This window comes from Methylomonas subterranea (assembly GCF_024505185.1).
GTDB lineage: Bacteria > Pseudomonadota > Gammaproteobacteria > Methylococcales > Methylomonadaceae > Methylomonas > Methylomonas subterranea.
The window spans coordinates 1-57,671 of the sequence record NZ_JANIBJ010000013.1 but is presented as its reverse complement, the minus strand read 5'-3'; the positions used below and the strand labels follow the sequence as shown (position 1 = coordinate 57,671).

General features: G+C 53.6%; 55 protein-coding genes and 1 pseudogene (1 of these 56 running past the window's edge). 17 read left to right on the top strand and 39 right to left on the bottom strand.

Annotation, left to right across the window (positions count from 1 at the left end; all coding sequences use genetic code 11):
* Positions 1–276 carry the 5' end (the start) of an NAD(P)H-dependent oxidoreductase subunit E gene (locus tag NP590_RS08665; protein WP_256601945.1) on the bottom strand. It extends 1,503 nt beyond the left edge of the window, so only the first 276 of its 1,779 coding nucleotides appear in the window; it begins with the start codon at positions 274–276; its stop codon lies beyond the left edge, outside the window.
* Positions 277–313: 37 nt separating this feature from the next.
* Here NP590_RS08665 and NP590_RS08660 point away from each other — a divergent pair, with 37 nt between their 5' ends.
* Positions 314–775, top strand: a complete 462-nt coding sequence (locus tag NP590_RS08660; RefSeq protein ID WP_256601943.1) for a DciA family protein — start codon at positions 314–316, stop codon at positions 773–775.
* 38 nt (positions 776–813) lie between these two features.
* Here the strand turns inward: NP590_RS08660 and lpxC are convergent, their stop codons facing one another.
* The 21 genes from lpxC to NP590_RS08555 all read right to left on the bottom strand — a co-directional run bounded on the left by lpxC (position 814) and on the right by NP590_RS08555 (position 21,835).
* Entirely contained in the window at positions 814–1,740 is a 927-nt protein-coding gene (lpxC, locus tag NP590_RS08655; RefSeq protein WP_256601942.1) for a UDP-3-O-acyl-N-acetylglucosamine deacetylase, read from the bottom strand.
* An 82-nt stretch (positions 1,741–1,822) separates the two neighbouring features.
* On the bottom strand, positions 1,823–2,980 hold the full coding sequence (ftsZ, locus tag NP590_RS08650; RefSeq protein WP_256601941.1) for a cell division protein FtsZ: 1,158 nt from the start codon (positions 2,978–2,980) through the stop codon (positions 1,823–1,825).
* A gap of 24 nt (positions 2,981–3,004) precedes the next feature.
* The gene (gene ftsA / locus NP590_RS08645; RefSeq protein ID WP_256601940.1) at positions 3,005–4,231 is read right to left on the bottom strand and encodes a cell division protein FtsA; all 1,227 of its coding nucleotides are present in this window, start codon (positions 4,229–4,231) and stop codon (positions 3,005–3,007) included.
* Between the two features lie 71 nt (positions 4,232–4,302).
* Positions 4,303–5,043, bottom strand: a complete 741-nt coding sequence (locus tag NP590_RS08640) for a cell division protein FtsQ/DivIB (RefSeq protein ID WP_256601939.1) — start codon at positions 5,041–5,043, stop codon at positions 4,303–4,305.
* A gap of 20 nt (positions 5,044–5,063) precedes the next feature.
* Positions 5,064–5,999: a D-alanine--D-alanine ligase gene (locus NP590_RS08635; RefSeq protein WP_256601938.1), complete on the bottom strand. Its 936-nt coding sequence runs from the start codon at positions 5,997–5,999 to the stop codon at positions 5,064–5,066.
* Positions 5,996–6,886 carry a UDP-N-acetylmuramate dehydrogenase gene (gene murB / locus NP590_RS08630; protein ID WP_256601937.1) on the bottom strand — a complete coding sequence of 297 codons (891 nt, stop codon included), beginning with the start codon at positions 6,884–6,886 and terminating at the stop codon, positions 5,996–5,998. Before murB ends, NP590_RS08635 begins: the two co-directional genes overlap by 4 nt.
* Complete coding sequence (murC, locus tag NP590_RS08625) at positions 6,883–8,331, bottom strand: UDP-N-acetylmuramate--L-alanine ligase (RefSeq protein ID WP_256601936.1); 1,449 nt, start codon at positions 8,329–8,331, stop codon at positions 6,883–6,885. Before murC ends, murB begins: the two co-directional genes overlap by 4 nt.
* Entirely contained in the window at positions 8,328–9,401 is a 1,074-nt protein-coding gene (gene murG, locus NP590_RS08620; RefSeq protein WP_256601935.1) for an undecaprenyldiphospho-muramoylpentapeptide beta-N-acetylglucosaminyltransferase, read from the bottom strand. Before murG ends, murC begins: the two co-directional genes overlap by 4 nt.
* Positions 9,398–10,564, bottom strand: coding sequence for a putative lipid II flippase FtsW (ftsW, locus tag NP590_RS08615; RefSeq protein WP_256601934.1), 1,167 nt, complete (start codon positions 10,562–10,564; stop codon positions 9,398–9,400). Before ftsW ends, murG begins: the two co-directional genes overlap by 4 nt.
* A complete protein-coding gene (murD, locus tag NP590_RS08610) occupies positions 10,564–11,928 on the bottom strand; it encodes a UDP-N-acetylmuramoyl-L-alanine--D-glutamate ligase (protein WP_256601933.1) in 1,365 nt (454 codons plus the stop codon). Before murD ends, ftsW begins: the two co-directional genes overlap by 1 nt.
* 2 nt (positions 11,929–11,930) lie before the next feature.
* Positions 11,931–13,013, bottom strand: coding sequence for a phospho-N-acetylmuramoyl-pentapeptide-transferase (gene mraY / locus NP590_RS08605; RefSeq protein WP_256601932.1), 1,083 nt, complete (start codon positions 13,011–13,013; stop codon positions 11,931–11,933).
* Entirely contained in the window at positions 13,013–14,380 is a 1,368-nt protein-coding gene (locus tag NP590_RS08600; protein WP_256601930.1) for a UDP-N-acetylmuramoyl-tripeptide--D-alanyl-D-alanine ligase, read from the bottom strand. Before NP590_RS08600 ends, mraY begins: the two co-directional genes overlap by 1 nt.
* Entirely contained in the window at positions 14,377–15,834 is a 1,458-nt protein-coding gene (locus NP590_RS08595; RefSeq protein ID WP_256601929.1) for a UDP-N-acetylmuramoyl-L-alanyl-D-glutamate--2,6-diaminopimelate ligase, read from the bottom strand. Before NP590_RS08595 ends, NP590_RS08600 begins: the two co-directional genes overlap by 4 nt.
* Positions 15,831–17,555 carry a peptidoglycan D,D-transpeptidase FtsI family protein gene (locus NP590_RS08590; protein ID WP_256601928.1) on the bottom strand — a complete coding sequence of 575 codons (1,725 nt, stop codon included), beginning with the start codon at positions 17,553–17,555 and terminating at the stop codon, positions 15,831–15,833. The genes NP590_RS08595 and NP590_RS08590 overlap by 4 nt, the downstream gene beginning before the upstream one ends.
* Positions 17,555–17,827, bottom strand: coding sequence for a cell division protein FtsL (gene ftsL, locus NP590_RS08585; RefSeq protein ID WP_256601927.1), 273 nt, complete (start codon positions 17,825–17,827; stop codon positions 17,555–17,557). The genes NP590_RS08590 and ftsL overlap by 1 nt, the downstream gene beginning before the upstream one ends.
* On the bottom strand, positions 17,827–18,756 hold the full coding sequence (gene rsmH / locus NP590_RS08580) for a 16S rRNA (cytosine(1402)-N(4))-methyltransferase RsmH (RefSeq protein WP_256601926.1): 930 nt from the start codon (positions 18,754–18,756) through the stop codon (positions 17,827–17,829). Before rsmH ends, ftsL begins: the two co-directional genes overlap by 1 nt.
* 5 nt (positions 18,757–18,761) lie before the next feature.
* Complete coding sequence (mraZ, locus tag NP590_RS08575; protein ID WP_256601925.1) at positions 18,762–19,229, bottom strand: division/cell wall cluster transcriptional repressor MraZ; 468 nt, start codon at positions 19,227–19,229, stop codon at positions 18,762–18,764.
* A gap of 316 nt (positions 19,230–19,545) precedes the next feature.
* On the bottom strand, positions 19,546–20,544 hold the full coding sequence (locus NP590_RS08570) for an NAD(P)H-dependent glycerol-3-phosphate dehydrogenase (RefSeq protein WP_256601924.1): 999 nt from the start codon (positions 20,542–20,544) through the stop codon (positions 19,546–19,548).
* A gap of 5 nt (positions 20,545–20,549) precedes the next feature.
* Positions 20,550–21,026, bottom strand: coding sequence for a protein-export chaperone SecB (secB, locus tag NP590_RS08565; RefSeq protein ID WP_256601923.1), 477 nt, complete (start codon positions 21,024–21,026; stop codon positions 20,550–20,552).
* Positions 21,027–21,051: 25 nt separating this feature from the next.
* Positions 21,052–21,492, bottom strand: a complete 441-nt coding sequence (locus NP590_RS08560; protein WP_256601922.1) for a rhodanese-like domain-containing protein — start codon at positions 21,490–21,492, stop codon at positions 21,052–21,054.
* A 31-nt stretch (positions 21,493–21,523) separates the two neighbouring features.
* Complete coding sequence (locus tag NP590_RS08555) at positions 21,524–21,835, bottom strand: ArsR/SmtB family transcription factor (RefSeq protein ID WP_256601921.1); 312 nt, start codon at positions 21,833–21,835, stop codon at positions 21,524–21,526.
* Between the two features lie 147 nt (positions 21,836–21,982).
* Between NP590_RS08555 and NP590_RS08550 the strand changes: the two genes are divergently transcribed.
* The 3 genes from NP590_RS08550 to NP590_RS08540 all read left to right on the top strand — a co-directional run bounded on the left by NP590_RS08550 (position 21,983) and on the right by NP590_RS08540 (position 24,900).
* Positions 21,983–22,186, top strand: coding sequence for a hypothetical protein (locus tag NP590_RS08550; RefSeq protein ID WP_256601920.1), 204 nt, complete (start codon positions 21,983–21,985; stop codon positions 22,184–22,186).
* A gap of 71 nt (positions 22,187–22,257) precedes the next feature.
* Entirely contained in the window at positions 22,258–23,502 is a 1,245-nt protein-coding gene (locus tag NP590_RS08545) for a murein hydrolase activator EnvC family protein (RefSeq protein ID WP_256601919.1), read from the top strand.
* Positions 23,503–23,538: 36 nt separating this feature from the next.
* Entirely contained in the window at positions 23,539–24,900 is a 1,362-nt protein-coding gene (locus tag NP590_RS08540) for a S41 family peptidase (RefSeq protein ID WP_256601918.1), read from the top strand.
* An 82-nt stretch (positions 24,901–24,982) separates the two neighbouring features.
* On the opposite strand, the gene NP590_RS08535 is transcribed toward NP590_RS08540, so the two are convergent.
* Both NP590_RS08535 and NP590_RS08530 read right to left on the bottom strand, forming a co-directional pair.
* Positions 24,983–25,435 carry a DUF934 domain-containing protein gene (locus NP590_RS08535; RefSeq protein WP_256601917.1) on the bottom strand — a complete coding sequence of 151 codons (453 nt, stop codon included), beginning with the start codon at positions 25,433–25,435 and terminating at the stop codon, positions 24,983–24,985.
* Positions 25,422–27,074 carry a nitrite/sulfite reductase gene (locus NP590_RS08530; RefSeq protein ID WP_256601916.1) on the bottom strand — a complete coding sequence of 551 codons (1,653 nt, stop codon included), beginning with the start codon at positions 27,072–27,074 and terminating at the stop codon, positions 25,422–25,424. Before NP590_RS08530 ends, NP590_RS08535 begins: the two co-directional genes overlap by 14 nt.
* Before the next feature lie 157 nt (positions 27,075–27,231).
* Here NP590_RS08530 and nhaD point away from each other — a divergent pair, with 157 nt between their 5' ends.
* The 3 genes from nhaD (at position 27,232) to rpmE (ending at position 30,282) form a co-directional block, all read left to right on the top strand.
* Positions 27,232–28,593: a sodium:proton antiporter NhaD gene (gene nhaD, locus NP590_RS08525; protein WP_371927280.1), complete on the top strand. Its 1,362-nt coding sequence runs from the start codon at positions 27,232–27,234 to the stop codon at positions 28,591–28,593.
* A gap of 46 nt (positions 28,594–28,639) precedes the next feature.
* Positions 28,640–29,968 (top strand): AmpG family muropeptide MFS transporter, encoded by a 1,329-nt coding sequence (locus NP590_RS08520; protein WP_256601998.1) that lies wholly within the window; start codon positions 28,640–28,642, stop codon positions 29,966–29,968.
* A 113-nt stretch (positions 29,969–30,081) separates the two neighbouring features.
* Positions 30,082–30,282 (top strand): 50S ribosomal protein L31, encoded by a 201-nt coding sequence (gene rpmE, locus NP590_RS08515; protein WP_256601915.1) that lies wholly within the window; start codon positions 30,082–30,084, stop codon positions 30,280–30,282.
* A gap of 63 nt (positions 30,283–30,345) precedes the next feature.
* Here the strand turns inward: rpmE and NP590_RS08510 are convergent, their stop codons facing one another.
* Entirely contained in the window at positions 30,346–32,640 is a 2,295-nt protein-coding gene (locus tag NP590_RS08510) for a penicillin-binding protein 1A (RefSeq protein WP_256601913.1), read from the bottom strand.
* Positions 32,641–32,909: 269 nt separating this feature from the next.
* Between NP590_RS08510 and NP590_RS08505 the strand changes: the two genes are divergently transcribed.
* The 8 genes and pseudogenes from NP590_RS08505 to NP590_RS08470 all read left to right on the top strand — a co-directional run bounded on the left by NP590_RS08505 (position 32,910) and on the right by NP590_RS08470 (position 42,740).
* A complete protein-coding gene (locus tag NP590_RS08505) occupies positions 32,910–33,971 on the top strand; it encodes a pilus assembly protein PilM (protein WP_256601912.1) in 1,062 nt (353 codons plus the stop codon).
* Positions 33,971–34,543, top strand: coding sequence for a PilN domain-containing protein (locus tag NP590_RS08500; protein WP_256601910.1), 573 nt, complete (start codon positions 33,971–33,973; stop codon positions 34,541–34,543). The genes NP590_RS08505 and NP590_RS08500 overlap by 1 nt, the downstream gene beginning before the upstream one ends.
* Positions 34,540–35,172 carry a type IV pilus inner membrane component PilO gene (locus NP590_RS08495; RefSeq protein WP_256601909.1) on the top strand — a complete coding sequence of 211 codons (633 nt, stop codon included), beginning with the start codon at positions 34,540–34,542 and terminating at the stop codon, positions 35,170–35,172. The genes NP590_RS08500 and NP590_RS08495 overlap by 4 nt, the downstream gene beginning before the upstream one ends.
* Complete coding sequence (locus NP590_RS08490) at positions 35,172–35,723, top strand: pilus assembly protein PilP (protein WP_371927285.1); 552 nt, start codon at positions 35,172–35,174, stop codon at positions 35,721–35,723. Before NP590_RS08495 ends, NP590_RS08490 begins: the two co-directional genes overlap by 1 nt.
* Positions 35,724–35,737: 14 nt before the next feature.
* On the top strand, positions 35,738–37,990 hold the full coding sequence (locus NP590_RS08485; RefSeq protein ID WP_256601907.1) for a type IV pilus secretin PilQ: 2,253 nt from the start codon (positions 35,738–35,740) through the stop codon (positions 37,988–37,990).
* Between the two features lie 460 nt (positions 37,991–38,450).
* A complete protein-coding gene (locus NP590_RS08480; RefSeq protein ID WP_256601906.1) occupies positions 38,451–40,235 on the top strand; it encodes a sensor histidine kinase in 1,785 nt (594 codons plus the stop codon).
* A 16-nt stretch (positions 40,236–40,251) separates the two neighbouring features.
* Positions 40,252–41,846: pseudogene (locus NP590_RS08475) on the top strand (diguanylate cyclase domain-containing protein); the annotation flags it as partial.
* Between the two features lie 3 nt (positions 41,847–41,849).
* Positions 41,850–42,740 (top strand): putative bifunctional diguanylate cyclase/phosphodiesterase, encoded by an 891-nt coding sequence (locus NP590_RS08470; RefSeq protein ID WP_371927284.1) that lies wholly within the window; start codon positions 41,850–41,852, stop codon positions 42,738–42,740.
* Between the two features lie 174 nt (positions 42,741–42,914).
* On the opposite strand, the gene NP590_RS08465 is transcribed toward NP590_RS08470, so the two are convergent.
* From NP590_RS08465 to NP590_RS08440, 6 genes are all read right to left on the bottom strand, one after another.
* Positions 42,915–43,658, bottom strand: coding sequence for a DUF3240 domain-containing protein (locus NP590_RS08465; RefSeq protein ID WP_256601903.1), 744 nt, complete (start codon positions 43,656–43,658; stop codon positions 42,915–42,917).
* An 86-nt stretch (positions 43,659–43,744) separates the two neighbouring features.
* The gene (locus NP590_RS08460) at positions 43,745–44,050 is read right to left on the bottom strand and encodes a DUF3240 family protein (protein ID WP_256601902.1); all 306 of its coding nucleotides are present in this window, start codon (positions 44,048–44,050) and stop codon (positions 43,745–43,747) included.
* On the bottom strand, positions 44,047–47,109 hold the full coding sequence (locus tag NP590_RS08455) for an efflux RND transporter permease subunit (protein WP_256601901.1): 3,063 nt from the start codon (positions 47,107–47,109) through the stop codon (positions 44,047–44,049). The genes NP590_RS08460 and NP590_RS08455 overlap by 4 nt, the downstream gene beginning before the upstream one ends.
* A complete protein-coding gene (locus NP590_RS08450; protein ID WP_256601900.1) occupies positions 47,109–48,206 on the bottom strand; it encodes an efflux RND transporter periplasmic adaptor subunit in 1,098 nt (365 codons plus the stop codon). The genes NP590_RS08455 and NP590_RS08450 overlap by 1 nt, the downstream gene beginning before the upstream one ends.
* Complete coding sequence (locus NP590_RS08445) at positions 48,203–49,516, bottom strand: TolC family protein (protein ID WP_256601899.1); 1,314 nt, start codon at positions 49,514–49,516, stop codon at positions 48,203–48,205. Before NP590_RS08445 ends, NP590_RS08450 begins: the two co-directional genes overlap by 4 nt.
* An 85-nt stretch (positions 49,517–49,601) precedes the next feature.
* On the bottom strand, positions 49,602–50,132 hold the full coding sequence (locus NP590_RS08440; protein ID WP_256601898.1) for a hypothetical protein: 531 nt from the start codon (positions 50,130–50,132) through the stop codon (positions 49,602–49,604).
* A gap of 8 nt (positions 50,133–50,140) precedes the next feature.
* Between NP590_RS08440 and NP590_RS08435 the strand changes: the two genes are divergently transcribed.
* Together NP590_RS08435 and NP590_RS08430 are read left to right on the top strand one after the other, a co-directional pair.
* On the top strand, positions 50,141–51,094 hold the full coding sequence (locus tag NP590_RS08435; protein ID WP_256601897.1) for a Tim44 domain-containing protein: 954 nt from the start codon (positions 50,141–50,143) through the stop codon (positions 51,092–51,094).
* 2 nt (positions 51,095–51,096) lie between these two features.
* A complete protein-coding gene (locus tag NP590_RS08430) occupies positions 51,097–51,714 on the top strand; it encodes a class I SAM-dependent methyltransferase (protein ID WP_256601895.1) in 618 nt (205 codons plus the stop codon).
* A 108-nt stretch (positions 51,715–51,822) separates the two neighbouring features.
* Here the strand turns inward: NP590_RS08430 and NP590_RS08425 are convergent, their stop codons facing one another.
* The 8 genes from NP590_RS08425 to NP590_RS08390 all read right to left on the bottom strand — a co-directional run bounded on the left by NP590_RS08425 (position 51,823) and on the right by NP590_RS08390 (position 57,456).
* Positions 51,823–52,014 (bottom strand): hypothetical protein, encoded by a 192-nt coding sequence (locus NP590_RS08425; protein ID WP_256601894.1) that lies wholly within the window; start codon positions 52,012–52,014, stop codon positions 51,823–51,825.
* Positions 52,015–52,396: 382 nt separating this feature from the next.
* Positions 52,397–53,242 carry a polyamine aminopropyltransferase gene (gene speE / locus NP590_RS08420; RefSeq protein ID WP_256601893.1) on the bottom strand — a complete coding sequence of 282 codons (846 nt, stop codon included), beginning with the start codon at positions 53,240–53,242 and terminating at the stop codon, positions 52,397–52,399.
* 707 nt (positions 53,243–53,949) lie between these two features.
* Positions 53,950–54,153 carry a hypothetical protein gene (locus NP590_RS08415; RefSeq protein ID WP_256601892.1) on the bottom strand — a complete coding sequence of 68 codons (204 nt, stop codon included), beginning with the start codon at positions 54,151–54,153 and terminating at the stop codon, positions 53,950–53,952.
* 61 nt (positions 54,154–54,214) lie between these two features.
* Positions 54,215–54,418 (bottom strand): hypothetical protein, encoded by a 204-nt coding sequence (locus tag NP590_RS08410; RefSeq protein ID WP_256601890.1) that lies wholly within the window; start codon positions 54,416–54,418, stop codon positions 54,215–54,217.
* The gene (locus tag NP590_RS08405; protein ID WP_256601888.1) at positions 54,411–55,028 is read right to left on the bottom strand and encodes a hypothetical protein; all 618 of its coding nucleotides are present in this window, start codon (positions 55,026–55,028) and stop codon (positions 54,411–54,413) included. The genes NP590_RS08410 and NP590_RS08405 overlap by 8 nt, the downstream gene beginning before the upstream one ends.
* The gene (locus NP590_RS08400) at positions 55,028–57,019 is read right to left on the bottom strand and encodes a DUF927 domain-containing protein (protein WP_256601886.1); all 1,992 of its coding nucleotides are present in this window, start codon (positions 57,017–57,019) and stop codon (positions 55,028–55,030) included. Before NP590_RS08400 ends, NP590_RS08405 begins: the two co-directional genes overlap by 1 nt.
* Positions 57,012–57,167, bottom strand: coding sequence for a hypothetical protein (locus tag NP590_RS08395; RefSeq protein ID WP_256601884.1), 156 nt, complete (start codon positions 57,165–57,167; stop codon positions 57,012–57,014). Before NP590_RS08395 ends, NP590_RS08400 begins: the two co-directional genes overlap by 8 nt.
* 4 nt (positions 57,168–57,171) lie before the next feature.
* Entirely contained in the window at positions 57,172–57,456 is a 285-nt protein-coding gene (locus NP590_RS08390; RefSeq protein WP_256601883.1) for a helix-turn-helix transcriptional regulator, read from the bottom strand.
* Positions 57,457–57,671 lie beyond the last annotated feature (215 nt).

Genomic DNA, 57,671 nt, shown 5'->3' with positions numbered 1-57,671 from the left:
CAGATAGCCCAGAATATTTTCCTTGTCCAGCATATGATCGGTGATCGAGTCGCTGATCAGGATGTCGTAGCGGCCTTGTGGTGTTAAGTGCAGAAAACTGTAAAATTCCACCACCGCGATGATTTGCGCCCGGGGAATTTGCAATGCCTCGGCCAGAATGTCTATCGCCGCGGCCGGGATGTGCCGGTATTGGGCCTGAACTTTTCTAAGCAGGGCCAACAGCCTGACCGGTTGATAGTCGGCGTCTATCAAAATGGTCTTCAAAAAAGTTTTCATTGTAAAGTTACCGGTTGCTTAAGTTGCTAGGACGATTATGAATCACTCAGAAAAACCACTGTTTAAGTCTGTTATGGACTTAAATGGCAAACCGTTGGCAATGTGTCTGCGGAAAATAACCGAACAAGCGCAATTGCTAAACGAAGTACGGCACAGTTTGCCCGCGGACATTGCCACGCACGCCACGCATTGCGTACTGGCTACCACTCGCTTACTAGTGTATACCGATTCCGCCGTTTGGGCTTCGCAAATCCGTTTTTTTGCAGAGGAAATACTCAAGAATTTGCGGGCCACGGGAAGGCGGGTTGAAAGGGTTCAGGTCAAGCTATCCTTGCCGCCCGCGCCGGCTGCAAGTCATCGCGGCTGCCGTCTGCCTTCCGCCGCAACCGTGGATGGGCTTTTCGGCAAGCTGGAGGAAAATAGCGCCGACGCGCTGGACGGCGCCCTGGCCAAATTGGGCCGCACGCTGAGGAAGCGCCTGAGGTCTAAAACCGCTTGACCGGGCGCGGTTTTAAACGCAGGCGCGGGGAGGAGGGCTTATCCGGCTGTCGGAGCGGCCGACTGAGCGGAACGCATGTAGGAAATCGGCGCATCGCCGGCATTTTCGAAGCTGACCATTTCCCAGGCATCTTTGTTTTCCAGCAAGGTCAGCAGCAGTTTGTTGTTCAGGGCATGGCCGGATTTGAAGCCCTGATATTCGCCGATCAGGCTATGACCCAATAGATACAGGTCACCGATGGCGTCGAGTATTTTGTGTTTGACGAACTCGTCGGCATAACGCAGGCCGTCTTCGTTCAAAACCTTATCGTCGTCGACCACGATGGCGTTGTCCAGGCTGCCTCCCAGGGCCAGATTGTTTTCCCGCAAAAACTCAATGTCGCGCATAAAGCCGAAGGTGCGGGCGCGGCTGACTTCCTTGACGAAGGTGGTGGAGGAAAAATCCATCACCGCCGTTTTCAGATGCTCGGAAAAGGCCGGATGTTCGAAATCGATGGTAAATGTGACCTTGAAGCCGTCAAAAGGCTCGAATGCCGCCCATTTGTCCGCGTCTTCCACCCGAATCGGCCGCTTGATGCGAATGTAGCGCTTGGGAGCGTCCTGTTCCACCACGCCCGCCGATTGCAGCAAAAACACAAAAGGCCCGGCGCTGCCGTCCATGATGGGGACTTCCGGGGCGCTGACGTCGATGACCGCGTTGTCTATGCCTAGGCCGGCCATGGCGGACAGCAAATGTTCCACCGTGGAGACTTTGACACTGCCGCTGGTCAGGGTGGTGGAGAGCTTGGTTTCGCCCACATTTTCCGGACGGGCTTCTATGGTCACCGGGGTTTCCAGATCGACGCGCCGGAAGCGGATACCGCTGTTGGCTTCGGCCGGGTGCAGGGTCAAATAGACTTTGTCGCCCGTGTGCAAGCCAACGCCAGTGGCCCGAATGGTGTTTTTGAGAGTGCGTTGTTTGATCATGAAATGCCGGCAGATAAATAAAACAAAGCGGGGAAGTCTACCATATTTCGTATGGCAGCTCCCCATAAGCTTAGACGGGCATTTAGTCCGCCTGACGCCTCAAAAAGGCCGGAACGTCCAGATACTCCAGGTCGGCATCGGAACGCGGCTGGGCGCCGAAACGGGTTTCCCGGGTCGCATCCGGTCTTTGATTCCGGATCACGGTCGGCTTGTCCAGCTGATCGTAGCTGACTTCGCCGGCGGCGACCTTGGGTACCAATTTGATCGGCGCGGCGGCCTTGACTTTTTCGCCCATGCCGGTCGCCACCACCGTGACTTTGACTTCGGTACCCATGGCGGGATTGACCGCCATGCCGATTTTGATGTCGGCGTCATCGGAGGCGAAGGCATGCATGATGCTGCCGATTTCGTCGAACTCGTTCAGACCCAAGTCGCCGTTGGAGGTGACGTTGACCAGAATGCCGCGCGCGCCTTGCAGGTTGATGTCCTCCAATAGCGGGCAGGCGATGGCTTTTTCGGCCGCCAGGCGGGCGCGGTTTTCGCCGCTGGCGACGCCGGTACCCATAATTGCGCTACCCATGTTGGACATCACGGTACGGACGTCGGCGAAGTCGACGTTCATCAGGCCGGGGTGGGTGATCAGCTCGGTAATGCCCTGCACCGCGTCCAGCAATACGTCGTTTGCCACCCGAAACGAATCGACCAGGGAACGGTTGTTGCCCAGGGTCGGCAGCAGTTTTTGGTTGGGAATGATGATCAGGGAGTCGACCAGTTTTTCCAGTTCGCGCAAACCGTTCTCGGCCACGGCTTTTTTCTTGGTGCCTTCGAAATCGAAGGGTTTCGAAACCACGGCAACGGTCAGCACTCCCATTTCCTTGGCTTCCTCGGCAAACACGGTAATTGCGCCGGTACCGGTGCCGCCGCCCATGCCGGCCGTCAAAAACACCATGTCCGCGCCCTCTATCACTTCGCGGATGCGCTCGCGGTTCTCTTCCGCGGCGGCTCGGCCTACTTCCGGACGGGTGCCGGCACCCAGGCCCTTGGTCAATTCCACGCCCAGTTGCACGATGGTATCGACATGCATTTGTCGCAACGCCTGCGCATCGGTGTTGGCGCAAATAAATTGCACGCCGTCGATGCCGGTTTCTATCATATGGTTGACCGCGTTGCCGCCGCCGCCGCCGACACCGATGACTTTAATAACGGCATTGCCACTATTGTCCATTAATTCATATTTCATTTTCACACCCTCCAGACACACAAATTAAAAATTACCTTGAAACCAACTCTTTATCGTCGACCACAGATTATCTCCGCCGTCGTTCAAACCCGTTGCGCGGCCATGATGGTCCTTGCCGTAAATCAGCAAACCCACCGCGGTCGAATAAATCGGATTTTGCGCCACATCGGTCAATCCCGACACATGCAGCGGTGTTCCCATGCGAACCGGCATGTGGAAGATTTCCTCCGCCAATTCGGTCAACCCTCTTATCTGCGAACTGCCGCCGGTGATGACCATGCCGGCCGCAATCAGATCCTCATATCCACTCCGTCTTAATTCCGCCTGTACCAACAACATTAATTCCTCATAACGCGGCTCTACGATTTCCGCCAGATTCTGCGCGGAAATTTTGCGCGGCTCGCGGTCGCCGATACTCGGCACATCGATCATATGTTGCGGATCGGCCATATCCGTCAACGCACAGGCATGTTGACGCTTGATCTCTTCCGCGTTTTTGGTCGGCGTCCGCAAGGCTACCGCGATGTCGTTGGTGACCTGATCGCCGGCAATCGGGATCACCGCGGTATGCTTGATGGCGCCCTCGGAAAAAATGGCGATGTCCGTGGTACCTCCGCCGATGTCGATCAAACAGACGCCCAGATCTTTTTCGTCATCCGTCAACACCGCCGAACAGGAGGCCAGCTGTTCCAGCACGATGTCGTCCACATCCAGCCCGCAGCGGCGGATGCATTTGACGATGTTCTGCTCGGCGCTGACGCTGCTGGTTACCATGTGCACCTTGGCTTCCAGGCGGATGCCGGACATGCCGATGGGCTCCTTGATGCCTTCCTGCTGGTCGATCACAAACTCCTGAGGCAGGATATGCAGAATTTTCTGATCGGCCGGAATCGCCACCGCCCGCGCCGAGTCGATCACCCGGTCGATGTCGTGTTGAGTGACTTCCTTTTCCTTGATCGCCACGATACCGTGGGAATTTAGGCTTTTGATGTGGCTGCCGGCGATACCGGCAAACACGGATTTGATCTGGCAGCCGGCCATCAGCTCGGCTTCCTCGATCGCTCGCTGAATGGAATGCACGGTCGATTCCAGATTGACCACTATGCCTTTTTTCAAGCCCTTGGACGGTGCGGTGCCTATGCCGATGACTTCTATTTCATCGCCGCCGCGAAACTCGCCGACAATGGCCGCCACTTTGGACGTACCTATGTCCAGCCCCACTAATAAATTTCGATCTGTCTTTTTGGCCATTTTTTTGCTCGATAAGCGTTTACCCCTAGGGGCGTAAGTAAATAAGATTTAAATCGGTTTGTCGGCGTGGCTTAAAGCCCGCGCTCCCTGAATTGCTTCTTGTTGTTCTCGGCGATTGCCTTCCAATCGATTTCAGGCGTATCCGGCTTCCAGGTTACCGCGTAGCCGTTGGGATAACGGGTATCCACGCTGGCCATCTTGGCGATTTGCTCCTCGCCCAGCAAATCCATGGTCTTCAAAAACCGCTGCATGTTTTCCAGCGGTGCCTTGCCGCCCAACTGCATTTCCAGGCCGTCGGCCAGCTTGATCCGCCACGCCCGGCGGTCGTTGACATGAAACTCGGCCAATTGCATCGATTTGTCCTTCAACACGATGTAAACGCCCTTCATGATTTCCAACAGCTTCTTTTCCTGTCCATTCGGTCCGGTAATCAGCGGCAAATTTTTGAATTCGCCGATATCTTCCGGTATCAACACCTCGCCCTGCTTGTTCAGTAGCGCCTTGTCGCCCCAACGCACGATGGGTTTTTGCTCGATGATCTTGATATGCACCGCATCCGGCCACACCCGCTTCACATCCACCTGCGCCACCAAGGGTAAATCCCGAATCAAATGATGAATCGTATCCATGTCCGCGTGGTAAAAACCGCGCTTCATTTCCGGCGTCAGTACCTGTTTCAATTTGTCCTTGCTGGTGTATTGAAACGCACCTTCTATCTTCACATAACGAATCGGCTTGCTGGCGGCATCCTGGCTTTGCAGCTGTTTCCAGCCGAACCACGCCCCGGCCGAAACCAACAGCACAAAGACCATAAACCTCAATCCCGACACCCTCAGCCCGCCAAACTGGTTTCCAGAATCCGCCAGGCCAACTGCCGGAAGTCCACGCCGGCCGCCTTGGCGGCCATGGGCACCAGACTATGGTCGGTCATGCCGGGCACGGTGTTCACTTCTATCAATTGCGAGACATCGTTGTCGTCGATGAATACGTCTACCCTGGCCCAGCCCCGCACGTCCAGTCCGCGGCAGGCGGTCAGCGCCAACTCGCGCAATTGTTGCTCGCGCTCGGGGCTCAGCCCGCAGGGGCAGTGGTACTGCGTGGTGCTGGCGCGGTATTTGGCTTCGAAATCGTAAAAGGCGTTGGGCGTTTCCAGACGGATGGCGGGCAGCGCTTCATCGGCCAGCACGCCTACCGTATATTCCCTGCCTTGCACCCATTGCTCGGCGTAAACGGCGCATCGATATTGTTGCGCCAAGCGTAAGGCCTCGACCAATTCTTCGCGCGTGTTGGCCTTGCTCATGCCGATGCTGGAACCTTCCTGGGCCGGCTTGACGATTACCGGAAAGCCGAGTTCGGCCATGCAGGCATCGATGTCCTGTTGATTTTGCAGCACAAACCATTTCGGCGTGTTCAATCCCATGCCGCGCCAGCACAATTTGGTGCGCAGCTTGTCCATGCTGAGTGCCGAAGCCATCACGCCGGAGCCGGTATAAGGTATGCCCATCACTTGCAGAACGCCCTGCAATACCCCGTCTTCGCCGCCCCTGCCATGCATGATATTGAATACCCGGTCGACCTTTAATCCGGCCAAGGCGTCTATTGGACTGCCGGTCACATCCACGGCCACGGTATCGATGCCGCTTTCCCGCAAGGCCTGAAACACGGCGTTTCCGCTGTTCAGGGAAATTTCCCGTTCGGCGGCGCTACCGCCCATCAGTACGGCAACCTTGCCGAATTCGGCGGGGTCGGTAATCGTTAACGGTTTCATGCTTTGTCACCCATCCGGCAAACCTCGGTTTGTAAAGCTATCCCGAATTGATTGTGTACCCGGGTTTGAATATGTTCGATCAAGGCTTCAATATCCACGGCGGTGGCGTTGCCGCGATTCTCGATAAAATTGGCGTGTTTTTCCGACACCACCGCGCCGCCGACCGCGTATCCCTTCAGGCCGCAAGCCTCGATCAGGCGGGCGGCGAAGTCGCCGGGCGGATTCTTGAACACCGAGCCGCAGGTTGGCTTATTGGTCGGCTGGCTGGCGTTGCGTTTTTCCAGCAGGGCCTTGATATGTTGCTGACTGGTTTCGCTGTTGCCTTTTTGCAATTGCAACTCGGCCGACAGAAACCATTCGTTTTCCAGGCCTTTCACCGAGCGGTAAGCCACGTCGAATTCCTGTTTGCCGCGGGCGACCACCTCGCCCCGCGGGTTGATCATCTCCACCCGGTCGACTATGCCCCAGGTTTCGCCGCCGAAGGCGCCGGCGTTCATTTTCAGCGCGCCGCCCATGGTACCGGGAATGCCGGCCAGAAATTCCGCGCCTGTCAAGCCCAAATCGCTGCAAAACCGCGCCACATGGGCGCAAGGCACGCCGGCTTCGACGTAAACCCGCGCGGAATCGATCAAACGCATGTCTTTTAAGCGTCCGCGGGTATTGATAACCGTGCCGCGAATGCCGCCGTCCCGGACCAATAAATTGCTGCCCAGACCTATCCAGACCAAGGGTTCGTCCTCGGGCAGGCCGGCAATAAACGCTATCAGGTCGGCCTTGTCTTCCGGTAGATACATCCGTTGCGCCGGACCGCCGACCCGCCAGCTGGTGTATTTGGCCAAGGGCTCATTGTTGAGCAGGGTGCCTCTGTAGGCCGCTTCCGCCATCATGCCGATACCCTCAGCGAGGCCAGCGCGTCCCGCAGTTTTTGCGGCAGCTCGGCGGCTATCTGGCCGACATTGCCGGCGCCCATGGTCAAAATCACGTCGTCTTTTTGCACGATGCCGGCCAGAATGGTCGGCAAGTCGTCGCGGTTTTGTACGAATACCGGATCCACCTGACCGCGCACGCGGATCGAGCGGCTCAAAGCCTTGCCGTCGGCGCCGTTGATCGGCGCTTCGCCGGCCGGATAGACATCCAACAGAATCAACACGTCGACACCGGACAGTACCTCGACGAAATCCTCGAACAAATCGCGTGTGCGGGTGTAACGGTGCGGCTGAAACACCACCACCTTGCGCCGCGCCGGCCAAGCTTGGCGCAAGGCTTCCAGAGTGGCGGCCAATTCGCGCGGATGGTGACCGTAATCGTCGACCAGGGTCAGCTTGCCGCCCTCCAGTTCCAGGTCGCCGTTGATTTGAAAGCGACGACCGACGCCGGTAAATTCGGCCAGGCTTTTGATAATAGCGGAGTCGTCCACGCCCAGGCTGGTGGCGATGGTAATGGCGGCCAAGGCGTTGAGCATGTTGTGCCAGCCGGGTAAGTTCAAGGTGACTTTCAGCGGCGGTAGGCCATCCCAACGCAAAACGCCGAAATGGGTTTGCAATCCGTCCTGATGAATGTCGATGGCCCGCACATCGGCATTTTCGCCGACGCCGTAGGTTTTTACCGGTTTGGAAATCAGCGGCAAAATTTCCCTGATGCCGGGATCGTCGACGCACAACACCGCCAAACCGTAAAACGGCAGCTGGTGCAGAAATTTCAGAAAGGTGTCCTTCAGCTTGCTGTAACTGCCGCCGTAGGTTTCCATATGGTCCTGGTCGATATTGGTGACGACGGACATCATGGGCTGCAGAAACAGGAAGGAGGCGTCGCTTTCGTCGGCTTCGGCCACCAGATATTTGCCCAAACCCAGCTTGGCGTTGGCGCCGGCGCTGTTCAGGCGGCCGCCGATCACGAAGGTCGGATCCAGGCCGCCTTCCGCCAGCATCATGGTGGTCAGGCTGGTGGTGGTGGTTTTACCGTGAGTACCGGCCACCGCGATGCCGAAACGGAAACGCATCAGTTCGGCCAGCATTTCCGCGCGCGGAATCACCGGAATTCGGTTGGCATAAGCAGCGGTGATTTCCGGATTTTTGCGGTCCACGGCGGTGGAGGTTACCACCACGTCCACATCGGCCACGTTGGCGGCCGTGTGGCCGAAATAGACGGTTACGCCCATGGCCTCCAAGCGGTCGGTCACCGGGGAAGCCTTGATATCCGAGCCGGAAACGCTGTAACCCAGATTGGACAACACTTCGGCAATGCCGCTCATGCCGGTGCCGCCAATGCCGACGAAATGGATTTTATCGATGCTGCCGAGCGCGTGGGCCGGATGTATGTCGGGTCTGTTCATAATGCCGCCTCGGCCGCGCAGATGTCGGCTACGGTTTGGCATGCATGCAGCTTGGCCTGTTTTTGGGCGGCTTGGCTCATCATGGGTAATGAGGTCATGGCTTGGGTCATTAATTTGCGCAAATTGCTAACATTCAATTCGGGTTGCGGTAACAGCAAGGCTGCGCCGGCTTCGGTCAGAAAGCGGGCGTTGGCGGTCTGGTGATCGTCTATGGCATGCAACAGGGGGACGAAAATGGCCGGCAAGCCGCTGGCGGCCACCTCGCTGACCGTCATCGCTCCGGCGCGGCAAACGATTAAATCCGCCCAGCGATAGGCCGAGGCCATATCGTCGATAAACGCGCAAACCTCGGCGTTTACGCCTAAGTTTTGGTAGCGGTCGTTTACTTCGGCCCGCATGGCATCGCCGGTCTGGTGCTTGATTTCTAAGCCGCTAGGGCCTGCCAGCGCTTCCGGTACCGTATCGTTCAGGACTTTGGCGCCCTGGCTGCCGCCCAATACCAAGACTCGCAAGGCGCGCCCGCTTTTCGGCGTCCAGGCGGTTCTTTCCGGCGCGTCCATAAAAGCCCGGCGCAGGGGATTGCCCGTGCAAATTGCACCCACCTCGGCGGGAAAGCTGGCGGGAAAGGCTTCCAGAACCTTGCTGGCGGCCAATTTGACCAGCCAGCGGTTGGTGGTGCCGGGTATGCGGTTTTGCTCGTGTACCACCAGCGGCAGCCCCAGCCATTTAGCCATCAAGCCGCCGGGTCCGGCCACGAAGCCGCCCATGCCCAGCACCACATCGGGCCGGCGTTGCCGCAAAATACGCCGGGCCTGTAGGCAGGCTTGCAGCAGGCGAAGCACCGCTCCCAGTTTCGAGAACAGTCCTTTTCCGCGCAGGCCGGACACCGACAGCCAGTCGATGTCGAAACCGTTGGCGGGCACCACTCTGCTCTCCAGGCCTTTTTGCGTGCCCAGCCAGCTGACTCGCCAGCCGCGCGCGCGCATTTCCTCGGCGACCGCCAGGGCCGGAAACACGTGACCGCCGGTGCCGCCGGCCATGATGACGATTGCGGGTATGCGCGCGCTCATCTCGGCAAGCCCTTGACATTGCTTTTATGCAATTCCGTCACTTCGTAATGAATGCGAAACAACACGGCCATGGCGCCGCACATGATGATCATGCTGCCGCCGCCATAACTCATCAGCGGCAGGGTCAGACCCTTGGTGGGCAGTATGCCCATGTTCACGCCCATGTTCACAAAAGCCTGAAAACCGAACCAGATCACCAGTCCGTAAGCGACCAAGGCGGAAAAACGCTCTCCCGCCGCCTCGGCTTGTTCGCCGATACTGAAGCCGCGTACCACCAGGGTCGTGAACAAGGCGATCACCATGACAACGCCGATCAATCCCAACTCTTCGCCCAACACCGAGAATAAAAAGTCGGTATGCGCCTCCGGCAGATAGAACAGTTTTTGCAATCCATTTCCCAGACCGACACCGGACACTTCGCCGCGACCGAAGGAAATCAAGGCCTGTGTCAGCTGGTAGCCGCTGTCCCTGGCATGCTCCCAGGGGTTGATGAAGCCGGTGATGCGTTTCAAGCGGTAAGGCGAGGCATAGGCCAGTATCACCGCGGCGGCGGACACCAATCCCACCAGCGCCACGAACGGCGACAGGCGCGCGCCGCCCAAAAACATCATGCCCATGGCGATAATTAGTATCACCACGGCGGAACCGAAATCCGGTTCCAGCAGCAGCAGCACACTGGCTACCGACAACAGCATTAACGGCCGCAGCAGGCCGAAGATGGAGTGCCGCACATGTTCGCCATGGCGGGTAATGTAGCCGGCCATATAAATCACGGAAATGAATTTCATCACTTCCGAAACCTGTATCCGCAATCCCATCAACGACAGCCAACGGGTACTGCCGTTGACCTTGACGCCGACGCCGGGTATCAACACCACCAATAGCAATACCAAACCGACGATGAACAGGGGCTGGCCTATCTTTTGCCATTGCTTCATTGGCACAGCCAACACAAAGGCGGCAAACATCAGGCCCAGGATGATGTGCACCAGTTGCTTGAAAGGGTAATAAGACACGTCGTCGGCCATTTTTACCCCCAAGTGCATGGATGACGACGCCACCATCACGAAACCGACACCCAGCAAACACAAACACGTGGTCAGCAGGGTGGCGTCTATGTGATAGCGTTGATTTGGACGCGGTTTAGGGGCCGGGACGCTCATTAGGACAACTCCAACACCGCTTGAGCGAATTGATTGCCGCGATCGACATAACTTTTGTATTGATCCAGGCTGGCGCAGGCGGGCGACAGCAACACGCTGTCGCCCGGTTCAGCCAGACGGGCGGCAATGGCCACGGCTTCCCGCATATTGGCGGCAAAATGGGTGGGCACACAATGCGCCAATGCCCGATCAATCAAGCCCGCATCCTTGCCCATCAATACCACGGCCTTGGTTTTCTCCCGCACGATAGCTTGCAATTCGGCCATGTCGGCGCCCTTGCCGTCCCCGCCCGCCAACAGGATGACTTTGCGTTCGTAGCCCTGCAAGGCCGCTATACAGGCGCCGATGTTGGTGGCCTTGGAATCGTTGACCCAGCGCACGCCGCGAATTTCGGCGACTTTTTGCATGCGGTGCGGCAAGCCCTTGAATTTTCTCAGTGCCCGGCACATGGCGTTCATATCAAGACCGACTGCGTGTCCCAAGGCCAGCGAGGCCAAGGCATTGGCGATGTTATGGCTGCCTTCCAGATTCAGCTCGTCGGCGCTCATCATTACCTCATCCTTAAACATCAAGCAATCGCTATCGCCGCGCCGCAGATAGAAATCGGCCGGCCGGCGCACGGAAAAGCTGAAATGAGTGCGGTCCGCTTCCAGCATGGCCATAACCATGGGGTCGTCGGCATTCAGGATCATGGCGCCGTCGCCACGGAATATACGCTGCTTTTCTTGGGCATAGCCCGACATGTTTGCATGCCTGTCCAGATGGTCTGCGCTCAGATTCAGGACGGTAGCGGCGGCGGCGTTCAGCGCGGACGTGCGCTCCAATTGAAAACTTGACAATTCCAGGACATATAAGTCCGCATCCTGCTGCAACAAATCCAGCGCGGGCGTACCCAGGTTGCCGCCAATGGCCGTTCTCAAGCCAGCCGCATTACCCATTTCGCCCAACATGGTGGTGACGGTACTTTTACCGTTGGAACCGGTGATGGCAATGATGGGTTTATCCGTGGCGCAGGCGAACAAGTCGATATCGCTGATCACCGTCACGCCCGCGCGCATGGCTTTAAGAATGGCTTTCTCATTCAAGGACACGCCGGGGCTGACCAACAGATGGGTGGCCACTTCAAACGCAGACTGGTCGAAGCCGCCGGAAAACACCGGTACATCCGGCATTTGCTCGCGTAAGCAGTCGATCTGGGGCGGATGGCTACGGCTGTCTATGACGGCGAATTTGATCGGGGTTTGCTGTAAAAATTGCGCGGCCGAATAGCCGGTCGCGCCCAGACCTACGATCAGCAGGCGGGCATTGGCCGGGTCCAGCTTGAAACGGGTGTTTACCGCGCCGAGGAAGGTGTCGCTAGTCATACTTATCTCAACTTCAGGGTGGCCAGGCCGATCAGCACCAAAATCACCGAGATGATCCAGAAACGCACGATGATGCGTGGCTCCGGCCAACCTTTCAGCTCGTAATGGTGATGAATGGGCGCCATTAAAAACACCCGTTTTTTACGGGTTTTGTAGGAGCCGACCTGAATGATCACGGAAATGGTTTCCACCACGAAAATACCGCCCATGATGACCAAAACCACTTCCTGCCGGACCAGCACAGCCACGATACCCAGCGCCGCTCCCAGGGCCAGCGCGCCGACGTCGCCCATGAATACCATGGCCGGGTAAGTGTTAAACCATAAAAATCCCAGTCCGGAACCCACCAGCGCGGCGCAGAACACCACCAACTCGCCGGCTTTGGGAATATGCGGAATGGCCAGATATTGCGAAAAATTAACGTGACCGGAAAGATAGGCGAAAATGGCCAGCGCGGCCGCGATCATCACCGTCGGCATGATGGCCAGTCCGTCCAGACCGTCGGTCAGATTGACCGCGTTACTGGAGCCGACGATGACGAAATAGGTCAGCACGATATAACCCCAACCCATGTCCAAGGAGACGTTTTTGAAAAACGGCACTATAAACTGAGTCTCCGCGGCCACCTGGGTAGTGTTATACAGATAAACGGCGGCTCCCAACGCAACAACGGATTGCCAAAAGTATTTGGCTTTGGCCGACAAACCGTCGCTGTTGCCTAGCAGCACTTTTTTGTAATCGTCGATAAAACCGATGACGCCGTGCGCCAGCGTAACCAGCAAGACCACCCAGATGTAACGGTTGCTCAAATCCGCGCATAACAAGGTACTGATTGCCACCGAAAACAAAATCATGGCGCCGCCCATGGTGGGCGTACCGGACTTGGAAAAGTGGCTTTGCGGGCCGTCATCGCGCACGCTTTGACCGATTTTTTTGCGGGTCAGCTTTTCGATCACGGCCGGGCCGATCACCAATGCTATGGTCAGCGCGCTCAGCACGCCCAAAATGGCTCTAAAGGTCAGATAGCGCAGAACCCTGAAGCCGCTATCCAAATTCGTCAAATAATCCGCCAGTAAAAGTAACATTATGCCGCTCTGAAATTGTCTACCAGCGCCGCTACTACCTGTTCCATTTTTTGCGCGCGCGAGCCTTTGATTATAATGATTTCCTTGCCGGTCGCTTCCTGGCTCAGGCAGTCAATCAATGCGGTCCGGCTGTCGAAAAACCGGCCGCCCTCGCCGAAAGCCTTCACGGTATGCTTGGCCAATTCACCGGTCGCGAACAATCGCTCAACCCGGCCGGTCCTGATCAGTTCGCCCAATTCCGCATGAATGGCCGAACTTTGCGGGCCGAGTTCGCCGAACGCGCCCAAGGCCAGCCAAAGCGGCTTATGCTCATGGCTGCTGGCGTCCAACGCCGCTTTCAAGGAATCCGGATTTGCGTTATAGGTATCGTCGATGACGATGTTGCCCTTGCGCCCCAACAAGGCCTGCATGCGCCCCGTTACGGGCCGCATTTGCTCCAGGCCACGCCGAATATCGGACAAGCCAATGCCGAATTGCATGGCCACGGCGGCGGCGGCCAAGGCGTTTTTAACATTGTGGGCGCCGGCCAGATTCAAACGCATGGTTTCGGTTTTGGCCTGAGTCACCAAATCGAATTGCGTGCTAAAGCCTTGGGCCGTCAAGCTGGATTGGATGTTTTCGGCCCGTAGGTCGGCGGCGGCGGAGAAGCCGAAACTCACGCTGCGGCGACCGCCGACCTTTTGGCTGAGCCAGAAATCGTAAAATGCGTCGTCCCGAGGCAAGACAGCCACGCCGCGCGATCCCAGGTTTTCGATGATTTCGGCCTTGGTGTTGGCAACGCCGAGGGTGTCGCCGAAACCTTCAATATGCGCCCGTCCCACATTGGTGATGACACTGACATCGGCCCGGGCGTAGCGACTGCTAAAGGCAATTTCGCCGGGATGATTGGCACCCATTTCAATCACGGCGTAGCGGTGGCTGTCGTTCAGGCGCAGCAAGGTCAAGGGTACGCCGATGTCGTTGTTCAAATTGCCCTGGGTATACAGGGTATTGCCTTGCGTGGCGAAGATGGCCGCCAGCATTTCCTTGACGCTGGTTTTGCCGTTGCTGCCGGTGACGCCGGCGATCTTTACCGGCATTTTGTTGCGCCAGTAACCCGCCAGTTTAGCCAGGGCCAGTCGTGTATCGGCTACCCTTATTTGCGGCAGCGGACTGGCAACGGCTTCGCTCACCAATAAAGCGCGGGCGCCGGCGTCATGGGCTTGGTCACAAAACGCGTGACCGTCGAATTGGCGGCCCTTGATGGCAACATACAGTTCGCCCGATTTAAGCGTGCGGGTGTCGATTCCGACGCCTTCGACGGACACATTTTCAGCCGTGGCTTGGCCTTGCACGGCTTGGGCAATTTCATCGAGGGTTAAATTCATGCCGTCGGACTCCACGCGGCCAGGGCTTGGGTCACCACGGCCTGATCGCTAAACGGAATTTTGACGCCCTTGATCTCCTGATAATTTTCATGGCCCTTGCCGGCGATAACCACGCAGTCGGTCGGGTTTGCTTGCTGTATCACTGTGTTTATCGCTGTATTTCTGTCGTAAATAATACTGATCTTGTTGCTCGAACAACCGGATACGATATCCCGGACAATCGCCGCCGAATCTTCCGAGCGCGGATTGTCGTCGGTGACGACCACATGATCGGCGTAGGTTTCCGCAATCCTGCCCATTAAGGGGCGTTTGCCTTTATCGCGATCGCCGCCGCAGCCGAATACCGCCCATAATTCACCGGGACCCCTGGCCGCCCGCAGTAGCTTTTCCAGCGCATCCGGCGTATGAGCGTAATCCACAATCACAGCCGGTTTACCGGCTCCACCGAACGCTTCCATTCGGCCGCTGACGGCCTTTAAGCACGCCAGTTGCGCAACAGCCTTGTCGAAGGGCCAATCCAACGCCAATAACACACATAACACCGTCAGCACGTTTTGCAGATTGAAAGCGCCAACCACTTCGGTTGTGGCCCGCGCGCACTGTCCGGCCCAGTGCGCGTCAAATTGGATGCCCGCGGCACTATGCCGTACGTTAAGGGATTCGATGCATTCCACCCGCGCCACTTGCCGCCCGGCTATGCTGAAACCCCAGCATTTGACGTGACGCGGCAAGGTTTCCAGCACGGCTTCGCTGCTATCGTCGTCCAGGTTGACCACCGCGAATTGCAGAGTCGGATATTTGAACAGCGCCAGTTTGGCTCGCAGATAAGCCTGCATGGTGCCGTGATAATCCAGATGATCGCGGCTCAGATTGGTAAATACGGCGCCCTTGAATTCAACCGCGTTGACCCGACCTTGTTCCAGACCGTGCGAGGATACTTCCATGACCACCGTTTTTTTACCCTGGCCCGCCAAGGTCCCCAGGATCCGCTGCACCGCCAGAGCGTCCGGCGTGGTGTTGACGGTGTCGTTCAATTGACCGGGCTCACCCCAGCCCAAGGTGCCGATCACGCCGCAGTTTGCAAGGGCTTGGGCCACCAATTGGCTGCACGTGGTTTTACCGTTGGTGCCGGTGATGCCGATCACATCCAGTTTTTGCGAGGGCCGGTCATAAAAGCGTGCCGCTATCTCGCCCAATTGCCGGCTTAAGTTGGCAATTGGGATGAATTCGGCTCTTGCCAACCCGGCATCGTCAATGCCCGCCGGGTCGTAAATGACCGCAGCCGCACCCCGCTCGAGCGCTTGCGGGGCGTGTTGCAAGCCATGCCGCAAGGCTCCGTTCACGGCGATAAACAGGTCGCCCGCGGAGACTTTTCGGCTATCCAGGCACAAACCCGCGATCTCGCAATCTTGGCGTATGTCGGCAATGGATGTCAGTAATTGGCTTAATTTCATTGTCTGGTCAACAATAAGGGCATGGTATCCACGCCATCCGGCTCCACGCCGTAAATACGCAAAATGCCGGCCATGACCCGGGAAAATGCCGGCGCGGACACCAAGCCACCGTAGTATTGGCCGGTGCTGGGCTCATCCACGACCACCGCAATCACGAAGCGCGGATTGCTGGCCGGCGCCATGCCCACGAATACCGACAGGTATTTGTCGCTGGTATAACCGCCGGTTGCCGCGGTTTTTTTCACGGTACCGGTTTTACCGGCCACTCGGTAGCCTTCCACGCGGGCTTGATAGGCGGTACCTTCCTTGCTAATCACGTGCTCCAGCATGTCTCTGACCTTCCGGGCCGTGGCTGGTTTGAAAATCTGTTTCGAGTCCGGGTCTTCATCGCGTTTTAGCAAGGACACCGAGTGCACGATACCGTCGTCGGCCAGCGCTGTATAAGCTCGCGCCAGTTGCAGGATAGAGGTCGATACCCCGTAACCGAACGACAAAATGGCTTGGTCGAATTCGTGCCAGCCCTGGTAATCCAGCAAGGATCCGCTGGCTTCGCCGGGGAAGCCGACGCCGGCCGAAGTGCCGAAACCCAGATTGCTGTATATGCTCCAGAAATATTCCGGCGGCATGCTCATGGCCAGTTTGGTTACCGCGATATTGCTGGATTTTTGCAAAACCAAAGTCAAGTCCATGGTGCCGTAGTTATGAATATCCTTTACCACGTTGCGTCCGACGTGATAAACCCCGTGCGTTTCTATCAACGCGTTCGGGTCGACATAGCCGCCATCCAGCGCCGCCGCAACCACGAAGGGTTTTACGGTGGATCCGGGCTCGAAACTGTCTACCATGGCCCGGTTTCGATAACGGTCGCTGCGTAACTCCTTTCTGTTGTTCGGATTGAACGCCGGCTGACTGACCGAGGCCAACACATCGCCGTTTTTCGCATCCAGAACCACCAGCGATGCCGAATGCGCCTTATGCTTAAGCACGGCGGCCTGTAATTCCCTATAGGCCAGATACTGTATGCGCTCGTCGATGGTTAACACTACGTCCTGCCCGGGCACGGCTTCCTGAATATTCTCGACATCCTTGATGATATGGCCCTTGCCATCCTTGATTACCCGCTTTTTGCCGGGTTTGCCGCGCAATATGTAGTCATAACCGTGTTCAATCCCTTCCTGACCGATGTCGTCGATATTGGTAAAACCCAGCAGGTGCCCGGCGGTGGCTCCGGCGGGGTAATAACGCTTGAAGGCGCGCTCGAAATAGACACCGTTGATTTCCAAGGCTTTCACCTTGTCCGCAAGATCCGGATTGATCTGCCTTCTAACGTATACGAAACGTTTACCGGCCTCTTTTTTCAGAAATGCCAGCATGTCCTTATCGGTCATGCCCAAAATTTGGGCCATTTGTGCCAATTTGTCCTTTTCGCTGTCCTTGAGTTGGCGCATGTTCATCCAGATCGACTGTACCGGGGTGCTGATGGCCAGCGGTTCGCCGTTTCTATCCTTGATCTGCCCGCGATAGGCCGGCACGTCGACGATGCCGATGTGCTGCAAATCGCCTTTGTCCTGCAGAAATTCCTTGTCGAACACTTGTAAATGCATGGCCCGCCCGGTCAATGTCAGCATTGCCGTCAACATGGTTCCGAGCAGCAATTTGCGTCTGATGGGAAAATCCGACGCATGCTGTTTAACGGTTCTGGTACCGGTGGAAATACGCATTACGGCCTTATGTACACGATTTTGTTTTGCGCCGGCAAAGTCAGCATCAAACGGTTTCTGGCTTCGATTTCAATTCTGTTTTCTTCGGTCAGAGTGGTCAGTTCCAATTGCAAGCGCCCCCATTCCACCTCGTAATCGTCCAGTTGTTTTTCCTTGGCCTGGATTTCAATGAATAATTGCCTGGATTGGTATTTGCTGTATATCACCGCGATAGCGGACAACATCAGCATTGCAATCAAAATGCCGAGCAACAGATTCTTTATCGCGGCCATTAAATTTTCTCGGCCACGCGCATGATGGCGCTACGAGCCCTGGGATTTGTTCGCAGCTCTTCAGTGCCCGCGCGTATCGATTTACCCACTTTTTTCAATTGCCCCCGGGCAATATCCTGTTGTTTGACCGGCAATTTGCCCGGATTATGTTTAAGCCCGGACTCGTCCCGAATAAAGCGCTTGACAATGCGGTCTTCCAGTGAATGAAAGGCAATCACCACCAGTCTTCCGCCGGGCGCCAACACTTGAACCGCCTGCCGCAGTACCGTTTTAACCTGTTCCAATTCCTGGTTGATTTCAATCCGGATGGCCTGAAAAGTTCGGGTGGCCGGATGTTTATGCTTATCTTTAAATGGCACGCTGTCTTCAATCAATTTGGCCAATTGCAGGGTAGTCCGTAACGGCTGTTGCTGGCGCCTTTCCACAATGGCTTTGGCAATGCGTCTGGCAAAGCGCTCTTCGCCATATTCAAACAGTACCCGCGCCAAAGCATGTTCTTCCACTTGTTCCAAATACTCTGCCGCCGTTGGGCCCCGGTTGATATCCATGCGCATATCCAGCGGGCCGTCGCGCAGAAAGCTGAAACCGCGCTCCGCGTTATCCAGTTGGGGCGAGGACACGCCCAGATCCAGTAAAATACCATCCACTTTTCCGGTATAGCCGCAACGGGCGGATACTTCAGCCAGATCCGCGAAGCAACCGTGATGCAGGGTAAAGCGTTTGTCCGTTGATAAGCAGATTGCCTCGCTACTGCCTATGGCCTCGATATCCCGGTCAAAGGCCAGCAATTTACCGTTGTCACCCAGTTGTTTCAGGATGCCGGTACTATGACCACCTCGCCCGAATGTACAGTCGATATAAATGCCGTCGGCTTTAATTCTTAAGCTATCGATAGCCTCTGCATATAAAACGGATTGATGCATGGGCATGCGCGTCAGAACGACAGAGTGCCCAGTTCGTCAAGCCCCTCGGTATCGCTGCCGTCCAGCCACTCCCGCTCTTTCGCCTGCCAGGCGGCGTCGCTCCAGATTTCAAACTTCTTCAATTGCCCCACCAAATACAGTTGCTTATCCATGCCTGCATATTCGCGCAATTTTTCCGGTATCAATAAACGCCCTTGGGTATCCATTTCACATTCCGTGGCGTAGCCGATTACAAAGCGGCGCAGTTTGCCGGCCATTTTGTTGAGCGTGGGCAATTTGCTGATGGTCTGTTCCAGTTGTTCCCATTCTGGCAAGGGGTATAGCCATAGGCAGCCGGACTCGCCGACACATTTGTCATCCACGGCAACAGTGATAACCATTTGGCGCTCGCAGCAATCCTGTAATTCCTCCCGATAGCGGGTAGGAATAGCGATGCGGCCTTTCGCATCCAGATTGATTGAACTGATACCTCGGAACAAGATGGGCCTCAAATTGTCAAAAAAATCCCTTTTTATCCACTTTACATCATTTTTGCACCACTATAAGTTTCAACAGGATGTTAGTCAAGAGTCATGCGGATTAAATTCTTTCTTTTTCTACAATGACTTACGCTGAATTTGATTATGCAAACACGGGCTTGTTCGTCGGGAAAATAAAGTTTATTTTTTTCAGGTGGTTAAAAAGGCATCTTGATGTCGTGTGTGACAAAAATGTCAGTTCGGTTTTGGAGGGGGAGCAGGGGCTTGGAGGATAGGGATTTCAGTGCGCCGCAAACTACAAACCGCGCGGCGTGTTCTAAATTTCAGGCTTTTGTTCGCGGGCCAACAGATTTTGTACCGCCCGAATGGGCGGCAAATCGTTGAATAACACGTTGTAGACTTGTTCGGTGATGGGCATTTCGACCCGGTGCTTTTGCGCCAGAAGATAAGCCTCCCGCGCGGCCGAGATGCCTTCGACGGCTTGATCGATTTCCCCGATGGCTTGCGCGCGACTTTTGCCCTGGCCTAGCGCGAGGCCGAAGCGGCGGTTTCTGGATTGGTTATCGGTGCAGGTCAGAATCAGGTCTCCCAAGCCTGCCAAGCCCATGAAGGTGTCCGATTGGCCGCCTAGTTCTATGCCTAGCCGCATGATCTCGGTGAGGCCGCGAGTCACCAGCGCCGCCCGCGTATTCGCGCCCAGACCTAGTCCGTCGGCTATGCCGGCCGCAATGGCCAGAACATTCTTGCAAGCCCCGCCAACCTGGACGCCGATGATATCGCTGCTGGTATAGACTCTAAAATGCTGGTTATGCAGGATTTCCGCCACCCGCGCCGCAAAATCCCTCGAGGCCGAGGCAATGGTAATGGCGGTTGGCAGGCCGTCCGCAACTTCCTTTGCGAAAGTGGGGCCGGACAATGCGGCGGTCAAGACATTGGCACCCAAGGTTTCCACCACGACTTCGCTTAACAAGGCGCCATTGTCGCTATCGAATCCCTTGGTGGCCCAGGCGATACGCGGCTGGTCTCCCAGATAAGGCTTTATCTGCCGGAGAGTGGATTTAAAAGCATGACTAGGCACCGATAATAGCAGCATTGAGCTAGACAAAACGCATTGCCGCAGGTCGTTCGTTACCGTCAAGTTGGGGGGGAACGGGCAACCCGGCAAATAGCGCTGATTTTCGCCGGCCAGCCGCAGCGCTGAAACGTGTTGCGCGCCATGCCCCCATAGCACAGTGTCGCAGCCGTTCCGAGCGGCTTGTATCGCAAGGGCGGTGCCCCATGAGCCAGCGCCCAGAACGCTAATTGATGGGGCCATGCTGTTTAATTGAGGGTTTTGGCTTCCGCGCCTTGTTGATTTTGCTGGTTTTGTTGCAAGTGCTGCATATAAAGGGCGTCAAAGTTGACCGGAGCCAAAATCAATTGCGGAAAACCGCCCTTGTTGACCAAATCCGATATCACTTCCCTGGCGTAGGGAAATAGCACATTGGGACAAAAGCTGCCCAGCATGGGCCCCATTTCCTGTTCGCTGAAGCCGGAGATAGTGAAAATACCGGCTTGTTTGATTTCGACCAGATAGGCGATGCTTTCCGCTAGTTTAACCGTCACGGTAATGCTGAGAGCCACTTCAAACATGGAGTTTTCCAGCGATTCGACGTGAGTGCCCAAATTCAAGTCCAGCGCGGGTTCCCATTTTAGGGTGAATATTTTCGGTGAATTTGGGGTTTCAAAAGAAATATCCTTGGTGTAGATTTTCTGGATGGCGAATTGCTTTTCGCCGGCTTGGTTGGATTCTGCCATGATTCAGTGCCAGGTTAGGTTGATATTAGTCGTGCGTTTTTTTGCTGATTTTGATCGGTAAATTATTTTCTTCCCAGGATTGCATGCCGCCCTGCATATTGAATACCAGCTCAAAACCGGCCTTGGTCAGGGTTTTGCATGCGGGTACGGATCGGGCTCCGGTCTGGCAAACCACAATAATGGGATGAGTCTTGTGTTTTTCCAGCGTGGGCAGCTTTTCGTCTATTTTACCCTGGGGAATATTGATGGCATTTTCGATATGACTTTTGACAAATTCGTTAGGTTCTCTGACATCGATGATCACGGTTTTGTCGTCATTCATTTTAGTGACGGCAATCAGCGGAGAAATGCTCTCGTAAGCGTTAAAGGAATTCGACAGCAAATCCTGAATCAGCAGAAAGACAACGCAGACTAGCGAAAACGAAAGCAAATAATGATTGGTTATAAATTCTATATATTGATCCATCGGGATTTTTATGAGGTGATTTAGAAGGAAATTAATTTTCGCAGAAAACCTTGCGCATCATTTCGATCAGGTGGATTACCCGCTTATCGTCTATAAAGTAATAGACCCGATTGGCATCCTTTTTGAAATCCAGAATCCCCTTATCCCTGAGTATCGCCAAATGTTGCGAGATATTACTCTGACTGGTGCCGACCTGTTCGACGATATCCTGTACGCTAATGGATTTATCGCCCAGTACGCATAAAATTTTCAGCCGCAACGGGTGAGACATGGCTTTTAAGCAACGCGCGGCTCGATTGATGTCGCTGTCGTCATGGAGTATGTGGTCGTCGTTATCTTCCATAGGGCCGTCTAATTAAATTCGCTGCGCGGGGGGGCGGGCTATTTTCACGCTACGCCAACATACGCCTACTGTATAATAATGTTAAACCAAGTGAAATATCGCTTGAGTCGCCGCAAAAAGTCAGCAAATCTAACAGAGTGGGCCGCAATGATCAATAGCTGTGACTGTGACGCGCTGGATCAAGCCGAGTTTTTTGATTGTCTGAATATTGGCGGCGCAAGTCCCAAACCCATGGAAACCGATTGGAGTGTAAAGACCGTGGCAAATCATCCGAGACCTATTGTTTTATACCCAGTTTACCGCTACAGCCCCGGCACCAAACCCAACAGAAAAACCATCGCTTCATCCTAGTCCATGCCGACAGTTTTCGGGGGACAACAACCCGCGCTTGAAGCCATGAAGCCATCCCTGGTCGCATAATTATGAGGATTTGGCTTTGGATTTGGCTGACCTGGACGAGTATCGGTCAAGCCGCTTGGGCGGAGAGCAATGCGCTAAAAGAACGCGAATTGGCCGACGTACAAGCCAAAATCCAAAAGGTCGACGGCGATGTCAAAAAGCTGGGCGAGGAAAAAGACGCCCAGATAGAACAATTGCGCAAGTTGGAAAAACAATATGGCGAACAAATCAATGCGCTGGAGTCCATCAAATTGGAAATCCGCCAACAAGAGCAGGCGTTAACAGATATAAGGAACAAGATAGACGGTGTACAAAGGGATTTGCGCACGCAACAGCACGAATTGGAGGGATTGGTAAAATCCGCCCATGCCATGGGAAACAAGGAAGGCTTCGATGTACTATTAAGCCAACGCGACCCGACCGTATCGGGACGCATGCTGATTTACTACGACTACATCAGCAAGGCGCGGCTGCAAAAGCTGCAATTGATAGAGAATGATTTTAAAACCTTGAGGCAGTTGGAAGCACGAAAAGATACCGAAAGCCAATTATTGCAAGTCGCTCTGCAAAAGAAACAACAGGAAGCCGATGCGCTGCAACTCCTGAAGCGACAACGCGAAAACCTGTTGGCTCAAATCAGCCGCGAGCAAGCCGACAAACGGCATCAACTCGCAAATTTGATTCATGACGAGAAAAAATTGGCGGCGCTGCTGGCATCATTGCAGAAAAGTCATGATAATGAACCACAGTCGTCGTCATCGGAAGCGACCGCCGAACGGAAGCCGGCGCCCACAGAGCAACCGCCACGGCAGGTTCAGACAAAAAAAACCGCGCCACTTCCTCCAGAGCCAATACCTTCCGGCAAAGCCTTTGCGGAATTGCAAGGCCAATTGCCCTGGCCGGTGCAGGGAGCCATTGTTGAGCGATTCGGCGGCCGGCGCTTCGAAACTACGTGGGATGGCACGGTCATCGGCGCCAGCGAGGGCGCCGCGATTCATGCGGTGGCGGCGGGGAGGGTGGTTTATGCCGATTGGCTGCGAGGCTATGGCTTGATGCTGATAGTCGACCATGGGAAAGGCTATATGAGCTTATATGCGTTTAACCAGAGTTTGCATAAAAGCGTTGGCGAGTATGTTAAAACGGGCGATATAGTGGCATCGGTCGGCCGTAGCGGGGGGCGCTCCAGCGCTGCGCTTTATTTTGGCATACGCCACAAAGGCAGGGCTGTCGATCCCGAAAAATGGTGTCGCAAGCCGGGTAAGGGTTAATTTTTTAGGAAACAGGCTGTTGGAGCTTTAAAACACATGCGGAAAAAAACAAACATTTTGATTTTATTGGTTGGATTCACCCTGGGAGCCACGGTCAGTATATGCGGCAGTGTCCTGGCGGAAAGGGAGGCCGCCGTTTCCTCAAAATCCGAAGACATGCAAACTTTGCCCTTCGACGAGTTGCGAACCTTTACCGAAATTTTCGGACGCATCAAGCAAGACTATGTCGAGCCGGTATCCGATAAGAAACTGCTAGAAGATGCCATCCGCGGCATGCTGTCCGGACTGGATCCTCATTCCGCCTATCTGATCAATGAAGAATACAAAGAGTTGCAGGAAGGGACTACCGGTCAATTCGGCGGCCTGGGAATTGAAGTGGGAATGGAAAACGGTTTTGTTAAAGTGGTGTCGCCGATAGATGACACGCCCGCGCAAAAGGCAGGCATTAAAGCCGGAGATCTGATTGTGCGGCTCGATGACAAACCGGTCAAAGGCATGACACTCGGAGACGCGGTAAAAATCATGCGGGGCGAACCGGGTAGCAAAATCGTCTTGACCGTGATTCGGGAAGGCGCGGAGGCTCCGTTAAAATTCGAACTTACCCGCGACATCATCAAAGTCAAAAGCGTTAAAAGCCGGATGCTGGAGAAAAACTTCGGCTATTTACGGATCAGCAGCTTTCAATCCGGCACCGGCGAAAGTTTGGTTGAAGCCATAGAGGAACTGAAAAAAGAAAACGAAGCGCCGCTCAAGGGCGTCATTCTGGATTTACGCAACAATCCGGGCGGCGTGTTGAATGCCGCCGTTGATGTCAGTGACGCCTTTATAGAGTCCGGCTTGATCGTCTATACCGAGGGCCGCATCAAAAATTCGGAAATGCGTTTTAACGCTACGCCTGATGATGTGATTGATGGCGCGCCGATTGTGGTATTGATCAATGGCGGCTCGGCCTCGGCTTCCGAGATTGTGGCCGGCGCGTTGCAGGATCACAAGCGCGCCATCATTATGGGCGAAAAATCGTTCGGTAAAGGTTCGGTACAAACCATTTTACCAACCAGCAACGGCGGCGCGGTCAAACTGACTACGGCACGTTATTTCACACCGTCGGGTAGATCCATTCAAGCGGAGGGCATAGAGCCCGACGTGACCTTGGCCCGCGTCAAACTGGAAGCGCTGGAAAAAGCCAAGTTTGATTCAGTCAAGGAAGCTGATTTATCGGGTCATTTGTCCAACGGCAACGGCGATAAAAAGAAAACCGAAGACAACGAAAAAGTGGACGGCAAGGATAAACAGGATAAAGACTCGGATGACATTGAATCAGATGCGGATATTCGCGATTACCCGCTGCACGAAGCCTTGAATTTATTAAAAGGGATCAGCATCCTCAAGGGCAGATAAGGATTTTTGCTCAACAAAAAACCGGTCAACCAATTAGGTTGACCGGTTTTTTTATGCCGGCCGATTATTGCGACCGGAGGGATTACAAAGTGGAGGCTTGGTAGCGCACCGTAAAATCCTTAAAAGCAGACAGCGCCAATTCCAGTTCCTTGGGGTGGTTGACTTCAAATGCATCGACACCAACCCTGTGCAAATAAAAAACCTGATCGGCCATGTAGTTGCCGACCGCGCGAATTTCGCCTTGATAGCCATATCGGCTTCTCAACAACCGGGCTTGTGAAAAAGCGCGGCCGTCATTAAAAGCCGGGAAATTCAGTTCAATTAATTTAATAAGCGACAAGTCTTCGCCGAGCGCGGCGATGTTATCGGTCGGCGCCAGTCTTACTCCCAACTTGCCGGCATGTTGCGATAGGGCGGCCTTGTCTTCCGTCCAGCGTTGAGCCGACACCGTGATGTCTCCGCCGGGCAGCGGGGCGTCGTCAGCCACAAATGTCCAGGTATTCTCTAAAATCCGTTGATCTTTAATGATTGGCATAAACTTTTTCTCTAAAAGGTTCCAGGCCCACGCGCTTGACGGTTTGCAAAAACGTTTCGTCTTCCAGGCGCTGCTGAACGTAGACATCCAGAATACGGGTAATGGATTCGGTAATCTGCTGCTTGGCTACCGCCGGTCCAAGGCGCTCGCCGATGGCCGCTTCATTTTCGGAGGAACCGCCCAAGGTAATTTGATACCACTCTTCGCCTTTTTTATCGACGCCTAAAATGCCTATGTGGCCGACGCTTTGGTGGGCGCAGCCGTTCATGCAGCCGGACATGTTGATTTTGATGTCGCCGATGTCGTGAATGTAGTCCATGTCATCCAGCGCCTCGTTGATTTCCCTGGCGATGCCGATCGAGCCGGCATTGGCAAGCGAACAAAAATCCAGTCCCGGGCAGCAAATCATATCGGTCACTGTGCCTATGTTCGGCGTGGCCAGCTTCAAGGCGTCAAGTTTTTGCCAGAGAGTGTAAAGGTCGGTTTGTTTTACATCGGCCAATACCAGATTTTGCCTATGAGTGCTGCGGACTTCGCCAAAGCTGTATTCATCGGCTAGATTCGCCAAGGCATCCAGTTGCTCGGCGGTAATGTCGCCCGGCGGAGAGTCCGGCTCTTTTAGAGAAACAAACACGGCCCGATAACCGGGGACCCGATGATCGGCGCTATTGTATTTAACCCATTTGGCGAAACCGGCATCGTCGGCCAAGCGCTGAGCCAGCTCGGTATCGCTGCCGGCGGCGGATTCGTAAGCGGGTGGGGCGAAATGCGCCCGCATGGCGGCAATGCGCTCATCTTCCAATAGCATGCTGTCTCGAATCTGTAGCCATTCCGCTTCCACCAGGGCGATAAATTTCTCCAGCCCGGTCTCCTTGACCAGAATCTTGATGCGGGCCTTGTATTTGTTGTCGCGCCGGCCGAGTAAATTGTAAACCCGCAGGATGGCTTCCAAGTAAGACAGCAGATATTTTTTCTCAAGGAACGGCTTTACGGTTTGACCGATGATGGGCGTTCTGCCCAGACCGCCACCGGCCAAAACTCTAAAGCCGATTTCACCTTGATCATTGCGAACCAGATAGACGCCTATATCGTGTAATTGCACGGCCGCGCGATCATGTTCCGAGCCGCTGACGGCAATTTTGAACTTGCGCGGCAGGTAGGCGAACTCGGGGTGCAAGGTCGTCCATTGGCGAATGATTTCGCAATAGGGGCGCGGATCTTCCAACTCATCCACGCAAACGCCGGCCAAATGGTCCGAGGTGGTGTTGCGCAGGCAATTGCCGCTGGTTTGAATGGCATGCATTTGTACCGTGGCCAATTCGGCCAGCAGGTCGGGTACGCGTTCCAGGGCGGGCCAGTTGTATTGAACGTTTTGGCGAGTGGTGAAGTGACAATAGCCCTTGTCGTAGTCGCGGGCCACTTTGGCCAGCATTCTGAGTTGCCTGGAAGCGAGCAGGCCGTAGGGTACGGCTACCCTGAGCATGGGGGCGTGGGTCTGGACATAAAGCCCGTTCATCAGGCGCAGGGCGCGGAACTCGTCGGGGCCGAGATCGCCATTCAGGAAACGTTGGGTCTGTCCTCGGAACTGAGTAACGCGCTCCTCAATAAGTGTTTGATCTTGCTCGTTATATTGATACATTTAGAAATGATTTTTACTGTAGGGAGAATTTCGATAAGGCTCGGAATAATATACCGGCAGGCATTAAATGACAAAGATTATTGTATGGTGATAACATGCCCAGTTGATTTTTTCACTGTTAATTATGACCATAATTTATTAGATATAGGGGGTTATCTTGTTGCGCTTACTATTGATTTTGGCCGGCTTGCTGTTTTTGCCGGAAATCGCCATGGCCGAAGAGCTTAAAAATCTCGGGCTTACCGGAACCGAACGGGGTGTCTACACCGTGCTGATTTTCATAGTGGCATACGGCTTCGTAATGACCGAAGAGTTCACGCATTTGCGTAAATCGAAACCGGTCATTTTCGCGGCCGCCGTGATCTGGGCTCACGTGGCCATTTTGGCGCAGGAAGCCGGCGTACCCGGCGAGCAGTTGCATCAGGCTTTCGAGCACGACTTAAAAGAATACGCGGAGTTGATGCTGTTCCTGCTGGTGGCCATGACTTATATCAATGCCATGGCGGAACGTAACGTATTCGAGGCGCTCCGCTCATGGATGATCAGAAAACAGTTCGGTTATAAGCAACTGTTTTGGATTACCGGCATTATTACCTTCTTTCTGTCGGCGGTTGCCGACAATCTGACTTCCGCCTTGCTGGTGGGCGCCGTGGTTTTGGCGGTGGGCGCGGATAACGAAAAATTCATTTCCATAGGTTTTGTCAATCTGGTGATAGCGGCCAACGCCGGTGGCGCGTTTTGCCCATTCGGCGACATTACTACCCTGATGGTTTGGCAGGCAGGCTATGCGGAATTTTTTGATTTCTTCAAATTGTTTATTCCTTCAATTGTGAACTACGCGGTGCCGGCTTTCTTCATGTGGCAAGCAGTGCCGGACGAACAACCCGTGGCAACCGACGAAGCCGCGGTCGAAATGAAGCCCGGTGCATTGATCATTTGCGGCTTGTTCGGCTTGACTATCGTGTCCGCGGTTAGTTTTAAGCAATTTTTGCATTTGCCGCCTTTCATGGGCATGATGTTGGGCTTGTCTGTACTGATGTTGTATGGCCATGCGCTGCACGTGCGTTATAGCGTCGAAGGCGGCGACGGCTTCGATATTTTCAACAAGGTTAAAAATGCCGAGTGGGATACGCTGTTGTTCTTCTTCGGCGTGGTTTTCGCGGTCGGCGGTTTGGGCTATATCGGCTACCTGGAATTAATGTCCGTCGGCATGTATGACGGTTTGGGCGCGACAACCGCCAATATTCTGGTCGGCATCATTTCCGCGATTGTCGACAATATCCCGGTAATGTTTGCGGTATTGAACATGGGCGTCGATATGGATCTTTATCAATGGTTGCTGGTAACCCTGACCGCGGGTGTCGGCGGCTCGATGCTGTCAATCGGTTCAGCTGCTGGCGTGGCCTTGATGGGGCAATCCAACCATAAGTACACCTTTTTCAGTCATTTGAAATGGACGCCGGTGATTGCGGGCGGCTACATAGCCAGCATCGTCACGCATTATCTGATCAACGGATAAAGCGGTTTTTGGCAGTCCTACCGTTCAACAGAGAAAGCCCTTGGCAATGAACCCGCAAGGTTGGCGCCAGGCTTTCTCCGTTTATACCCAGCCGGAAGTGCTGGGTATGATCTTCTTGGGGTTTTCCGCCGGCCTTCCCTTCATCCTGGTTTCTTCGACCTTGTCCGCATGGTTGGCGGATGAGCAGGTCAGTCTTGCCGTTATCGGCTATTTCAGTCTGGTAGGCGTCGCTTATTCAATCAAGGTGTTTTGGGCGCCGGTCATAGACCGTTTGCCGCTTCCGCTGTTAACCAGGGTTTTCGGCAAAAGGCGCGGCTGGATGATACTTTCTCAAGTAGGCATTGCGGCCGGCTTGTGGGGCATGAGCTTGCTTTCGGTTGACAGTCAACTGGAGCAATTGGCTTGGTTGGCCGTTTGGGTGGCGTTTTGTTCGGCCACTCAGGACATCGTTATCGATGCCTATCGCATTGAAGTGCTTGCCGTTAAATTTCAGGGCGCCATGGCCGCCACCTATGTGTTCGGCTATAGGTTGGCGTTGCTGGCGGCGGGTGCCGGCGCCTTGTATATCGCGGAATTCGTCAATTGGCAAATTTCCTATCAGGTAATGGCCGCGCTGATGCTGGTGGGCATTGTTTCAACTCTGTTGATTTATGAGCCCAGACACGAGCTCAATCAAGCAGCGCAAGCCGTCGAACAAACACTGGAACAATCATTCAATGCGGAAAACAATACCGTATTGTTGCGTTGGTTTTTGGATGCGGTTGTCAGCCCCTTTATAGAATTCTTCCGCCGCAACGGCCGCCGAGGCTTGCTGATTTTGGCCTTGATAGCGTTGTATAAAATGAGCGATATTGCCATGGGAGTCATGGCAAACCCGTTTTACCTGGATCTGGGGTTCAGCAAAAAAGAAATCGCCGACGTAACCAAGGTGTTCGGATTCTTTATGACCATTCTGGGTACTTCGCTGGGCGGTGTTTTTGTCTTGCGTTACGGCATAATGCGGCCTCTGCTGTTCGGCGCCGTTATCGTGGCGTTGACCAATTTACTGTTTGCTGTGCTGGCCGTGGTCGAGCCTAATCTTTATTTGCTGGCCGGCGTGGTGAGCGCCGACAACCTTTGCGGCGGTATTGCCTCCGCCGTTTTCATAGCGTATCTGTCCGGGTTAACCAACACTGCCTACACGGCGACCCAATATGCTTTGTTCAGTTCGCTGATGACTTTGCCGGCAAAGTTGATCGGCGGCTTTTCCGGCCAAATAGTTTCAGAACACGGCTATGAGGGTTTTTTTATTTACGCGGCTATCATCGGCATCCCGGCCATCATTTTGGCATTTTTGGTGATGCGGATGCCTCCCGCTGGCGATGCCGTGCCTTAAAAAACTAAATCGGCGGCCCTGGGCGATGAATTTTTTATTGCGGTAATTTTTGACAGGCCTTATCATAAGCAGTTCTCTATTATGATGTAGCCCAAAACGGGTATGTGAGCAATATGAAACCAGAAATTCACCCTGAATATAAACAGATTACTGTCACTTGCGGCTGCGGTAACACCTTTCAAACCGGCTCGGTCTTGTCGCAAGATTTGCACATAGAGGTGTGTTCTTCCTGCCACCCATTTTATACCGGTAAACAGCGTGTGGTTGATACTTCCGGCCGCGTTGATAAATTCCGTAAAAAATTCGGTAAATAAGTTCAGCCGGCTGTCCCTCATAGCCGCTGGTAACAACGAGCGGCTATCAGTTATTTAACACTTCTAAAATAACGACTCCTTCAACCACTCCTCGTCAATCTCATACTCATCCTGCTGTTTAGGCTGGGAATATCGTTGCGGCGCCGTATCGGCGATAAAAAATTCCCATTGTCCATTTTTGTTGCTTGGATCGAGCAATAAGCCGTCGGCCGGATTGATGTAGGCCTGAACTATGCCTTCCGGCACGCTCAGCGGTGCTTCTGGAATGTCCCGCAAAGCGGTTTGCATAAAGTCAATCCACATAGGCAGCGCAGCTTTACCGCCAGTCTCGCCCTTGCCCAGGGATTGCGAATTATCAAAGCCTATCCATGCCGACGCGGAAACGTCCGGGGTAAAGCCGTTGAACCAAGCGTCGCGCTGGTCGTTGGTAGTGCCGGTTTTTCCAGCCAGGTCGCCCCTGCCCAATTGTTTTGCCTGGGTTGCGGTACCTCGTTCAACAACGTCCCGTAACAGACTGGTCATTAAAAAATTGATTTGTGGCGAAATGACCCGCGGAGCGGCGTTGGCTCCATTTTGCGAGTCAAGCGCACACTCCCGGCACACCGCTTTCGGATTTGCCCTGAAAAGAATGGCCCCGGAGTGATCTTCAATGCGCTCGATCAAATAGGGGTTTACCAAAAAGCCGCCATTGGCGAATACGGCATAAGCGGCCGCCATTTTGAGCGGCGGAGCATGACCGCTGCCCAAGGCCAGCGACAAGGTTGCGGGCAATTGTTCGCGGGAAAAGCCAAACCGCATGGCAGTTTCCAAAGCACTGGGTATGCCGACATCCTGAAGCAGCCGAATGGAAACCAGATTGATGGACTGACGCAAGGCGGTTCGTAACGGAATCGGCCCCAAAAATTTACGCGTATAATTTTCCGGCCGCCAGTCGTTCGCCAGCGACGGATCCGCTACAACGATGGGTGCATCATTAATAATACTGGCGACTGTAAAACCTTTTTCCAGCGCGGCGGCGTAGATAAAGGGCTTGAATCCCGAGCCGGGTTGCCGCTTGGATTGGGTGGCGCGATTGAAGCGGCTGAGATAAAAATCATAACTACCGCTCAGGGCCAATATGGCGCCGGTATTAGGATTTATGGCGGCAAAGGCGCCTTCCGCGGCGGGTATTTGACTGATAGCCCAATCTTGATCGCTCAGTTGCCGAATCCAGACCAGATCATTGGGCCTGATGGATTGCGTGCCGTTGGAACGGTTTTTAAGTACCTTCCAGGGTACATTTTCCCAAGCAATCAATATAGTGGCGCCATCAGCCACCATTACCCCTATGCCCGCCGTCGACACGCTTGTCACTACGGCTTGTCGGCAGGCGCCCAGGGATTTCAAGGTCAACAGGGATCTACCAGGTGCAAGCTTCGCATGCGGTAACCCCCGGTAGCCGTAGCGTTCGTCATATTGATGCAGCGCGCCTTGAACCGCCTTGTCCGACGCTTGCTGCAACCGGGACGGAACGGTTGTATAGACTTTCAAGCCCAAGGTATAAGCATCTTCGCCATATTGATCGACCAACTCCTGCCGTGCCATTTCGGCGATAAAAGGGGCGCTGAATTGGATAGGGCTAGGCTGGATTGCCGAGTCGTCGGGCGTATCGATGGCTTGCCGGTATTCCGCGGGCTGGATAACATTCAAGGTCAGCATGCGCCTCAAAACATAATTTCGTCTTTCCAAAGCCCTTTCCGCATTCACGATGGGATTGTAAATCGATGGCGCCTTGGGCAGTCCGGCTATCATGGCTTGTTGGTAAAGTTTAAGTTCATCCAGATTTCTGCCGTAATAAGCCTGGGCGGCGGCGGCCAGTCCATAGGCGCGTTGCCCCATGTAAATCTTGTTCAAATAGAGTTCAAGAATCTGGTCTTTGGAGTAGCGTTGCTCGATTTGAATGGCGAGTAAAATTTCCTTCAACTTGCGCAAGTAAGTCTTTTCCTTACCAAGCAAAAAATTCCGTGCCACCTGCATGGTGATGGTGCTGCCGCCCTGAGTTTTTTTACCGGTGGTCAGCAATTGATTGGCGGCTCTTAACAAACCCTTAACGTCCACGCCGGGATGGGAGTAAAAGCGTTCGTCTTCGGCGGCGAGAAAGGCTTGAATTTGTAAGCGGGGGATTTCCTGGATCGTGACGGGAATGCGTCTTTTTTCGCCGAATTGTCCAATCAGCAAATTATCCTGGGTATAAATGCTGAGCGGCGTCTGGTATTGAACGTTTTCCAATGTACCAATGTCGGGTAGCTCCTTGCTGAGCTCGACAATGAAAAAATAACAAGCCACCAAAAAACAGACAAAAAAACTCAAAAAAGCCAAAAAAAGCCACTTGAACAGTGTTGCTAGCAAACGCTTTGGCTTGGGCTTTTTCCTTAAGGGCACGGAGTTCGGAATTTAATCGGGTTTGATGATGGCGGGCAAAATACCCGCTTTTGGGCAAGGGGACAACCGAAAGTTGGAAATTACCGTGCGCTTGGGGTGTGAAAATTATAAAACCTATCTATACTTGCTCAAAAGTTGGATTCTGCAATTTTTTTTAGAAAGATTACGGATCCTTTTAATATATTTACGTTTAATAGGTTTCATTCATGAGCTGGTTTAACAGGAATCAGTCCGCATTGCTTGGTATCGATATCAGCACGGCAGCGGTTAAATTATTGGAATTGAGTCGAACCGGCGCTCGCTTCAAGGTTGAGAGCTATGCGGTGGCGCCGCTTCCGCAGGACGCGATTATTGATAAAAACATTACCAATGTAGAACTGATAGGCAATGCCATAAGAACGGCGGTCAAACAATCCGGCAGCAAGGCCAAGCGCGCGTGCGTCGCCGTGGCCGGCTCTTCGGTGATGACCAAAATCATATCCATGCCGGCGTCGCTGAGTACCGCCGAGATGGAAGAACAGATCATGGTGGAGGCGGATCAATATATTCCTTATTCGCTGGATGAAGTAAACCTCGACTTCGATGTGCAGGGCGTATCGAAAAGCAACCCGGAAATGCTGGATGTGTTGTTGGCCGCTTCGCGGCGGGAAAATATAGAAGACCGGGTTGAGGCCTTGGCTTACGCCGGCTTAAAAGCCGCCATTGTGGATGTTGAGGCATTTGCCATGGAAAATGCCTTTACCTTGTTGGTTGACCAATTGCCCGAAAGAGTGGAACACAAAACCGTGGCGATAGCCGATATCGGCGCCACCATGACATCATTGAATATCTTGCACGAAGGCAAAACCATTTACACCCGCGAGCAGGGCTTTGGCGGAAAGCAGCTCACGGAAGAAATTCAGCGCCGCTACGGACTGTCGTATGAAGAGGCGGGGCTCGCCAAACGGCATGGCGGACTGCCGGATAACTATATTCCGGACGTGTTGGAGCCTTTCAAGAAAGCCATGCTGCAGCAGATTGCCCGATCGCTGCAATTTTTTGTCTCATCCAGCGCGAACAGAGGCGTCGATGCATTAATTTTGGCTGGCGGCTGCGCTTCGATCGCCGGCCTGGAAAAATTGGTCGAACGTGACCTGGGTATCCCTTCCTACATCGCCAATCCCTTTATCAATATGGCGCTTTCGAATCGCGTGAAGCCGCAAAGTTTAAGCAACGATACGCCAGCCATGATGATTGCTTGCGGCCTGGCGCTAAGGAGTTTCGATTAATGGCAAGAATCAACTTACTTCCCTGGCGCGAGGAGTTACGCAAGAAGCAACAGCAGGATTTTGCGGCCGGCATTGGCGCCGCCGTGGTGGCGACGATAGTGGTGCTGGGCTTGGTGTATCTGTACATCGAAGGCTTAAAAGAGCACCAGAATTTCCGCAATCAAATGCTTAAGAATGAAATCGCCGTACTGGATAAAAAAATCGCGGAAATCAAAGATATCGAGGACAAGAAAAACAAGTTGCTGACCAAGATTGATGTCATTCAAAAACTCCAGGAAAGCCGGCCCGAAATTGTGCACTTGTTCGACGAAATGGCAAAGGTTACCCCGGAAGGCATTTATTTGACCAAGTTTGTTCAGGTTGAAACCACATTGACCCTGGACGGCAAGGCCGAGTCCAACGCCCGCATTTCGGCCTATATGCGGGCGATAGACAATTCGGAATGGTTGCATAGCCCGGTATTGGGCGTCATCAAGGGCGAAGGCAAAAGCAGCGGCCAGATGAACGATTTTTCCATGACCGCGAAACAGGGCAGAAACGCAGCTGATGATCAGACGGGAGCCGCGAAATGAATCTATCGGAAGTGAATTGGGATATCAATGCGGCGGGGGGCTGGCCCACCCCGATAAAAATTGCCGCCGGTTGCATCGTATCCTTGCTGGTAATTATCGCCGATGTTTATTACGTCAGTATTCCTCAGCTCGATGAGCTAGAGGTGCTGGAAAAAGAAGAAGAAAGTCTTAAAAGTTCCTTTGAAAACAAGCAGAAAAAAGCCATCAATTTGCAGGACTATCGGGAGCAGTTGGAACAAATAGAATCCTCCCTGGGCGATATGCTGAAACAGATGCCCACCAAAGCGGAAGTCGCCAATTTGTTGGTGGATATTTCCCAAACCGGTTTGGCCAGCGGCCTGGAGTTTAAGCTGTTCCAGCCCAGCGGAGAGGTACGCAAGGAGTTTTATTCGGAATTGCCCATCAATATACAGGTAGTGGGTAAATACGAAGAGCTTGGGTTATTTGTCAGCGGATTGGCATCCTTACCCAGAATTGTCACCGTACACAATGTGAATATCACGCCGTTTGCCAAGGACGATAAGGATAAAAAAGGCGCCATGCTCATGTCGGCTGTTATCAAGACCTACAATGAAGGCGATCCCAATGTTGCGGCGCCGACAAAGGCCAAAAAACGAGGGGGTAAATGATGTTGGCAACACAGTCGTTAACTCCAAAACGCCCGTTCAGTCTGATCCTTGTGGTTTTGTCCGGATTGATGACAGCATGTGGCGGTGACGATGTGAGTGATTTGACCAAATTTATAAACGAGGTCAAGGCCAGACCCAAGGAAACCATAGCGCCATTGCCGGAAAAAAAGATAGTCGAAAGTTTTGTATTCAAACCCGAGGGTTTGCGAGACCCATTTCGACCCGCAGAAAAAAGCACGGACAGCGGGGGGCTGGACCTTTCGGGAGTCAGCGGCATTCGGCCGGATACCGACCGCCGGAAGGAAGAACTGGAGGCTTTTTCGCTCGACACATTGAGGATGATGGGAACCCTGAAATCGGAACGCGGCCTGTGGGGTTTAATAAAAGCCAAGGACGGGACAATACATAGCGTTCAGGTGGGTAATCATATGGGTCAAAATTACGGCAAGATTATCCGTATCCTCGAAGACAAAATCGAATTAATGGAAATCGTGCCCGATAAACCGGGAACTTGGCGCGAACAACAAGCAACATTAGCGTTGACTGAGTAATTAAGGTTACAGACATGAGTACTAAGCAGAATATGATGATGGGGAATTTACACAGCCGACTTGCTCGTCAATGGCTATTAATGCTGACTTTGACGCTATGGATTTTTTCGGTTTCAGCCGAAGAAATGACGATCAACAATTTGGAGTTTTCCAGTTTGGCGGGTAATCAGCTGCAAATCCAGCTGGAACTGAGCGGTAATGCCTTCGAGCCGAAAATATTTCAAACCGATAATCCCTCAAGATTGGCATTGGACTTTGAAGGCGTCAAAAGCAATCTGGCCAAAAAAAGCTTTCCCATTAATCAAGGCGCGGCTAATACGGTATATGTGGTGGAGGCATCGGGCCGCACACGCATCGTAATCAACCTGACGGAAAAAGTGCCTTATGAAACCAAAATCGACGGCAACAAATATTACATCATGCTGAAATCGGCCGGATCTCTGGCCACGGTCAACAAAATCGTCCAAACCAGCGCCGCCAAGCAAACCGCCCTCAGCCGCTTTCTGCCCGAGCAATCCATCAAAAGCATAGACTTTCGACGCGGACCCAACGGTGAAGGTCGTTTGTTGTTGGGACTTAGCACTCCCAATACCGTGGTCGATGCCAAGCAGACCGGAGGGAAAGTGGTGTTGAACTTTTTAAACACCAAAATTCCCGAGTCACTGATCAAAAGTTACGACGTGGCGGACTTCGCCACCCCCGTGCAAAAAATCGAAGCCATGCCGCGCGGCGAGGGAGTCGCAATTACCATCACGCCCAACAACCCCAACTACGATTATTCGTCTTATCAGGCCGATAATTTATTGACGGTGGAATTCAGGCCGATGACGCCGGCGGAAAAAGAAGCGCAAATGCGGGAAAAAACGCCTTATATCGGCAGTAAATTATCCTTGAATTTTCAGGAAATTGATGTCAAAGCGGTTTTGATGATCCTGGCCGATCACGTCAAAACCGAAGAGGGAAAGGAAATCAATATTATCACCACCGATTCCGTATCGGGCTCCATTGCCTTGCATGTCAACGACGTGCCATGGGATCAGGTTTTGGATGTGGTCATGAAACTGCGCGGTTTGTCCAAGCGAGAAAACGGTAACGTGATTTTGGTTGGGCCTACCGAAGAAATTAAGGTTTTGGAAGAAAAGGAGTTGGAAGCCAGAAGAGTGCAAGAAGAGCTCGAGCCTTTAAAAACTGAAAATATCCAAATCAACTACGCCAAGGCGGAAAATATTTGCGCGATTTTGCTCGGACGCAGTGTTTCCGCCACCGCGGCCAATGCAAGCGGCGGCAGGAGTACAGGCGGCGCTGGAGGGGCTGGAGGGGGTGGAGGGGTCTGTGGCGCGACGGGAGCCGGTGCCGGTGGAGGCGCGCAAGTGCAAACCGGCGGTACCGGCGGTACCGCGGGCACGGTGGCGAATATGCGCATACTCTCGCCCCGCGGTTCCGTGATCGCCGACGGCAGAACGAACATCTTGATCGTCAAGGATACCGCCACTCAACTGGAAGAAATTCACAAGATGATTGCCAAACTGGATATTCCGGTCAGGCAAGTGATGATAGAAGCCCGCATTGTGATTGCAAATACCGGCTTCGCCAGAGACCTGGGTATGCGATTTGGTGTCGGCACCGTTCGCAGCAGCAGTACGGCGGACGTGGGCGCGTTGGCCGATCTGGGCTATACCCTGGCCGCCGCCAGTCCACCGGGCGCCTTGGCCATGACGCTGGCCAGCGGCGCGAATTATCTGTTGAGCCTGGAAATCGATGCCTTGCAAAATGAACGCAAGGGCGAACAGCTGGCAAACCCCAGGGTACTGACCTCGGACCGGCAACTTGCCCATATCGAACAGGGTCAGCAAATTCCATTTACGGCCGCGTCGGCCAATCAGGGCACCAATACCGAATTCATTGATGCGACCCTGGTGATGGACGTCACCCCGCAAATCACACCATCGGGCAGTATCATCATGGAAATCGAAGTCAGCAAGGACGCTCCCGGCTTGCCGGTTCCGCAAGCCCAAGGCGGTACCGCACTGGCTATCGAAAAGAAAAACGTCCACACCCGGGTACAGGTGGAAGACGGCGAAACCGTGGTGTTGGGCGGAGTCTACGAATCCAATGTCAATGACACAAAGCGTTCCGTGCCATGGTTTGGAGACATCCCCGGCTTCGGTTGGTTGTTTACGCCCAATAAAAATATGGAAGATACCAAAAGCGAATTGTTGATTTTTGTAACGCCAAAAATCGTGAAAAATAAAATTCAGCAGCCGTAATTTCGGCCAATACCCGTGCCACCTTCCGCCCACCCAACCAAGGCGGCATGGTGGCACACTAATTCCATGTTCGCCGCCTCCAACTTATAAAGCGAGTCGGAAGTTGAGCCTGACGCCTGTGCCAATTGGAGCCGTGAAGTTCAAGACTGAAATTGTCCTTGTCTTGCGGGATTAGCCGTATTTATTTGAATTTGCCGGAAACATCGAATACAACCCTTTCCGAATCCAATCAGGCCCAAAATAGGCCGCAACACATTCCTGTCGATTAAGGCCGAAAGCGCTTGGTATAAGGTCTGTCGCTAGCCGCGCGCTATGCCGAGGGTTTCGGACAATTTCCTCGGCCAGCCCCAGTACAACGCATGGATAGGCAAACACCCTCCAGGCAATGCCTAAACAGACGACGGAGTTTGAAAGCTGGACTGCCATGCTGTAACCTACGGCCAAACCAAGGGGGGCGCCTATGTTGCAGGGTATTGATGCTGTCAGCCATTCGAATCATACCGAGCGCTTTGCCCGAGCGGTGCTCGGTGCGTTGTCCGGACATTTTTGCGTGCTGGACGCGGCCGGCAATATCTTGCAGATCAACAAGCCTTGGCTGGATTTCGAACGGCAACACAGCGTCGGCCGAGCTGAATTCCAAATCGAAACCGGTCAAAACTATCTCGAACTGTTGGAAGCCGGTCATGCCGTCGCCAGAGGCGGCATGGCTTTTGCAAACGGCATACGCACGGTATTAAACGGCGCCGGCAGTCAATTTGTAATGGAATACTCTCTTCCCTCGCCATCCGGGCAGTTGTGGTTTAGCGGTAAAGTCATGCCGTTTCCAGACCAGGAACTGGGCAGCGTCATCATCATCCACGAGAATATTTCCGCGCATAAACAGCTCGAGGATAGACTTAGACATGCCGTGGAGTCGGCTCCGACAGCCTTTGTAATGGTAAACGCCTCGGGAACAATGCTGATGGTGAATGCCCAAGCAGAACATTCATTCGGGTACAGCCGCGAGGAAATGCTCGGAAAAACCGTGGAAATGTTGGTGCCGGAACGCTTTAGGGATGCGCATATCGGTTTTCGCCAAGCTTATTTGGTTAAGCCGGAGTCCCGGCCCATGGGCGCGGGGCGGGATCTCTACGGACGCCGCAAGGACGGCAGTGAATTCCCGGTGGAGATCGGCCTCGGGCTGATAGAAAACCATGCGGAAACCCTGGTGCTCAGTTCGATTGTCGATATCACCGCCCGGAAGCGCATGGAGCGCCGGTTCCGTCAAGCCGTGGAGTCGGCGCCGAATGCCATCGTCATGATCAACGAGTCAGGCCGGATTGTCATGGTCAATGCTCAAACCGAGTTGTCATTCGGCTACCAGCGCAACGAGTTGATTGGTCGGGAAGTAGAATTGCTGGTGCCGGAACGCTTCCGATCTGCCCATATCGCCTTCCGCCAAGCCTATCTGGCCGCACCGGTCTCGCGCCCCATGGGCGCCGGACGCGATCTTTACGGACTGCGCAAGGACGGTAGCGAATTTCCGGTGGAAATCGGTCTGGGCCTGATAGACGATGAAAACGGCAACATCGTGCTCAGCTCCATTGTCGATATCACAGAACGCAAGAACGCCAACGATAAATTGAGGCAAGCGCTCAACGAAAAGGAAATGTTGCTTAAGGAAGTTTACCATCGGGTAAAGAACAACCTGCAGGTGGTATCCAGCCTGATCAATCTGCAAGCCGGCAGCGTCAATAATCAAAATACGGCTGACCTGTTAAAACAAAGCGCCGACCGCATCAAAGCCATGGCCTTGTTGCATGAAAAACTTTACCAGTCCAAGGATCTGGCCAGAATTGATTTCAACGAATACATTCGCAGTTTGGTCAATCATTTGCTGTACGGTTACGGCACGCATGCCGGAAATGTCCTGATTAGCCTGCGGATAGACAACGTATTTCTGGATATGGACACCGCGATTCCTTGCGGACTCATCATCAACGAATTGGTATCAAATGCCTTGAAATATGCGTTTCCGGACGACAAGACAGGGGAAATCCGTATCGGCTTCATTCGAAGCGAAGCCGAGTTTGAACTGACAATCAGCGATAACGGTGTTGGCCTCCCGCCGGAACTGGATTTCAAAAACACCAGCTCGCTGGGGCTGCAATTGGTCGACACCCTGACCAAGCAGTTGCTGGGGCAAATGAGCCTGGACAGGACCGACGGCACCAGTTTTACCCTGCGCTTTGCCGAACTTTCCTGAACAGGAGTAACCCGCCATGCTAAGCAATAAAATCATGATAGTCGAAGACGAAGGCATCATCGCTATGGATATCCGTAAACAATTGACGGATTTCGGCTATGAAGTGGTGGCGACCGCATTTTCCGGTGGACAAGCCATTTCCCTGGCCCACGAACACAAGCCGGATTTGGTCATGATGGATATCGTGCTCAAGGGCGACATGGACGGAATCAGTGCCGCGCGGGCAATTAGCAATACGCTACACATTCCGGTGATATTCCTGACGGCCTACAGCGATCCCAACACCTTAAGACGCGCAAAAGCCACGGGCGCCTACGGTTACTTGATCAAACCGTTTCGTCCCGACGAACTGCATGCTTCCATAGAAGTGGCGCTGTATAAACACCAGTTGGAACGCAAGCTTAAGGAAAGCGAACAGTGGTTCGGCAAGACACTGCATTGCATCAGCGACGCCGTGATCGCCACGGATGAACGGGGCCGGATTCGCTTCATGAATCCGGCCGCCGAGACGGCCACGGAACACACACTGGAACAAGTCAGAGGCGCATCCATAGGCGATGTCATCACGCTGCGGAGAGAAGCGGATCGCGCGATCATCGAAAACCCAGTGCTTATATCCCTGAAAAACCTGGAAGTCACCCATTTGAATTGCGCCACGCTGCTGGTGAATCAATCCGGCGTTCAGTTTCCGGTTGACGACGGTGCTGCCCCTATTTTGGACGATGACGGCAGTTTGCTGGGGGCGGTAATGGTATTTCGCGACATCAGCGCCCGCAGGGAAATGGAACAACAACTGCGCGAGAGCGAGGAGCGTTTCCACAGCGCATTCGAGCTGGCCGCCATCGGCATGGCATTGGTGGCCCTGAACGGCGACTTCCTGCAAGTCAACCAAGCGCTATGCGAAATATTCGGCTATGCGAACCATGAACTGCTGAACGCCAATTTACAAATGCTGACCCACGGCGATCAGCAAAATCATGAACTGGACCGGCATATGAAGCAATTGTTGGCGGACCAAATCCCGACCTTTCAAATCGAGGTGGAATGTTTTCACAAAACCGTCGGTAAAATGGTCTGGATCATGCTGAGCGCCTCCCTGGTACGCGACCCGGATGGCGAACCGCAGTATTTCATCATTCAAGTCCAGAATATTACCAATCGCAAATACGCCGAACAGCAATTGATTTACTTGGCCAACCACGACCCCTTGACCGGCTTGTTGAACCGCGACCAGTTTCATAGCAGCCTGACACAGGCCGTGTCCTCGGTAAATCGGCATGACACCAAACTGGCTCTGCTATATCTGGATCTGGATCGCTTCAAATTGATCAACGACACCTTGGGGCACAGGTTGGGTGATTTATTGCTGCAGGCCGTCAGCGAGCGTTTGAGGAGTTCGGTTCGTCGCCACGATTTGCTGGCCCGCTTGGGCGCGACGAATTCGTAGTGCTGCTGACCGATATCGCGCATGCCGACGATGCCGGCAGGATCGCGGAAAAGACTATAGACATTCTGACCCAGCCCTTCACGCTGGAAGGTAACGATATTGTAATCACGGCCAGCATCGGTATCAGCGTTTACCCCAACGACGGCAAGGACAGCCATACGCTGTTGATGAACGCCGACAGCGCCATGTATCTGGCCAAGGAACGCGGCAAAAACAACTATCAGTTTTATACGTTGGCGATGACAGAACGCTCGCTGGAGCGCATGACCATAGAACGGGGTTTGCGACACGCCCTGGCCCACGACGAACTGAGGCTGCACTACCAACCTCAGATCGATAGCGGTAGCGGTCGGGTGGTTGGAGTCGAGGCCCTGGTACGTTGGCAGCATCCGGAGTGGGGCCTGGTATATCCGGACCGTTTCATCTCCGTGGCGGAGGAAACCGGACTCATCGTGCCTATTGGCGCTTGGGTGCTGCGTACTGCCTGTCAGCAGGCAAAAGCCTGGCTGGAAACCCATGGCCCGTTCAATTGCGTGGCGGTCAACGTCTCTCCACGCCAATTTATGGAAACCAACCTGTTGCAAACCATAAATCAAACCCTGGCCGAAACCGGTTTGCCACCTGGAGCGCTGGAACTGGAAATCACCGAGTCGGCGGTCATGCAGGATCCGGAGAACACCCTGCAGGTGTTGCATCAGTTACAACAACTGGGCGTGCGGCTGAGCATAGACGATTTCGGCACCGGCTATTCCAGTTTGACCTATTTACGCCGCTTTCCGGTGCAGAGCGTTAAGATAGACCGTTCCTTTGTCATCGACCTGCCCGACGATGAAGGCAGCAAGACCCTGGTGAGGGCGATCATTGCGCTGGCACACGAACTTAAGCTGTTTGTGGTTGCCGAAGGGGTGGAAACCGCGGCGCAATTGTCATTTTTAAAAAGCCAGCAATGCGATTCGCTGCAAGGTTATATGTTTAGCAAACCCGTGGATGCGGAACTACTTAAGCCCGGCTTGATGAGCGCGGAATTCGACACCAGCGCGTCTAATCAGCCGATATAAACTTATCCCTCCGGAAAGCATATCCGACGAAGCAATCCAATTCCGTAATGGCTGAACGCCAAATCGCAAGGAATGCATGGTCTGAGTTACCGTTCGGAAAGTAACCACGGCGGGGCGCGGTTAACTTGTCTCCTGGCGGAAAAATGATCGCCCCGAGTTTCCGTGCTTTTCGGTTTAGATAATCCCGAATTCGACGACGGGAGTTATCCAATAATAAATGTTCTTGCTGGAAAACTGGCTTTTAATATTATCCAATACTTCGCTGATTACCAGCTTGGTGGCAAAAAACTGAAAGCGGCGGGATTTTCTTTCCGGCCCTTCCAGCTCGGTCATAAAGCGGGTTATACGATGGTCCGGGGAGTCTAACTCGCCCAGTGAGTCGGTATGCTCGAATTCGAATCCCACCAAACATTCCGCCAAGGCCATTTCAATCTCGGCCGGCACGATAAAGGTCACTTGAAATTGCTGGTGATGCATGGCGTTACAAAACTCGTCTTGAGAGCTGAATTGATCGGAGACGTTTTTTATCACTTCTAAATTCTTACCCCGGCGCCGGTCGCCGTGGCGTTTTTCTAGATACATGGTGTCATCGACAGGGGCTTGCTGCTGGCGGGGGTCGTTATCCCAACTGCGATGATGGTAGGGCCTGACCAGCACATAGCGGCCATTCAAACGCCGGTTTTTCAGGCCGTTGACCGCACGCTTGACCGACCATTCCGAATCCAAGGTCACCAGACCGTGATATTCAATCGTATCGTGCCGCTTATCCCGCAAGGCCAAAATCTCGATATTGAGTATCTGCCCGGCCTTTTTTAAAAAACCGCTTTTCAATACGGGGCTGATGAATTCGGATATTTCAACATGCTGGGTGTTGGCGGGAATTCGTCTCAAAAAAATATTCATATCGGATGTTGGCATAAACTCAATCCACCGTTAATTATTGGCTAAAATCACGGCACCTGAAAAAGCTTAGCATCCAAAATTAAAATCTGCTTAAGATTTGTTTAAATTTCACCGTGTTCCAGTACCGGCACCACCCAATAGTGCAGACCGGCACCGGCAAAACAGGCTTTTATTTTGGTTAAAAACGCCGACACATCATCCTTATCAATATACATCTGAAAACGGATTTTGCGCTGCCGGCCACTGACCTGCTCCGCAATCGACAAATCCTGGTTGCGGTGATCGTGCGCATTGACCGGAAAACTGGAAAAACCCTGCGCCGTTTCAAATGTCAACAAACAGTCGACCACGGCTTCCTCCAGGGCGGGTGGTACATTGATGGTAATCAGATAAGTGTCGTGCGTCATGCGGCTTGCTCCTGGTCTTGCCCGAATAATTGATACAGAATGGGTAACAGAATGAGCGTCAAAAAAGTCGACGAAACCAGGCCGCCGGTTACCACGATTGCCAGCGGCCGCTGAATTTCCGAACCGGGACCGCTGGCGAACAGTAACGGAATCAAGCCGAAGGCGGCAATGCTGGCGGTCATCAATACCGGCCGCAAGCGGCGCGCCGAACCGACGATGACCGCCCTGGATACCGCCATGCCGCCGGCGCAGAGCTGATTGAAATAGCTCACCATCACCACGCCGTTCAATACCGCGATGCCCAGCAGTGCGATAAAACCGACCGAGGCCGGCACCGACAAGTATTCGCCGGAGGCCCACAAGGCAAAGACTCCGCCTATCATGGCCATGGGTATGTTGGCCAGCACCAATATCGCCTGGCGGACGGAACCGAAGGTGGTAAACAGCAGCAAAAATATTAGCCCCAACGACACCGGAATCACCAGCGACAAGCGGGCCGCCGCGCGCTGCTGGTTTTCGAACTGGCCGCCGAATTCGACCCGATAACCGGCCGGCAGCTGGACTTTTTCGGCCACCAGTTTGCGCGCTTCGTCGACGAAACCGACCAAATCGCGCCCCTCCACATTGCTGCGTACCACGACGAATCGCTGACCTTTTTCCCGGCCTATGGACACCACGCCCTCGACCTGCTGAATCTTGGCCAGAGCCGTGATGGGTACATGGTCGCCGTCCGGCAAGGTGATTTGCAAATTGGCAAAATTGGCGGTGTTGCTGTCTCCCCGCAATAGTAACGGCGTACGTTTGATGCCTTCCTGCACGATGCCCAGTTGGGTGCCTTCGATCTGGGCTCGCAACATGTTTTCGATGCTGTCCGCATCCAGACCGAAACGGCCGGCCGCCTGTCTGTCTATGCTCAATTGCAAAAATTGCATGCCCTCGTTTTTACGCATGAATACGTCGCTGGCGCCATCGATGGTACGCAATAGCGCTTCAATTTCCTCGCCCTTGCGGTTCAATACCTCCAGGTCGGGCCCGAACAATTTGATCGCCACGTCGCCGCGGGTGCCGGTCAACATTTCCGATACCCGCATTTCTATCGGTTGAGTAAACCCGAACGCGATGCCGGGGGTATGCGGCATGATGTGGCGGATGGACTCGATCAGGGCTTCCTTATTGGCCACGCGCCATTCATTTCTGGGCTTGAGCACCAAAAAGGTATCGGTTTCGTTCAGGCCCATGGGGTCCAGGCCCAACTCATCGGTACCCACCCGCGACACCACGGTTTCAACTTCCGGAATGTGTTCGAGGATATTTTTTTGCACCCGCATGTCCAGCTTGACCGAGTCCTGCAAGGTAATCGAGGGCAATTTCTCCAATTGAACGATGATGTCGCCTTCGTCCATGGTTGGCATGAAGGTGCTGCCGATTTGGCTGAACACCAAAACCGTTAACGCCAGCAAGCCACCGGCCGTGAGAAAAATTTTTTTACTGTTGTCCATGCACCAAACCAGCAAGGGTTCGTACAGTCGTTGCAACTGCCTGGGCAGCCAGGGCTCTTCGTGGGATACCCGGGTGAGCAGATACGAAGCCAGCACCGGGATCACGGTCAGGGACAATATCAACGATCCGCTCAGGGCAAATACGATGGTCATGGCGACCGGACCGAACAGCTTGCCTTCCAGTCCTTGCAGGGTCAGCAGGGGCAAAAAAACGATGACGATGATCAAAATGCCCGAAGTAACCGGTGCCGCCACTTCGCGGGTGGCGCGGTAAATCATGTGCAAGCGCGGCAGGCGTTCGGCTTTTTGATGATCGGCCAGCTGGGTGATGATATTTTCCACAACCACCACCGCGCCATCCACCAGCATGCCTATGGCTATCGCCAATCCGCCCAGACTCATCAAATTGGCCGACATGCCGAATGCCTTCATCATGATGAAGGTAAACAATGCCGCCATCGGCAGAGCCAGTGCCACTGTCAACGCGGCGCGCAAATCGCCGAGAAACAGAATCAGCAACACCACCACCAGCACGATGGCCTCCAGCAGGGCCTGGGTGACGGTATGCACCGCCTTGCCGACCAGAACGCCCCGGTTGTAGAACACATTGATTTTGACGCCCTCCGGCAAGCTGGCCTTCATCTCTTCCAACTTGGCCTCGATAAGCTCGACGGTTTGCCGAGCATTGGCACCGCGTAAACTCAATATGACGGCCGTAACTGCTTCGCTCAAACCGTCCTTGCTGACCGCACCGTAGCGCGTCAGTGAACCGATACGCACCTCGGCCACATCGTCCACCCGAATCGGCTGACCGTCTTTTTGTGCGATGACGATGGCCCGGACATCCTGTTCGTTTTTTATCCGCCCTTCGGCGCGCACGATCAACGCTTCCTCGCCCTCGGTCAAGCGGCCGGCGCCGTCGTTGCGGTTGTTTGCCCGCAGCGCGGCGGTCAACCGAGCCATGTCGATATTGCGCGCAGCCATGCGCAGGTTGTCGGGCACCACTTCAAAGCTGCGTACCAGTCCGCCCAGGGGATTGACGTCGGCGACGCCGGGTACGGTGCGCAGAGCCGGTCTCAGTACCCAATCCAGCAGAGAGCGGCGCTCCATCAGACTCAAATCGCCGCCTTCAATGGCAAACATAAACATCTCGCCCAGTGGCGTGGTCATCGGCGCGATACCGCCCTGCACGCCTTCGGGCAAATTACCCCAAATGCCGTTCAAGCGCTCGGCCACCTGTTGCCTGGCCCAATAAATATCGGTGCCTTCCTCGAAATCCAGGGTGATGTCGGTAATGGCATATTTGGCTAAGGAGCGCAGCATGGTTTGGTGCGGAATACCCAATAATTCCACCTCGATGGGCGCGGTGATGCGGGTTTCCACTTCCTCCGGTGTCATGCCGTTGGCTTTGACGATGATTTTGACCTGGGTTGGCGAGACTTCAGGAAAAGCGTCGATAGGGAGATCTTTGAAGGCGGAATAACCGCTGCCCGCCAGTAAAACCACCAAAAGGCACATCATCAGGCGTTGCGACAACGCAAAACGAATCAAGGCGGCCATCATTCATCTCCGCCCATGCCTAACCAATTGGCCTTTAACGCCACCGCGCCGCGCACGGCAATCCGCTCCTGTCCCGTCAGGGGGGCGCTGATTAACGCTTCGCCATCCTGCCGGCCCACGACATCGACTTCGATGACGGCAAAACCGTCCGTATTTCGCACAAAAAGGTAGGATTTGCCGCCGTTTTGGGCAATGGCGGCATTGGGCACTTTAAACCCGGCTTGCCGGCCGGCTTGTTGGATTTGTACGTTGAGTGTTTGCCCCACGCGCAAGCTATCCGCGCCGCCTTGCACAACCGCGCGAACCTGCATGGTTTGGTTTTCCCGATTTACGCTTTGTCCCAACAGGGTGATTTTGGCTCGCACCCGGCCGTTTTCGTCCTCCACCCAATCGCCGATATGCACGCTAGCCATGCGTTCCGATGGAATATTGATTTCCAGCCAAAGCTCCGACAAGTCTCCTATCCGGTAGACAGGCGCCTGTATGTCCAGGCGCGAACCCAAGGTTGCCATGCGCTCCAAAACCACACCGCTGATAGGTGCCCGCAAGTTCAACAGGCTGTCGAGCTTGTGGCTTTTCTCTAAAACGCCGATGTCCGAAGAACTCATGCCCGCCATCAATAACAGCTGTCTGGCTTCATCCGCCTGCGCCGCTTTGCTGCCATACATGGCCTGGGTTTCCTGCCAACGCCTTTCGGCTATGACGCCTTCAGCCAGCAAGGTTTTGTCCCGCCGCCGTTCCAGGCTTGCCAAGTGCAAATTGCCGCGCGCCGTCAGATATTGCTGTTGCAAGGCCACCAAGCCGGGGCTATGCATTTGCGCCAAAATCTGGCCTTTTTCCACTTTATCGCCCAGGTTAGCTTGCAACTGGGTTAACAAACCGGGCTGCGATGCCGTCAACAGCAACTCCCGGTTGACGGGCACGGCCACCCGGGCCGGTGCATAAAATACCGACAAGTGCCGACTCGGCTGCAAGCCGCCGACTTCTATGGCCAGATTATCGATTTGTTCCGCGCTGATGCGGATACTCATGTCCTCGGCGGCGGCCCCGGCCGCACATGCGCAGCCCATCAACACGCTGAATACGATTGACCTCATGGCATGACTCCGACGGCTTGATTATATAAGGCGATGTTACGTTGCAATTTGACTTCCTGTTCCCTGGCGTTACGCACCGCTTCCAGACTGCGGGCCTGTACCTTCAGCAAATCCAGTAAATTGATTTCCCCGGCTTCGAAGCTGGTTTGCATCATCTTCAGATGCTGTTCGGCGATATCCTTCAATTGTCTCGCAATCGCCAGTTCTGCCCGGTTGACTTCTAAGGCATGCTCTGCTTCGTGCAGGCCTTTTTCCAACTGCCGGGTCAAATGCTCCCGCTGCGCCAGAACGTGATTGAGTTCCAGATTGGCGGCGGCAATTTCCGGTGCGTCGTAGGTGCCGTGGCCAAACGGAATCAAAACCCCGATATTAGCGCTTTGCATGTCTTCCGCCCCGCGCTGACCGCGGCTGGTTTTTGCGCCTATGATTACCTTGGGTTGATTGATTGAATCGGTAGTCTTCGCCCACTCGACCGAAGCTTGCTGTTTGGCCACCAAGGCATTGATGGCGGCCAAAAACGGATGGTCCGGCTGGATGGCTTGCAGCCCGCTTTGCTGTTCCAGATAATTAGCCGGTAAACGGGTGGTTTGAGTCAGGCTGGCGTAGCTCTTGCGGCTATGCATGACTTCGGCTTCGGCTTGGGTAAGTAATGTCTTGTTCTGCAAATGTTCGCTTTCGGCCAGCAGCAAATCCGCACGCGGCAAATCGCCCAATTCCACCCGCCGCCCGACTTTACCTAACAACTGGGAGGAAATATCCAGACCGATCTGCGCCTGCTGCAGGCGGTTTTCCGCCAGCGCCATATCCCACAAAGCTTCCCGCAATAATTTGGCTACTTCCAGGCGTACTGCCACGGAATGCTTGCCGGCCGCTTGCTGGGATTCGTGAGCCACCTGTTGTGCCGCATCGCGCTGCCCCCAGAGCCAAACGGTAAATTCCAGATTGGCCGATGCTTCGCGGGAGCCGTTATCGTTGGCTATCCTGTCGTCGGCATAATCCAGCGCCAACGCCGTGGAGCCGGCCAACCAGCTGTCGCCTCGGGTTTGCCAAGCCTCGGCTTGTTGCATCAGAGCCTCGTTGATCAGCCGGTCCGGGTATTTTTGTAGGGTTTCTTCCAGCAACTGAGGCAGAGTCAGGACGGGATCGACTTCCACCGGATCGAGATGCTCGACCAATAATTTTTGGCCGTCGGCCATGTTGGGCTCGAGCGGATTGGCCATGGGGATACGCAACCGATCGTCCGCCCGGCACGGTAAAACCGCCAGCCAAGTCAACGCCAGACAAATTTTAATATGACCGGATACCGTCATATTGAACTCCAATACAATGAAACAGATAGGTGGGACCGGTAGACGGCCCGATAAAGAGGCGGTATCCGGCGGATACCCGGAAGAATTAGGTGGGAGGTGCGCGGCTTAGGTGTTGATTACGCGAGGGGGCGGCGAGATGAGCGGCATCGTGAGGTGAAAAGTTGATCACCCGCAGCAGTGGCTGGACCACCGGCCCCAGGCCGTCACCGTCCGGGTGGTAATATGCCATCGTCTCATCGGTGGACGTTTGTGATTTCAACGCCGATCCCAGTTTTACAATGGCCGAATCCATGCAAGCGACATGCTCGAGCGTTGCCTGGACAAACGAGTCGGTATGATGCAAATGCAGATTTTCAAACTCATGCAGGTGCAAGCCCATAACCGGCGCGGATTGCCCAATGTGCGCATGTACCAACGGCGCCGCAAATTGCAGAGCTATCAGTATCAGAACTAAAAATTGACGCATCAATGCAACCATTGGCGAATTCGGGATGTCTTGGTCTTGGTTTGGGTTTAAATAAACGGCGGTATTGTAGTGATAAGCGTGAGAGGCTATTCTACTTGAAATTGCTGTTAGTGCCCTAACTAATCGTTTTACGTTTTCTTCACCGGACAACAGACACCATGAACAGAAAAATCCGAATTTTGGCTATCACTTTCATCAGCTTGACTTTGCTGATGACAGGCATTCAGGAAGCGCAAGCCAAACGCTTGGGAGGCGGCGGTTCCTTCGGTAGCAGACCAAGCTATAGCGCGCCTTACAAACGCTCCACGGCGCCAAGCTCTGCCAGCCAACCCACCCGCTCCGCCAGCCAGCAACAGGCGGCGGCCCAAAATCAGGCGGCCCGGCAGAATTGGGCTGGTCGCGGCGGTTTGATGGGCATGCTGGGCGGCTTGGCCCTGGGCGGTCTTTTGGGCTCGCTGTTTTTTGGCGGCGCCTTTGAAAACATCAATTTTATGGACATATTGGTATTCGCGGGCATCGCGTTTCTGCTGATGCGCCTGTTTGCTTCCAAGGCCCGTCAATCTCAACCGGCGGCCGATAACGCCTACGGCAGAAGCAGTTATTCCGACCCAAGCGGCACGGGCGATTACGATAGCGCCCCGCAAGTGGGCACCCAGTCGGCCGGTTTCAATACCGACTTGTTATTCGATAAAAACGCCCCCGCAGCCGCGGCCGACGTTCATTCGGCTACCCTTGATGTGCCGACTGATTTCGATCAAGCCGCATTTTTGGCCGGCGCCGAAAGCGCGTTTCGTTATTTGCAGTCGGCTTGGGACAAGGCCGATCTCGCCGCCATCCGTGGTTTGACCACCGACAAGGTGTTTGCGGAAATTCAGGAGCAATTAAAAGCTTCCGGTGCCAACAACAAGACCGATGTATTGAAAGTAGTGCCGGAGTTGCTGGAAATACGCGAAATCGACAACGAGTTGGAAGCCGTGGTGTTGTTCGATTGCATTATGCGCGAGGATGACGGCGAAACCGAGCAGGTGCGCGAAGTTTGGCATTTCATCAAGCCGGTTGGCAGCAAGCAGACCAAGTGGTTTCTGGACGGCATCCAGCAGCTGGAAATCTAAGCGTGTCGGTCAGCGGGGATCAAATTCGCCGGCGCTACGATAGGCTGGCGCCTTGGTTCGATAGTCTGGAAGGATTTCTGGAAGGCCTGATTTTTCGCCGTTTACGCAAAAAATTGTGGGCCTTGGCCGAAGGCCGGCACATCCTGGAAGTGGGCGTGGGGACAGGCAAAAATTTTAACTTTTACCCGCCCGATGCCCGCATGACCGCGATAGACTTTAGCCCGAAAATGTTGGAGCAGGCGAAAAGAAAGCGCGCGCGTAAACAGTTGGACGTGCATTTGGATTTGATCGATGTGCAATCGCTGTGCTATGCGGACAACAGCTTCGATACCGTTGTGGCCAGCTTCGTCTTCTGTTCTGTGCCGCAACCTAGAAAAGGGCTGAAAGAAATTTATCGGGTGTTGAAACCGGGTGGTCAATTATTGTTGCTGGAACATGTGCTCAGCTCCAATAAATTCATGGCCGCCCTGATGAATCTGCTGAACCCCTTGGTGGTTCGTTTGGTGGGCGCCAACATCAACCGGCAAACCGTAAAAAATGTCCAGGCCTGCCCGTTTCGCAGCATCTTCATAGACCCAAGCAGCAGCGACATGCTTAAACTGATCAGGGCGGTCAAATAACTTTACCATCAAAGCCCCGGCGTTTATGAAACGCGGGAGCTTTGGTTTTGACGATCGAACCGATCGGATGTCCTTGGCGGCGGCATTCCGCCGGCATGGGGGAATTACTTAAGCCGAATGTAAAAAGTGTCCTCTGATAGTTTGTTGATTCGCTTTTTGAGTGACGCCATGATTTACCGGATAACTCTGAGAGTGGTTTTCGGTAACTCCGGCGTTATCTTTATCAGCGGGTAACAACAGAAACACGGCCGAAAATGCGGCCGCGGTTAATACGATATTGAAAGCTTTGATTTTTATCATTACCTGATCCCATTATTTTCATTGTTGTTTATCGCGTCAGGCTTTGTATGCGGGAGTATGCCGTTAACAAAAGCCACCTGCTGACTTAAGGCGTTAAGCGATTAACATGCCAATTCAGTTAGCCTTTACTTGCCGACTATTTGAATCCAGGATCTCGCCTTTAAAGCGGAATAGCTCCACGCCATAACTTTCTGTATTTACGGCATGATTCGAATTTGGCCGGATATATTCCGGCAACCGGCCGGCCCGCCGGAAGGCCAATTTTGGCAAACAGTCTCAAGGAAAATGACAGGGGAAAGCGTTTTAGTGGCTGTCAGGCATGACAGCACTGACATATTTGTCAGTGCTGTCAGATTGAATCCGGCCTTGACGCACCGTATTTTTAGGCAAAGACCTTTTTGAAAAATTCCGGCATAGCCAAGCTGGCGTTGTGGATATCGCTATTGTAATAAAGCGTATCGAACGATTTGCTGGCGGCATCGGCTGCGCGGAATTGGGTCAAATCCCCCTTGCCGGCCATGGTGGCACTCCACCAACCGGATGGATAAATGCATTGCGGGAAGAACAGGGTTTGAAAATTTGCAAAACCGCCGGCGCGCATTTCCTCGCGCATTTCCCGCAAAATTTTCATATGCAGCAGAGCCGATTCGCTTTGCTGCACCACGATGCCGTTCTCGCTCAATGCGCGGAAACAATCTTTATAGAAATCGGCGCAGAACAAACCTTCCGCCGGACCGACCGGATCCGTGCTGTCAACGATGATGATGTCCACGCTAGCGGGCGCGGCGTCTTTCACCCATTTGATGCCGTCTATGAATTTAAGATCGGCGCGCGGATCGTTGTTGGATTCGCACAACTCCGGGAAATAAATCTCGGCCAAGCGGGTGACGCGCTCGTCAATGTCGATTTGCACCGCTTGCTCGACGCCGGGGTGTTTCAATACCTCGCGCAAGGTACCGCAGTCGCCGCCGCCGATGATCCAGACCCGTTTCGGATTGGGATGGGTATACAGCACCGGATGGCTCATCATCTCGTGGTAGAAGAAGTTGTCGCGGGTGGATACCATGGTACAGCCGTCGATCACCATCAGATTGCCGAATTGCTCGGTCTCGTAGATTTCCAGAAACTGAAACTCGGATTGCTCCTCGTGCAGTTTACGTTTGATCTTTAATGAAAAGGCGGTGCCGGAAGGCTCCTGAGCTTCGCTGAACCATTGATCGTCGAGCATGTGAAAGTCCTAATTTAGAATCGTAAGATGTGCCATTATACTGAAAGTCCGGGGCCAAATTGTGACGGCAGCTGCTTGGGAACTTGATCGAGCGTACTTCGGGGTGTCAATCTTGAGGCGTTTGCCGGATTGGGTGCTGAGGTCTCGCTCTAAACTGCGTTGTTCGCCCTAATATATCGAGGCTGTCTTGGAAACAAGCCGCCACCCTTGTTATGCTGTTCACCACCGTTTTTAATCCACGTCTTAATCTGAATATCCATTAATTCGGTCATTGTAGCCTCCAAGGTCGGCGCACATAAAAAATCAGTATTTTTTGTTGCATGTGTTCTTATGTTTGCCCGGATATTAGGTCGCTTTTTTGGATTCAATGGCAAGCTCGCGGATATAAAAAAGCCCAGATAGTATCTGAATATATATTGACATCATAAGTAATTGAATTAAATGCAAGTCCGTTAATGTGGCTTTGCATTTGGTGCCTGCCTTGGTGCCCACTTTTTTTGAGTGTACACAGTATTTGATAAGTTCTGGTCATTTTGCCGCTTAATAAAACTTCAGTAAACAGACAACAAAAAGCCGGTGATGAAACCGGCTCTATCGTGAAATGGTTTGATGCATGGCGCTTATCGCACTTTGCCACAACCTATATCAACGTATTATAGAAACGGTTCAAACGAACCAATACGAATCACATTCTATTTGTTGGTTATTTATTCCGGTAACACATCGTCCAACCACTCCACCAGCGCCGCGCCTGGGTGTGTGTATGCGCCATAATCTGCCAGTTCTCGCTGTAACCGTGCCATCAGCTTGGGATTGATTTCAATATCCAGCCGACGAACACCACGCTGCCGGTTTTGTTCCCGCCGCTCTCGTTGATATTCTGCCGATGTTTTAAAACTCGATGCGCCCATAGTTAAGCCTTGATGTTAGTAAAAGTTAGTATTTGAAGTCAGTTCGATAAGTTGTTGATTGCTATAGCTGAAAGTGAGCTGACTCCCTATGGTTTTTATTGTGAAGCATCAGGTTTTTATGGGCATTGAACAACAACATTCCGGCATCAGCCAATAGTGCTAAAGCCTGTTGTCGTTGCTTATCGGTTGGACTCTCAGCAGCAAGCCAAGCCATCAATACATCTTCCGCCAAGTCGCTGAGGGCCTTCAATTCAGCTTCAATCATGTTTAGCACTCCATTGGCTGCAATCGTGCAAGGTATCCGCCCACCAGCAAGCGCCGAAGGGTTGAACGCCAGCACTACATGAACCCGCGCCGCCGCCATGGGTGTTAAAGCTCTGGAAATGAGAACAAGCCTTACAGGTAATGACTGCCGAATCTGGAGTTTTCTGGAGTGCATCGAAGTCATTACAGCGCCGCCACTTGTCAACGACCACGCGCCAGTCGTGAAATTGGCAAGTATCGCCGGATAAATGCCGACAGCTTGAGCATTGTATAAAGTCGGTGGTGTTGCCGATTTTAAGCTGTAAGCAATCATCCGCCTGTTGTAGCTCCCTTGCCAGAATAGCAGCATCCTTGCCGCACTCCGTCAGATACTCGTTGATTATGTCCTGATCGGTTTCGCCAATGGCATCCAGATATGCCAAGAGTTTTTGACGCTCACAAGCTGATAAGCCGGAAGTCTCGGCCTGTAGCTCTAGGATGATCTCGGCCCGGTGTGCTTTCAAAAAGTCGCGCTGATTGCTGGTTAATGCACTGGCCGGGTTGATGCTCAGCTTATCGCCCGCTAATTCAACCATAAAGCCAGCCTCACGGATTTTTAACAAGGCAGCCATTAAAAATACTCCGTATCGTTTTCAGTTTCGTTTTTCTTGGGGGAACTGGGGGAACTGGGGGAACTACCTTGTATTCCGTGGCTTGTAGCGGTTCCCCGTGTTTTTTCCTCGGGGGAACCGGGGGAACTGCTTTCGTTGTCGTCGCTTGGCTTAATCCAGTAAAGATTGAATCGCTGCCCGTTTATAACGGTTTTTTTGGTGCGCTTGCCGTGGTCACGTTCAACAATCCAGCCCGCACTTTCCAAGGCATCCAGTACCCGCTTTAGGTCGTAGCTGCCGCCGGATTCTTTTAACGCCGCACTGGCAAACAGATAAACGCGCTCGCCGTCGCGCTCTGTGTACCATCCGGCCCGTTCCAGTTTTGGCGGATGGTCGCTGGCCTTATCCGTAAAGCGTGTGTCACCATGTTTCAAAATGTAATCACGCACCGATTGCAATATCTGATTGTGTTCGGTGGCTCCCGTGCCGTGTAGAGTTTGCCATTGCTCAAACATGACTTTGCAGGCTTCCAGCGCCGCACCAGCTCTCCAAGGCAATACCCCTGCATCCGTCGCCAATTCCCCAGCCAGTGCATATAATGCAAACCTTGACGCCGCCCGTGCTGCTTGACTGTCGGTGTGCTGGAATTGCTTTTCTATATCGGCAATCTTGCCGCCAAAGTCGGAACTACCGTTCTGTTCCAGCTTGATAATGTACTCGACAAATTTAACACCCGCGTGGCCGTAGTGTTTAGCGCACTGCGTTTTAAAAAAGTCGGACATTGCCCGCCCATCATCAAAACGATGCAAATCATCAAACACGCCGTATTGACGTGCGGCCGGAATGTTCAACAGTCGCACCAGTTGCCCGGCTTTGGTTTGTTTACCACCTTCTTGCATGGCAGACGATATGGAACGCTCACCGGTAGACAATAGCGACAAGCGCCAGCGGTGAACATGCCGCGCTGAGCCGATTCTGTTGGCTCGGGTTTTGCCGGTGCCATTGCCTAAACTGTACACAATCGCCCCGACTTCCCTGGGTTCTGCCTCGCTGATTTCATCCAGGCATAGGCAAGTATCAGACAGCAGCGCCGCCGCGCCCTCTAAACCGTTACTGGTCGCTCGCCATGTGCGCTTGAAGTCTTCGCCACCCCATACGGAAGCGCCGACAATCAAGGCAGTGGTTTTGCCGGTGGAACTATCGCCTATCCAGTGAACGCCCCCGCTATCTCTGTGAACCTTTGCCAGCAATGCGCCCGATAACGACACGCAAACCGAAGTCATTAAAACCGGGTTCTTTTCGCAGTACCCCGCTATTTGCTGCCATTGCTGAAAGTCGCCGCCTACACGCGCCGCACCATCAACGGAAATGCTCTCACTCTGAAAATGAACACGCTCGCCGCCAATGATTCGATCATGCAAAACAAACGCGCCGCCCTTGGTTGTCCAGCCGGTTCTGGTGGCTGCCGTCCATACCGTTTCTGGTGTGCGCCATTGCAGATAGTCAGCTAGTTTTTGGCGATTGCGTGTATCGATCTCCACGCCTGCGGCCAACAGTTCGCCGCGTAATTCTTCACACGAACCGCGCAACAATTCCATAGGCATCGCCCAAAAGCGCCAGCGGCCCAAGGTATCGCGGAATTTCAGCAAGCGGCCAAAGTAACGCCCGTCTTCGGTATTGGTCAGCCCTTCAATGTATAGCGGTGAACAGATAAACAAGGCGTGATGTTCTGGCGGTTTATCGCCTTTGCCTTCGGTGATGTAGCAGTACCAAACGCCCGGCTTACGCTTGCCGCCAAGGTCGAACCAACTTTCCTTAATCAGGAAACAGGGCATTGATAAATCATCAAACGATAGTCGTTCAATCGTTTCTGGTAGCTCGACAACGGTTCCCCTGGTTCCCCGTGCTTTTTTTGTGGGGGAACTACTGCAAGCCTTGATTTTACTGGTGGTTCCCCGAGTTCCCCCGGTTCCCTCGTGATTTTTAATATCGGACTCGACAGCATTAACCATGCAAGCCCCCTACCATGAAAAACCAGGGGGCTAAATGATGAATAACCACTTTGATTCGATAATCGAACCAGTTAAACTTATTGGCGTTGATTGATTTTGAAGCCGCTTGGGGTTCGCCTACCCCTTGCGGCTTTTTGATTTCTGTCATCGGCTTACACCTCCGCGCTTGCATAGCTGCGGGCAGATTCCAGCTCAATAACTAACGCTTTGATTTGATCATCGGACTTGCCAGCAATACGGGCATTGATAATGGCTTGCACTTCGTTAGCGGGCCATGCAACACGTTCGCCGCCAATACTCACAGGCTTAGTGAAAAGACCTTTGCTGATTTTTCTATAGAGGGTTGATCTTGAGTCGCCGGTAACCTGCTGGACAGTTGGGCGACGATATAAGGGGTTGATGGTTGGAAATGTTACTATTCTTGATGTTTCTGTCATTTTCTAAACCTTTTGTATTGAGTAAATGGTTTAGCCATTCCGAGACCGGTTTGGCATGACTGGGAATAATAATGACTGATTTACAAGTCCATGCCTTAGAAATTTTTAAGTTTTAAAAATTGGATGATTTGAGCAAGCTCTAAAATCTGGAAACATTAGGCTTTTTGGGTTATTAAGGTCAAAATATTTATGTTAAACAAGCCCAAGACTATGTA

Coding starts and splice junctions, on each gene's coding strand:
- ftsA (WP_256601940.1), bottom strand. CDS start 4,231: ATGGCCAAAAAGACAGATCGAAATTTATTAGTGGGGCTGGACATAGGT.
- rpmE (WP_256601915.1), top strand. CDS start 30,082: ATGAAACCAGAAATTCACCCTGAATATAAACAGATTACTGTCACTTGC.
- lpxC (WP_256601942.1), bottom strand. CDS start 1,740: ATGATCAAACAACGCACTCTCAAAAACACCATTCGGGCCACTGGCGTT.
- NP590_RS08560 (WP_256601922.1), bottom strand. CDS start 21,492: ATGGATCAATATATAGAATTTATAACCAATCATTATTTGCTTTCGTTT.
- NP590_RS08660 (WP_256601943.1), top strand. CDS start 314: ATGAATCACTCAGAAAAACCACTGTTTAAGTCTGTTATGGACTTAAAT.
- NP590_RS08415 (WP_256601892.1), bottom strand. CDS start 54,153: ATGGGCGCATCGAGTTTTAAAACATCGGCAGAATATCAACGAGAGCGG.
- speE (WP_256601893.1), bottom strand. CDS start 53,242: ATGCTCGACGATCAATGGTTCAGCGAAGCTCAGGAGCCTTCCGGCACC.
- NP590_RS08505 (WP_256601912.1), top strand. CDS start 32,910: ATGAGCTGGTTTAACAGGAATCAGTCCGCATTGCTTGGTATCGATATC.
- NP590_RS08425 (WP_256601894.1), bottom strand. CDS start 52,014: ATGATAAAAATCAAAGCTTTCAATATCGTATTAACCGCGGCCGCATTT.
- ftsL (WP_256601927.1), bottom strand. CDS start 17,827: ATGGCCGCGATAAAGAATCTGTTGCTCGGCATTTTGATTGCAATGCTG.
- NP590_RS08500 (WP_256601910.1), top strand. CDS start 33,971: ATGGCAAGAATCAACTTACTTCCCTGGCGCGAGGAGTTACGCAAGAAG.
- NP590_RS08450 (WP_256601900.1), bottom strand. CDS start 48,206: ATGAGGTCAATCGTATTCAGCGTGTTGATGGGCTGCGCATGTGCGGCC.
- NP590_RS08490 (WP_371927285.1), top strand. CDS start 35,172: ATGTTGGCAACACAGTCGTTAACTCCAAAACGCCCGTTCAGTCTGATC.
- NP590_RS08445 (WP_256601899.1), bottom strand. CDS start 49,516: ATGACGGTATCCGGTCATATTAAAATTTGTCTGGCGTTGACTTGGCTG.
- NP590_RS08390 (WP_256601883.1), bottom strand. CDS start 57,456: ATGACAGAAACATCAAGAATAGTAACATTTCCAACCATCAACCCCTTA.
- NP590_RS08435 (WP_256601897.1), top strand. CDS start 50,141: ATGAACAGAAAAATCCGAATTTTGGCTATCACTTTCATCAGCTTGACT.
- NP590_RS08555 (WP_256601921.1), bottom strand. CDS start 21,835: ATGGAAGATAACGACGACCACATACTCCATGACGACAGCGACATCAAT.
- NP590_RS08405 (WP_256601888.1), bottom strand. CDS start 55,028: ATGGCTGCCTTGTTAAAAATCCGTGAGGCTGGCTTTATGGTTGAATTA.
- NP590_RS08530 (WP_256601916.1), bottom strand. CDS start 27,074: ATGTATCAATATAACGAGCAAGATCAAACACTTATTGAGGAGCGCGTT.
- NP590_RS08550 (WP_256601920.1), top strand. CDS start 21,983: ATGATCAATAGCTGTGACTGTGACGCGCTGGATCAAGCCGAGTTTTTT.
- secB (WP_256601923.1), bottom strand. CDS start 21,026: ATGGCAGAATCCAACCAAGCCGGCGAAAAGCAATTCGCCATCCAGAAA.
- murB (WP_256601937.1), bottom strand. CDS start 6,886: ATGATGGCGGAAGCGGCCTACAGAGGCACCCTGCTCAACAATGAGCCC.
- NP590_RS08410 (WP_256601890.1), bottom strand. CDS start 54,418: ATGATTGAAGCTGAATTGAAGGCCCTCAGCGACTTGGCGGAAGATGTA.
- NP590_RS08495 (WP_256601909.1), top strand. CDS start 34,540: ATGAATCTATCGGAAGTGAATTGGGATATCAATGCGGCGGGGGGCTGG.
- NP590_RS08470 (WP_371927284.1), top strand. CDS start 41,850: ATGAACGCCGACAGCGCCATGTATCTGGCCAAGGAACGCGGCAAAAAC.
- murC (WP_256601936.1), bottom strand. CDS start 8,331: ATGAACAGACCCGACATACATCCGGCCCACGCGCTCGGCAGCATCGAT.
- NP590_RS08570 (WP_256601924.1), bottom strand. CDS start 20,544: ATGGCCCCATCAATTAGCGTTCTGGGCGCTGGCTCATGGGGCACCGCC.
- NP590_RS08590 (WP_256601928.1), bottom strand. CDS start 17,555: ATGCGTATTTCCACCGGTACCAGAACCGTTAAACAGCATGCGTCGGAT.
- NP590_RS08640 (WP_256601939.1), bottom strand. CDS start 5,043: ATGGTCTTTGTGCTGTTGGTTTCGGCCGGGGCGTGGTTCGGCTGGAAA.
- ftsW (WP_256601934.1), bottom strand. CDS start 10,564: ATGAGCGTCCCGGCCCCTAAACCGCGTCCAAATCAACGCTATCACATA.
- NP590_RS08455 (WP_256601901.1), bottom strand. CDS start 47,109: ATGGCCGCCTTGATTCGTTTTGCGTTGTCGCAACGCCTGATGATGTGC.
- NP590_RS08535 (WP_256601917.1), bottom strand. CDS start 25,435: ATGCCAATCATTAAAGATCAACGGATTTTAGAGAATACCTGGACATTT.
- NP590_RS08600 (WP_256601930.1), bottom strand. CDS start 14,380: ATGAATTTAACCCTCGATGAAATTGCCCAAGCCGTGCAAGGCCAAGCC.
- NP590_RS08520 (WP_256601998.1), top strand. CDS start 28,640: ATGAACCCGCAAGGTTGGCGCCAGGCTTTCTCCGTTTATACCCAGCCG.
- murD (WP_256601933.1), bottom strand. CDS start 11,928: ATGACTAGCGACACCTTCCTCGGCGCGGTAAACACCCGTTTCAAGCTG.
- NP590_RS08395 (WP_256601884.1), bottom strand. CDS start 57,167: ATGACAGAAATCAAAAAGCCGCAAGGGGTAGGCGAACCCCAAGCGGCT.
- mraY (WP_256601932.1), bottom strand. CDS start 13,013: ATGTTACTTTTACTGGCGGATTATTTGACGAATTTGGATAGCGGCTTC.
- NP590_RS08400 (WP_256601886.1), bottom strand. CDS start 57,019: ATGGTTAATGCTGTCGAGTCCGATATTAAAAATCACGAGGGAACCGGG.
- NP590_RS08545 (WP_256601919.1), top strand. CDS start 22,258: ATGAGGATTTGGCTTTGGATTTGGCTGACCTGGACGAGTATCGGTCAA.
- NP590_RS08635 (WP_256601938.1), bottom strand. CDS start 5,999: ATGAAACCGTTAACGATTACCGACCCCGCCGAATTCGGCAAGGTTGCC.
- NP590_RS08540 (WP_256601918.1), top strand. CDS start 23,539: ATGCGGAAAAAAACAAACATTTTGATTTTATTGGTTGGATTCACCCTG.
- NP590_RS08595 (WP_256601929.1), bottom strand. CDS start 15,834: ATGAAATTAAGCCAATTACTGACATCCATTGCCGACATACGCCAAGAT.
- murG (WP_256601935.1), bottom strand. CDS start 9,401: ATGAGCGCGCGCATACCCGCAATCGTCATCATGGCCGGCGGCACCGGC.
- NP590_RS08485 (WP_256601907.1), top strand. CDS start 35,738: ATGAGTACTAAGCAGAATATGATGATGGGGAATTTACACAGCCGACTT.
- NP590_RS08465 (WP_256601903.1), bottom strand. CDS start 43,658: ATGCCAACATCCGATATGAATATTTTTTTGAGACGAATTCCCGCCAAC.
- NP590_RS08480 (WP_256601906.1), top strand. CDS start 38,451: ATGTTGCAGGGTATTGATGCTGTCAGCCATTCGAATCATACCGAGCGC.
- ftsZ (WP_256601941.1), bottom strand. CDS start 2,980: ATGAAATATGAATTAATGGACAATAGTGGCAATGCCGTTATTAAAGTC.
- NP590_RS08460 (WP_256601902.1), bottom strand. CDS start 44,050: ATGACGCACGACACTTATCTGATTACCATCAATGTACCACCCGCCCTG.
- rsmH (WP_256601926.1), bottom strand. CDS start 18,756: ATGCCCATGCATCAATCCGTTTTATATGCAGAGGCTATCGATAGCTTA.